The 56,724-nt window shown below is 71.0% G+C and carries 51 protein-coding genes, 1 tRNA gene and 1 riboswitch (2 of these 53 cut by a window edge); of the genes, 11 read left to right on the top strand and 41 right to left on the bottom strand.

Annotation, left to right across the window (positions count from 1 at the left end):
- The 3 genes in view from ASH01_RS13835 to ASH01_RS13825 are tightly spaced (at most 2 nt apart) and all read left to right on the top strand, a layout consistent with a single transcriptional unit that may run on beyond the window.
- A protein-coding gene (locus tag ASH01_RS13835; RefSeq protein WP_056776710.1) for a glycoside hydrolase family 15 protein crosses the window boundary here: on the top strand, nucleotides 1-1,116 show its 3' portion. Its footprint begins 735 nt before the window's first position; 1,116 of the gene's 1,851 nt are visible here — the last part of the coding sequence; its start codon lies off the left edge, out of view; the stop codon is at nucleotides 1,114-1,116.
- Nucleotides 1,113-1,814 (top strand): maleylpyruvate isomerase family mycothiol-dependent enzyme, encoded by a 702-nt coding sequence (locus ASH01_RS13830; RefSeq protein ID WP_056776707.1) that lies wholly within the window; start codon nucleotides 1,113-1,115, stop codon nucleotides 1,812-1,814. The genes ASH01_RS13835 and ASH01_RS13830 overlap by 4 nt, the downstream gene beginning before the upstream one ends.
- 2 nt (nucleotides 1,815-1,816) lie before the next feature.
- Nucleotides 1,817-2,503 (top strand): MBL fold metallo-hydrolase, encoded by a 687-nt coding sequence (locus tag ASH01_RS13825; RefSeq protein WP_056776704.1) that lies wholly within the window; start codon nucleotides 1,817-1,819, stop codon nucleotides 2,501-2,503.
- Between the two features lie 85 nt (nucleotides 2,504-2,588).
- Here ASH01_RS13825 and ASH01_RS13820 read toward each other — a convergent pair whose 3' ends face one another.
- From ASH01_RS13820 to ASH01_RS13810, 3 genes are all read right to left on the bottom strand, one after another.
- Nucleotides 2,589-3,992 carry an ATP-binding protein gene (locus tag ASH01_RS13820; protein ID WP_056776701.1) on the bottom strand — a complete coding sequence of 468 codons (1,404 nt, stop codon included), beginning with the start codon at nucleotides 3,990-3,992 and terminating at the stop codon, nucleotides 2,589-2,591.
- Between the two features lie 19 nt (nucleotides 3,993-4,011).
- Entirely contained in the window at nucleotides 4,012-5,670 is a 1,659-nt protein-coding gene (locus ASH01_RS13815; RefSeq protein ID WP_056777733.1) for an FAD-dependent oxidoreductase, read from the bottom strand.
- A gap of 174 nt (nucleotides 5,671-5,844) precedes the next feature.
- Nucleotides 5,845-6,162, bottom strand: coding sequence for a hypothetical protein (locus ASH01_RS13810; protein ID WP_056776698.1), 318 nt, complete (start codon nucleotides 6,160-6,162; stop codon nucleotides 5,845-5,847).
- 138 nt (nucleotides 6,163-6,300) lie between these two features.
- On the opposite strand from ASH01_RS13810, the gene ASH01_RS13805 reads away from it, so the two are divergent.
- From ASH01_RS13805 to ASH01_RS13785, 5 genes are read left to right on the top strand one after another with little or no spacing between them, the layout of a single operon-like run.
- Nucleotides 6,301-7,479, top strand: a complete 1,179-nt coding sequence (locus tag ASH01_RS13805) for a C39 family peptidase (RefSeq protein ID WP_056776695.1) — start codon at nucleotides 6,301-6,303, stop codon at nucleotides 7,477-7,479.
- Nucleotides 7,479-8,042, top strand: coding sequence for a hypothetical protein (locus ASH01_RS13800; RefSeq protein WP_056776691.1), 564 nt, complete (start codon nucleotides 7,479-7,481; stop codon nucleotides 8,040-8,042). Before ASH01_RS13805 ends, ASH01_RS13800 begins: the two co-directional genes overlap by 1 nt.
- A gap of 34 nt (nucleotides 8,043-8,076) precedes the next feature.
- The gene (locus ASH01_RS13795) at nucleotides 8,077-8,871 is read left to right on the top strand and encodes a C40 family peptidase (protein ID WP_056776689.1); all 795 of its coding nucleotides are present in this window, start codon (nucleotides 8,077-8,079) and stop codon (nucleotides 8,869-8,871) included.
- Nucleotides 8,868-9,743 (top strand): EamA family transporter, encoded by an 876-nt coding sequence (locus ASH01_RS13790; protein ID WP_056776686.1) that lies wholly within the window; start codon nucleotides 8,868-8,870, stop codon nucleotides 9,741-9,743. Before ASH01_RS13795 ends, ASH01_RS13790 begins: the two co-directional genes overlap by 4 nt.
- 57 nt (nucleotides 9,744-9,800) lie before the next feature.
- The gene (locus ASH01_RS13785; protein WP_082619830.1) at nucleotides 9,801-11,174 is read left to right on the top strand and encodes an MFS transporter; all 1,374 of its coding nucleotides are present in this window, start codon (nucleotides 9,801-9,803) and stop codon (nucleotides 11,172-11,174) included.
- 138 nt (nucleotides 11,175-11,312) lie between these two features.
- On the opposite strand, the gene ASH01_RS13780 is transcribed toward ASH01_RS13785, so the two are convergent.
- A complete protein-coding gene (locus tag ASH01_RS13780; protein WP_056776683.1) occupies nucleotides 11,313-12,242 on the bottom strand; it encodes a hypothetical protein in 930 nt (309 codons plus the stop codon).
- A 256-nt stretch (nucleotides 12,243-12,498) separates the two neighbouring features.
- On the opposite strand from ASH01_RS13780, the gene ASH01_RS13775 reads away from it, so the two are divergent.
- A complete protein-coding gene (locus tag ASH01_RS13775; RefSeq protein ID WP_056776679.1) occupies nucleotides 12,499-12,936 on the top strand; it encodes a VOC family protein in 438 nt (145 codons plus the stop codon).
- A 121-nt stretch (nucleotides 12,937-13,057) separates the two neighbouring features.
- On the opposite strand, the gene ASH01_RS13770 is transcribed toward ASH01_RS13775, so the two are convergent.
- From ASH01_RS13770 to rpsA, 24 genes are all read right to left on the bottom strand, one after another.
- Complete coding sequence (locus ASH01_RS13770; RefSeq protein ID WP_056776677.1) at nucleotides 13,058-14,173, bottom strand: TerC family protein; 1,116 nt, start codon at nucleotides 14,171-14,173, stop codon at nucleotides 13,058-13,060.
- 222 nt (nucleotides 14,174-14,395) lie between these two features.
- Entirely contained in the window at nucleotides 14,396-14,740 is a 345-nt protein-coding gene (locus ASH01_RS13765) for an MmcQ/YjbR family DNA-binding protein (protein ID WP_056777727.1), read from the bottom strand.
- A gap of 71 nt (nucleotides 14,741-14,811) precedes the next feature.
- A complete protein-coding gene (gene uvrB / locus ASH01_RS13760) occupies nucleotides 14,812-16,926 on the bottom strand; it encodes an excinuclease ABC subunit UvrB (RefSeq protein ID WP_056776673.1) in 2,115 nt (704 codons plus the stop codon).
- Between the two features lie 40 nt (nucleotides 16,927-16,966).
- Nucleotides 16,967-17,350, bottom strand: coding sequence for a YciI family protein (locus tag ASH01_RS13755; RefSeq protein ID WP_056776671.1), 384 nt, complete (start codon nucleotides 17,348-17,350; stop codon nucleotides 16,967-16,969).
- A 77-nt stretch (nucleotides 17,351-17,427) separates the two neighbouring features.
- Nucleotides 17,428-18,477, bottom strand: coding sequence for a lipoate--protein ligase family protein (locus ASH01_RS13750; protein ID WP_056776669.1), 1,050 nt, complete (start codon nucleotides 18,475-18,477; stop codon nucleotides 17,428-17,430).
- A 44-nt stretch (nucleotides 18,478-18,521) separates the two neighbouring features.
- Nucleotides 18,522-19,730, bottom strand: coding sequence for a dephospho-CoA kinase (coaE, locus tag ASH01_RS13745; protein ID WP_056776665.1), 1,209 nt, complete (start codon nucleotides 19,728-19,730; stop codon nucleotides 18,522-18,524).
- An 8-nt stretch (nucleotides 19,731-19,738) separates the two neighbouring features.
- Nucleotides 19,739-20,200: a PPOX class F420-dependent oxidoreductase gene (locus tag ASH01_RS13740; RefSeq protein ID WP_056776663.1), complete on the bottom strand. Its 462-nt coding sequence runs from the start codon at nucleotides 20,198-20,200 to the stop codon at nucleotides 19,739-19,741.
- A gap of 2 nt (nucleotides 20,201-20,202) precedes the next feature.
- The gene (locus tag ASH01_RS13735; protein WP_082619829.1) at nucleotides 20,203-20,865 is read right to left on the bottom strand and encodes a TetR/AcrR family transcriptional regulator; all 663 of its coding nucleotides are present in this window, start codon (nucleotides 20,863-20,865) and stop codon (nucleotides 20,203-20,205) included.
- 249 nt (nucleotides 20,866-21,114) lie between these two features.
- Nucleotides 21,115-21,996 (bottom strand): glycerophosphodiester phosphodiesterase family protein, encoded by an 882-nt coding sequence (locus ASH01_RS13730; protein WP_056776660.1) that lies wholly within the window; start codon nucleotides 21,994-21,996, stop codon nucleotides 21,115-21,117.
- A gap of 2 nt (nucleotides 21,997-21,998) precedes the next feature.
- A complete protein-coding gene (locus ASH01_RS13725) occupies nucleotides 21,999-23,114 on the bottom strand; it encodes an ABC transporter ATP-binding protein (RefSeq protein WP_056776657.1) in 1,116 nt (371 codons plus the stop codon).
- A 155-nt stretch (nucleotides 23,115-23,269) separates the two neighbouring features.
- Entirely contained in the window at nucleotides 23,270-24,571 is a 1,302-nt protein-coding gene (locus tag ASH01_RS13720) for an ABC transporter substrate-binding protein (RefSeq protein WP_056776653.1), read from the bottom strand.
- Nucleotides 24,572-24,639: 68 nt separating this feature from the next.
- On the bottom strand, nucleotides 24,640-25,572 hold the full coding sequence (locus ASH01_RS13715; RefSeq protein WP_056776650.1) for a carbohydrate ABC transporter permease: 933 nt from the start codon (nucleotides 25,570-25,572) through the stop codon (nucleotides 24,640-24,642).
- Nucleotides 25,569-26,531, bottom strand: coding sequence for a carbohydrate ABC transporter permease (locus tag ASH01_RS13710; protein ID WP_235509613.1), 963 nt, complete (start codon nucleotides 26,529-26,531; stop codon nucleotides 25,569-25,571). Before ASH01_RS13710 ends, ASH01_RS13715 begins: the two co-directional genes overlap by 4 nt.
- Nucleotides 26,532-26,577: 46 nt before the next feature.
- A complete protein-coding gene (locus ASH01_RS13705; protein ID WP_056776644.1) occupies nucleotides 26,578-27,636 on the bottom strand; it encodes an LLM class flavin-dependent oxidoreductase in 1,059 nt (352 codons plus the stop codon).
- The gene (locus tag ASH01_RS13700; protein WP_056776640.1) at nucleotides 27,633-28,403 is read right to left on the bottom strand and encodes a DUF1684 domain-containing protein; all 771 of its coding nucleotides are present in this window, start codon (nucleotides 28,401-28,403) and stop codon (nucleotides 27,633-27,635) included. Before ASH01_RS13700 ends, ASH01_RS13705 begins: the two co-directional genes overlap by 4 nt.
- Complete coding sequence (locus tag ASH01_RS13695; RefSeq protein ID WP_056776637.1) at nucleotides 28,400-29,536, bottom strand: LLM class flavin-dependent oxidoreductase; 1,137 nt, start codon at nucleotides 29,534-29,536, stop codon at nucleotides 28,400-28,402. The genes ASH01_RS13700 and ASH01_RS13695 overlap by 4 nt, the downstream gene beginning before the upstream one ends.
- On the bottom strand, nucleotides 29,526-31,466 hold the full coding sequence (locus tag ASH01_RS13690) for an FAD/NAD(P)-binding protein (RefSeq protein WP_056776634.1): 1,941 nt from the start codon (nucleotides 31,464-31,466) through the stop codon (nucleotides 29,526-29,528). Before ASH01_RS13690 ends, ASH01_RS13695 begins: the two co-directional genes overlap by 11 nt.
- Nucleotides 31,463-32,626 (bottom strand): NADPH-dependent FMN reductase, encoded by a 1,164-nt coding sequence (ssuE, locus tag ASH01_RS13685; protein WP_056776631.1) that lies wholly within the window; start codon nucleotides 32,624-32,626, stop codon nucleotides 31,463-31,465. The genes ASH01_RS13690 and ssuE overlap by 4 nt, the downstream gene beginning before the upstream one ends.
- Nucleotides 32,627-32,635: 9 nt before the next feature.
- Nucleotides 32,636-33,667 carry an ABC transporter substrate-binding protein gene (locus tag ASH01_RS13680; protein ID WP_056776628.1) on the bottom strand — a complete coding sequence of 344 codons (1,032 nt, stop codon included), beginning with the start codon at nucleotides 33,665-33,667 and terminating at the stop codon, nucleotides 32,636-32,638.
- Nucleotides 33,668-33,697: 30 nt separating this feature from the next.
- A complete protein-coding gene (locus ASH01_RS13675) occupies nucleotides 33,698-34,702 on the bottom strand; it encodes an ABC transporter substrate-binding protein (RefSeq protein WP_056776625.1) in 1,005 nt (334 codons plus the stop codon).
- An 87-nt stretch (nucleotides 34,703-34,789) separates the two neighbouring features.
- The gene (locus tag ASH01_RS13670) at nucleotides 34,790-35,551 is read right to left on the bottom strand and encodes an amino acid ABC transporter ATP-binding protein (RefSeq protein WP_056776622.1); all 762 of its coding nucleotides are present in this window, start codon (nucleotides 35,549-35,551) and stop codon (nucleotides 34,790-34,792) included.
- A complete protein-coding gene (locus tag ASH01_RS13665) occupies nucleotides 35,548-36,627 on the bottom strand; it encodes an amino acid ABC transporter permease (RefSeq protein ID WP_056776620.1) in 1,080 nt (359 codons plus the stop codon). Before ASH01_RS13665 ends, ASH01_RS13670 begins: the two co-directional genes overlap by 4 nt.
- Nucleotides 36,628-36,784: 157 nt before the next feature.
- Entirely contained in the window at nucleotides 36,785-36,868 is an 84-nt protein-coding gene (locus ASH01_RS24050) for a putative leader peptide (RefSeq protein WP_369791901.1), read from the bottom strand.
- Nucleotides 36,869-36,901: 33 nt separating this feature from the next.
- A riboswitch (SAM riboswitch) is annotated at nucleotides 36,902-37,014 on the bottom strand.
- A 284-nt stretch (nucleotides 37,015-37,298) separates the two neighbouring features.
- Entirely contained in the window at nucleotides 37,299-38,810 is a 1,512-nt protein-coding gene (gene rpsA, locus ASH01_RS13660; protein ID WP_056776617.1) for a 30S ribosomal protein S1, read from the bottom strand.
- Nucleotides 38,811-38,982: 172 nt separating this feature from the next.
- On the opposite strand from rpsA, the gene ASH01_RS13655 reads away from it, so the two are divergent.
- The gene (locus ASH01_RS13655; RefSeq protein ID WP_056776614.1) at nucleotides 38,983-39,804 is read left to right on the top strand and encodes a class I SAM-dependent methyltransferase; all 822 of its coding nucleotides are present in this window, start codon (nucleotides 38,983-38,985) and stop codon (nucleotides 39,802-39,804) included.
- A gap of 98 nt (nucleotides 39,805-39,902) precedes the next feature.
- Here the strand turns inward: ASH01_RS13655 and ASH01_RS13650 are convergent, their stop codons facing one another.
- The 3 genes from ASH01_RS13650 to polA form a co-directional block, all read right to left on the bottom strand.
- Nucleotides 39,903-42,593 carry a hypothetical protein gene (locus ASH01_RS13650; RefSeq protein ID WP_056776611.1) on the bottom strand — a complete coding sequence of 897 codons (2,691 nt, stop codon included), beginning with the start codon at nucleotides 42,591-42,593 and terminating at the stop codon, nucleotides 39,903-39,905.
- Complete coding sequence (locus ASH01_RS13645) at nucleotides 42,590-43,204, bottom strand: hypothetical protein (RefSeq protein ID WP_056776608.1); 615 nt, start codon at nucleotides 43,202-43,204, stop codon at nucleotides 42,590-42,592. Before ASH01_RS13645 ends, ASH01_RS13650 begins: the two co-directional genes overlap by 4 nt.
- A gap of 195 nt (nucleotides 43,205-43,399) precedes the next feature.
- Nucleotides 43,400-46,075, bottom strand: coding sequence for a DNA polymerase I (gene polA / locus ASH01_RS13640; protein WP_056776605.1), 2,676 nt, complete (start codon nucleotides 46,073-46,075; stop codon nucleotides 43,400-43,402).
- Nucleotides 46,076-46,152: 77 nt separating this feature from the next.
- Between polA and ASH01_RS13635 the strand changes: the two genes are divergently transcribed.
- A complete protein-coding gene (locus tag ASH01_RS13635; protein ID WP_056776602.1) occupies nucleotides 46,153-46,590 on the top strand; it encodes a PaaI family thioesterase in 438 nt (145 codons plus the stop codon).
- 28 nt (nucleotides 46,591-46,618) lie between these two features.
- Here ASH01_RS13635 and ASH01_RS13630 read toward each other — a convergent pair whose 3' ends face one another.
- From ASH01_RS13630 to ASH01_RS13585, 10 genes are all read right to left on the bottom strand, one after another.
- A complete protein-coding gene (locus ASH01_RS13630) occupies nucleotides 46,619-47,200 on the bottom strand; it encodes a GNAT family N-acetyltransferase (RefSeq protein ID WP_235508750.1) in 582 nt (193 codons plus the stop codon).
- Between the two features lie 192 nt (nucleotides 47,201-47,392).
- Nucleotides 47,393-48,112 carry an ABC transporter ATP-binding protein gene (locus tag ASH01_RS13625; protein WP_056757316.1) on the bottom strand — a complete coding sequence of 240 codons (720 nt, stop codon included), beginning with the start codon at nucleotides 48,110-48,112 and terminating at the stop codon, nucleotides 47,393-47,395.
- Entirely contained in the window at nucleotides 48,102-49,106 is a 1,005-nt protein-coding gene (locus ASH01_RS13620; protein ID WP_443081134.1) for an ABC transporter ATP-binding protein, read from the bottom strand. Before ASH01_RS13620 ends, ASH01_RS13625 begins: the two co-directional genes overlap by 11 nt.
- The gene (locus ASH01_RS13615; protein WP_056776597.1) at nucleotides 49,099-50,247 is read right to left on the bottom strand and encodes a branched-chain amino acid ABC transporter permease; all 1,149 of its coding nucleotides are present in this window, start codon (nucleotides 50,245-50,247) and stop codon (nucleotides 49,099-49,101) included. The genes ASH01_RS13620 and ASH01_RS13615 overlap by 8 nt, the downstream gene beginning before the upstream one ends.
- Nucleotides 50,244-51,233, bottom strand: a complete 990-nt coding sequence (locus ASH01_RS13610) for a branched-chain amino acid ABC transporter permease (RefSeq protein ID WP_056776594.1) — start codon at nucleotides 51,231-51,233, stop codon at nucleotides 50,244-50,246. Before ASH01_RS13610 ends, ASH01_RS13615 begins: the two co-directional genes overlap by 4 nt.
- A 111-nt stretch (nucleotides 51,234-51,344) precedes the next feature.
- Entirely contained in the window at nucleotides 51,345-52,487 is a 1,143-nt protein-coding gene (locus ASH01_RS13605) for a branched-chain amino acid ABC transporter substrate-binding protein (RefSeq protein WP_235508749.1), read from the bottom strand.
- A gap of 151 nt (nucleotides 52,488-52,638) precedes the next feature.
- Entirely contained in the window at nucleotides 52,639-53,340 is a 702-nt protein-coding gene (locus tag ASH01_RS13600) for an ANTAR domain-containing response regulator (protein WP_082619827.1), read from the bottom strand.
- Nucleotides 53,341-53,495: 155 nt separating this feature from the next.
- Nucleotides 53,496-53,578, bottom strand: a tRNA-Leu gene (locus ASH01_RS13595).
- A 137-nt stretch (nucleotides 53,579-53,715) separates the two neighbouring features.
- Nucleotides 53,716-55,173: a pyruvate kinase gene (gene pyk, locus ASH01_RS13590; protein WP_056776589.1), complete on the bottom strand. Its 1,458-nt coding sequence runs from the start codon at nucleotides 55,171-55,173 to the stop codon at nucleotides 53,716-53,718.
- A gap of 185 nt (nucleotides 55,174-55,358) precedes the next feature.
- Nucleotides 55,359-56,724: the 3' portion of a glutamate synthase subunit beta gene (locus tag ASH01_RS13585; RefSeq protein ID WP_056776586.1), read on the bottom strand. 92 nt of this gene lie beyond the right edge of the window; 1,366 of the gene's 1,458 nt are visible here — the last part of the coding sequence; its start codon lies off the right edge, out of view — the gene reads right to left on this strand; its stop codon occupies nucleotides 55,359-55,361.

Here is a 56,724-nt window from a genome sequence, read left to right as displayed (position 1 = left end):
TCGACCGGTGGGATCGTCGCCGCCGCCACGACGTCGCTGCCGGAGGAGTTCGGGGGCGAGCGCAACTGGGACTACCGCTTCTGCTGGCTGCGCGACGCCGCGCTGACGCTCGAGGCCCTCCTCGGCTGCGGCTACGTCGAGGAGACCGAGCTGTGGCGGGCGTGGTTGCTGCGCGCCGTCGCCGGTGACCCCGAGGACATGCAGATCATGTACCGCGTCGACGGCGGCCGTGACCTCCCCGAGCGGGTGCTCGAGCACCTGCCCGGGTATGCCGGGTCGCGCCCCGTGCGCGTCGGCAACGCGGCCGTCGAGCAGCGCCAGACCGACGTGCTCGGCGAGGTGATGATCTCGCTCGACCACGCGCGGTCGAAGGGACTCGAGGAGAACGACGACTCCTGGCACCTGCAGCGGGCGCTCGTCAACCACCTCGCCCAGCACTGGGAGGAGGCCGACAACGGCCTCTGGGAGATCCGGGGCCCGCTGCGGCACTTCACCCACTCGCGCGTCATGGTGTGGGCCGCCTTCGACCGTGCGATCCGCGCCGTCGAGCAGCACGGCGTCGAGGGGCCCGTCGAGCACTGGCGCGAGCTGCGCGACCAGGTGCGCGAGGAGGTCATGACGAAGGGCTTCGACACCGAGCGCAACACCTTCGTCCAGCACTACGACACCACCGAGGTCGACGCGTCCCTGCTCACGCTCTCGTCGATCGGCTTCGTCGACGGTGACGACCCGCGGATGCTCGGCACCATCGCTGCCGTCGAGTCCGACCTGCTGCGCGAGGGACTCGTGATGCGCTACCGCACCGACACGGGGGTCGACGGTCTCGCGGGCGACGAGCACCCCTTCCTGGCGTGCTCCTTCTGGCTCGTGACCGCCTACGCGAAGGCGGGTATGACGACGGAGGCCACCGAGCTGATGGACCGGCTCGTGGGCCTGACCAACGACGTCGGACTGCTCTCCGAGGAGTACGACCCGATCGCGAAGCGCATGGTGGGCAACTTCCCGCAGGCGTTCTCGCACCTGACGCTCGTCGGCGCCGCCCTCGCCCTCGCCAGGGCCTCGGGCGCGGCGTCCGACTCGGAGACGGAGAAGCAACCCGGGAGGGCCACGGCATGAGGCACGCCGACGTGACACCCGCGCTCGTCGCGGCCGAGACCGACAGGGTCGCCTCGACGGCGGCCTCCTTCCGCAACGACGCGGTGCTCGCGCCGTCGCTCTGCGCGGGCTGGTCGCGCGGCCACGTGCTCGCGCACCTCGCTCGCAACGCCGACGCCCTCGCGCGCGTGTGCGACGTCGCGCTGACCGGCACCGCCGACACGATGTACGACGACGTCGAGTCGCGTGACACCGACATCGAGCGCGGCGCCCGACGGTCGGCGCACGACCACGCGACCGACATCCGCGACACGGCGGCCCGCCTTGCCGAGCGGCTCGAGGCCCTCCGCCCCGAGCACGCCGGGGTCCGCGTCGAGCGCACCCCGGGCGGCTTCCCGATCCCGGTCGGGATGGTCCCGTTCATGCGGCTGCGCGAGGTCGTCTACCACCACGTCGACCTCGACGCCGGCTACACCTTCGCGAGCGCCCCGCCAGAGGTCGTGTCGCTCTTCCTGCGCGACGCCGCCAACCGCCTCGCGCACGACGACGCTCCCCCGTCGCTGCACGTCGTGACGGCCGCGGGCGACGAGCACGTCGTCGGTGACGGTGCGACGCGGGTGACCGGGTCAGCCGCCGACGTGCTGCTGTGGCTCGCCCGCGGACACACCGACGGCGTGACCTTCGACGGCCCCGTCCCGACCCTGCCCTTCGGAGGCTGACGATGACGCACACGCCCCATGACGCCTACTCCGGTCACGTCACCGCGGGCGGGCCGGCCGGCGTCCGGGAGCTGCCCGACCTCACGATCCGCAAGCTCGAGGTCGGCGGCTTCGGCAACAACGCCTACCTGCTGACCTGTCGCGCCACCGGGGCGCAGCTGCTCGTCGACGCGGCGGCGGAGCCCGAGCGACTGCTCGAGCTCGTGTCCACCGGAGGCGGTGGCCTCGACACCGTCGTCACGACGCACCAGCACCACGACCACGTCGGTGCGCTCGCCGAGGTCGTCGCGGCGACGGGCGCCCGCACCGTCGCCGGCGCCGAGGACGCCGACGCGCTGCCCGTGCCGGTCGACGAGCGCGTCGGCCAGGCCGACAGCGTGTCCGTCGGCGACGTGACCCTCGACGTCGTCCACCTGCGGGGACACACGCCGGGGTCGATCGCGCTCGCCTACGCCGACCCCGCGCCGGGCGGGCACACCCACCTCTTCACCGGCGACAGCCTCTTCCCCGGCGGCATCGGCAACACGAAGAACCCCGGGCAGAGCTTCGACTCGCTCATCGAGGACGTCACGACCCGCGTCTTCGACGTCTACGACGACGACACGTGGTTCTACCCCGGCCACGGCGACGACTCCACCCTCGGCGCGGAGCGGCCGCACCTGGGCGAGTGGCGCGCCCGCGGCTGGTGACCGCCTGACGTGGCGGGACGGCATACGCCATCGGTGACCACACGCTGACGACGCGATGGCGTATGCCGTCCCGCCGGCCCGGTGGTCAGGGCGCGGGAGCGTGGGCGGCGTGGACCGGGAGGCGCACGCGCATGCGGGTGTCGCCCGGCCGTGACTCGATCTCGATCGCCCCGCCGTGGCGATCGACGACGATGCGGTGGGCGATGTCGAGGCCGAGGCCGGTCCCGCGGCCGACGTCCTTGGTCGTGTAGAACGCCTCGAACGCGCGCTGCTGCACCTCCGGGCTCATCCCCGCGCCGGTGTCCGCGACCTCGACGACGACGGACTCCGCGTCGAGGCGCGTCGTGACGGTGAGGGTGCCGACGCCGTCCATGGCGTCGACGGCGTTGTCGACGAGGTTGGTCCAGACCTGGTTGAGCTCGCCCGGCATCCCGTCGACGAGCGGCACGTCAGCGCCCCAGTCGCGCACCACCGTGATGCCCGGACGGAGCCGAGGACCCATGACGAGCAGGGTGCTCTCGAGCCCCTCTCGGACGTCGACCCGCTGGTGCGAGGCGCGGTCCATCTGCGAGTAGGACTTGATGCCGGCGACGAGCTCGGACACGCGGCGGGTCGACTCGCGCACCTCGCCGAGGAGCGATGAGACGTCGATGGTGCGGGCCACCCAGCCGAGACAGGCGCCGAGCCCGTGGGACGGTGCCGCGGCGGCGGCCCGCTCGACCCAGCCGACGTCGGCGCCGGCGGAGACGAGGGACGCGGCGAGCTCCCACGGCCGCTCGACCCCGGCCCGGTCGAGCCACTCCCCCAGGTCCTCCTCGCGGTCGGCCGTCTCGAGCGGGTCGGGCAACGTCGTCGGCGGCACGAGCTCGCGGCGCAGCGCGTCGAGCTCACCGAACTGGGTCGCGGTCAGGCCGGCCGTCGCCATCTGGCGCAGGGCATCGAGCAGACCGTCGCAGGCGTGCTCCAGCTCGGCGGACGACCGGGCCGCGGCAGCCGCGGGGTTGTTGATCTCGTGGGCCAGCCCGGCCGCGAGCGTCCCGAGCGTGACGAGCCCGCTGCGCTGGCGGGCCGTCGCCTCGATCGACCGCGCCGTGCCGTAGAGGCCGGCGACGAGGTGCGCGGCGAAGGGGAACCACACGTTCGCGAGCTCGTGGAGGCGCTCGGCCGGGACCCGCAACAGCCGCCCGGGCGCGACGCCACGGGCCGTCGCGAGGTAGACCCCGTGCTCGTCCCAGGCCCGGAACCCACCGGCCCAGCGACCCGGTACGTCCATGCGGCCGACGACGACGTCCTCTCGCCCGATGTGACGCGAGAGGTCGAGCGTCCCGTCCACGACGACCCACCAGAAGTCGGCCCGGTCACCCTCCAGCCAGACCACCTCGCCGGGGACGATCGGCACCTCGGCGCCGCCGTCGAGCAGCTGCAGCAGCTGGTCGTCGTCCAGTCCGTCGAAGAGCGGCACCGTGCGGAGGTCGGAGAGCTCGAGCATCGCGGGTCCCGTCTGCCGGTCAGATCGTGGCGAGGTAGCGGTGGACGAAGTAGACCGACATCGAGCCCTCGCCGACGGCGGACGCGACGCGCTTCATCGAGTCCGAGCGCACGTCGCCCGCCGCGAAGACCCCAGGCAGGCTCGTCTCCAGGGCGAACGGTGGGCGGGACAACGGCCAGCCGTGCGCCTGCTGCCCGGTGACGAGGTCGTGGCCGGTGACGACGAAGCCGTGCTCGTCACGTGCGACGTCGGCGCCGAGCCAGTCGGTGCGCGGCGAAGCGCCGATGTAGACGAAGAGCCAGGCGGCCTCGACCTCCGTCGTGGCGCCGGTGTGCCGGTCCGAGAGGGTCAGCCGCTCCAGGTGGCCGTCGCCGTCCGCGCCGACGACCTCGGTGCGACACAGGACGCGGATGCGCTCGTCGGCGCGGATCCGCGTGACGAGGTACTGCGACATGCTCGCCTCGAGCGACTCGCCGCGGACGACGAGTGTGACGCGCCTGGCGTGGCGGGCGAGGTTGAGCACCGCCTGGCCGGCCGAGTTGGCGGCGCCGACGACGTAGACCTCGTCCCCCGCACACGCCGCCGCCTGGCCGGCGTTGGACCCGTAGTGCACGCCACGTCCCGAGAGGGCGTCGATGCCACGGGCGTCGAGGCGTCGGTAGGACACGCCGGTCGCGAGGACGACGCTGCGCGCCTCGATGTCGTCGGCTCCGTCGAGGCGGACGGCACGGACCGGTCCGCGCTGCTCGAGCGCCATGACGTCCCGGGCGAGCACCATCTCGGCGCCGAAGCGGCGGGCCTGGGTGATCGCCCGCTGCGCGAGGTCGGCACCGGAGAGGCCACGCGGGAAGCCGAGGTAGTTCTCGATCGCCGCGCTCTGCCCGGCCTGCCCGCCGGGGGCGTCGTGCTCGACGACCACGGTGCTCAGGCCCTCGGACGCGGCGTAGACCGCGGCGGCGAGCCCTGCCGGTCCGCCGCCGACGATGCAGAGGTCGTAGAGGGCGCGCTCGGCCTGGGTGCGCAGCCCCAAGGCCGACGCGACGGCGACCGTTGTCGGGGCGCGGAGGGTGTCGCCGTCGGGGACGAGGACGAGCGGGAGGTCCTCCGGCCCGGCGCCCGCGAGGTCGCGCAGGTGAGCCCCCTCCTCGTCGCGCTCCACGTCGAGCCAGACGTACGGCACGTGGTTGTTGGCGAGGAACGTCTTGACGAGGTGGCTCGCCTCGGACCACCGGTGGCCCACGACGCGGACGTCGAACCCGCGCTCCGGGTGGGCGTTGTGCCAGTCGGAGAGCAGGTCGTCGACGACGGGGTAGAGCCGGTCCTCGGGCGGGTCCCACGGCTTGAGGAGGTAGTGGTCGAGCCCGATGTCGTTGATGGCCGAGATCGCGACGTCCGTGTCGGCGTACGCCGTGAGCAGCAGGAGCTTGGCGTCCGGGACGTCGACCCGCACCCGGGCCAGCAGCTCGATGCCCGTCATCCCGGGCATCCGCTGGTCGGACGCGACGAGCGCGAGGGGCTGGCCGCGCAGGACGAGGCGGGCCACGAGGTCGAGCGCCTCGGCCCCGGAGGAGGCGCGCAGGATGCGGTGCTCGGCGCCGTAGCGGGCCCGCAGGTCCCTGGCGATCGCGGCCGAGACCGGCGCGTCGTCGTCCACGGTGATGATCGCGGGTCTCGCCACGCGCTCAGCGTACGAGCGGGATCCGGCGCGCGGGGGCGAGTTGGGGCGGTTCACCCCGTCGAGGTGAGCGGGACGAGACGGGCGGACCGGCGCAGGGTGTCACGAACCGGGCACACGCGAACCGGTGGCCAGTGGCCTCGGGCGGCACCCGGGTCGCGGCCACGGGCCGTCCGGCTACTGGGCGTCCTCGAGGTCCGACGTCGCGTCGGGGTCGAACTCCGCGATGAGCGACTCGAGCTCGGACCGGAGGAAGTCGAGGTCCGGCGGGACGTTGGTCAGCAGAAGGTGGCGCCGCGGGTTGCCCGCGACGGAGAGGCCGACGCCGAGGCGCGAGCGGCCGTGGCGTTCGCGCCAGGCTCGCTCCAGGCGGGGGCCACCGATCCAGTCGACGGGGGCGTGGAGCCAGCCCTGGACGTCGACGAGGTCGCCGTCGGGGCCGTGACGGCGGTTCTTCGGGGGATCGAATCCCTCCAGGGTGATTCGCTCTTCCATACTCCTGACGGTACGGCTCCGGGAGCCCGCGGACCAGTACCTCACCGAGGTCCACACCGATTCGTGAGGGAAGAGACAGGGAGGTATCAGGCAGCGGACCGCCGGCCACTGACCGGCACCCGTGCGAAGGAGTCACCCATGTCCGTCACCACCCCTGTCGTCAGCCAGGAGTCCGAGCGCTACGTCGCGCTCGCCGCCACCCACGCCAGCCTGCTGCTCAGCGTCGACGCGCTCCCGCGCTCGATCTCGGGCGCGGAGGTCGAGTCGGCAGCGACCCCGGTGCACGACCTGTCGGGAGACGTTCTCTTCTGGCGGGCCCGTCTCGGGGGCAGGAAGGCTCGTGGCTACCTCGACGTCGCGGCGAGCCCCGCGATGGGCGCCGTCCTCGTCGCCGCCTCGCCCGATGCCGTCTGGGAGCCCGAGCGCCTCGTCGAACAGGCCCTCGAGGTGCTCGCCAAGCAGAACGACGGCACGCAGGTGGAGGTCGACGAGGTGCGCTTCGTGGACTACAGCCACCCGAAGCTCGCCCTCCAGCTCCGGCGCGAGGGGCGCGAGGTCGCGATGCTCGAGCTGCACACGTGGGAGGTCGTGCCGTCGGCGAGCAAGCGCGAGCGCGGCGCGCCGCCGGCCGACTTCGAGCGCTGGTCCTTCCTCGGCAGCCTCACCGCGAAGGCTCGCGAGTCCCGGGCCGCGCGCTACGACACCGCGGTCGGCGAGCTGTCGCGGCTCGTCGAGCGCCTCGACCGGGACCGCTTCACGATCTCCGTCGTCGACACCGTCGACATCCTGCTGCGCACGCGGCGCCGGGACCTGCACTACACCACGCGCAACAGCGACCACCAGGTCTGCTACGAGCTGCGGGGCCAGCAGACCAACGTGTGGTGCGTCGCCGCGAGCGTGCAGATGCTGCTCGACTTCTACCGCTACGAGTACGACCAGGTGCGGGTCGCCGCCGAGCTCGGTCTCGGCACGCCGTCGAGCCCGACGGGTCTGCCCTACGCGAACGACGCACTCGTCGTCACGGTCCTCGAGCGGCTCAGCAGCAACGCCCTCGACGCGACGATGTTCACGACGAACCCGTTCTCGCGTTTCGTCAACGAGATCAACGCCAACCGGCCGCTCGTCAGCTTCGTGCCGGGCCACTCGCGCACCGTCGTCGGCTACTCCGAGACGGGGTGGCTGCTGCTGACGGCCACGGACCGTGGGCTCACCGTCTTCGACCCGTGGCCGCCGAGCTCCGGCGTCGTCACGCGGTGGGAGAACTTCGACGTGACGACCTACCGCCGCACCTTCACCGCGCAGGTCACACTGGCCTGATGGAGCGCGACGCCGACCGGCCGGGCGAGACACCCGACGACGGGTCGAGTCTCGCCGAGCGCGCCCGGGCGGCGACCCAGCAGCTCGTCGCGGACGCGAGCCGGGTCGGTCCACTCGTGCACCGTCGGGGCGTCATCGGCCGCCCGGTGTCGGTCCGGGCACCGGCTCCGCCAGGCGCGTCGGCCGACCCCGTGGCCGAGGTCGGGCGCTGGTTCGTGCCCGTCACCGCCGGCGAGCGCCTCGTCGGTTTCGCGCTCGTCGACGTCGCGACGTCTCCGCCACGCACGGAAGGCGCCGACGGCCGCGAGCCCGCTGCACGCGTACGCCGGTGGTCGACGTTCCAGCGTCACGAGGGCGACCTCGAGTCGTGCCCGCCGGCGCTGCTCTGGACCGACCCGACGACCATCACCGCCACGGCGATGGCTGCCACCGGTGCCGGCGAGGGCGCCCGCACGGCCGAGCCGGTCCTCACGTGGGAGCGGACACCGGAGCACCTCGTGTGGGAGGTGACCGTCGACGGTCGGCCCGTTCACGTCGCGGGGTCCAGCGCCTGGCCGGCGTGAGCGAGGCCGGGAGCCGGGTGCGAGGATGACGGGCGTGAGCTCGTCCGTCGCCGTCCACGCCGTCACCGCCACCCACCTCGTCCGCGTCCCCGTGACGACGGTCTGGTCCAGCCCGGGGAGCCCGCGCCCCGTCGACGCGCCCGTCGTCGCCGACGAGCCCGATGCCGCGGCGTGGCTCGCCGCGCTCGACGCACGCCCCGCCGACGACGAGTCCGGCGACGGAAGGCTCGGCCTGCACGGCCGGGTCGAGTCGCAGCTGCTGGCCGGGGAGCCCGTCGTCGTGACCGCGACCAACGAGTCGGGCACGTGGTCCCACGTCGTGGCACCGTGGCAGCTCTCCCCCAAGGACGACCGCGGCTACCCGGGGTGGGTGCCCTCGGCGCACCTGACGCCGGCGGCCGAGACCCTCGTGGAGGGGCCGACGCCCGTCATCGACGCGTCCGCCGGGGCGGACCGTGACGACACGCACCCGTCCGTCGCCGAGGCCCGCCGCCATCTCGGGCTGCCCTACCTGTGGTCCGGCGTGTCCCCCCTCGGCTTCGACTGCTCTGGTCTCGTGCTGCACACGTGGCGCCTCCTCGGGGTCGTCGTGGCCCGCGACGCGTACGCCCAGGCGGAGCTCGCGACGCCGGTCGAGGTCGACGCCGTGCAGGCGGGCGACCTCTACTTCTTCGCCCGGCCGGGCAGGCGGATCCACCACGTGGGCATCGTCGTGCGACCCGGGCGGATGGTCCACGCCTCGGAGACCGGAGGCGTGCTCGTCGAGGAGGACCTGCCCGCCGACCGCCTCGCCACCCTCGTCGCCGCCGGGCGCCTGCCGATGCCGTGAGCGTCGACCACCGCAGCGCTCCCCTGCTCGTCCTCGGCGGTGTCGTCTCCGTCCAGTTCGGTGGCGCCTTCGCCGCCACGCTCGTCCCCCGCATCGGGGCACCCGGCTCGGTGCTGCTTCGCCTCTTCTTCGCGATGGTCATCCTGTATGCCGTCGCGCGGCCTGCGTGGCGCGGTCGCAGCCGGTCCGACTGGGGCACCGTCGTGCTCTTCGGGCTGGCGCTCGCGGCGATGAACACCTCGTTCTACGCCTCCCTGGCCCACCTTCCCATCGGCGTGGCCGTGACGATCGAGTTCCTCGGCCCGCTGGGCCTCGCGGCCGCGCTGAGCCGTCGGCCGCGGGACGTCCTGGCAGTCGCCGCGGCAGCCCTCGGCGTCGTGCTCGTCTCCGGCGTGCTGCACACGTCGTGGGACCGGCTCGACCTCGTGGGCGTCGGTTTCGCGGCGCTCGCGGGCGTCTTCTGGGCGGCCTACATCGTCCTCAGCCAGCGCACCGGGAAGGCCTTCGGGGGGCTCGACGGGCTCGCCCTCGCCCTCATCGTGTCGACGGTCGCGGTCGCGCCGCTCGGGCTGACGTCGGTCGACCGCTGGACGCCGCGGGACGTCGCGCTCGGTCTCGGCATCGCCGTCCTGTCCTCCGTGCTGCCCTACTCCCTCGAGCTCGTCGCCCTGCGCCATCTCGCGCAACGGGTGTTCGGCATCCTGCTCAGCCTCGAGCCCGTCGTCGCAGCCCTCGCGGGGTTCGTCGTCCTCGACCAGGTGCTCGACCGAGGGCAGGTGGCCGGTATGGCGCTCGTCGTCCTCGCCAGCGTCATCGTCCTCGGCGCCCAGTCGCGTCCCGAGTCACCGGACGCCGCGATGGGCCCGGGCTGATGCGCCACGGCGCCTTCCGCTTGACCTCAAGTCCACGTGAGGTCCTACCGTCGCCGGATGACCTCGAGCACGATGCGCCCTGACACCGACGCGGCCGTCCCCGACGCAGGCGGCGGCATCCTGGCCCCCGCGCTGCGGGCCACGACCATCGGCGTCATCGCCCTCGTCTCCCTGCACGCCTTCGAGGCACTCGCCCTGACGACCGTCATGCCGACGATCGCCCGCGAGCTCGACGGCGCGTCCCTGTATGCCATGGCCTTCACGGCCACGCTCGCATCGGGGATCGTCAGCATCGTGTGGTCCGGCAACCTCGCCGACCGTCGCGGACCCCGGCCGCCCCTGCTCATCGGGCTGGTGCTCTTCGCCGCCGGTCTCGTCGTCGCGGGTCTGGCTCCGTCGATGGGACTGCTCGTGGCAGCCCGTGTCGTGCAGGGCCTCGGGGCAGGCATGACGAGCACCGCGCTCTACGTCCTCGTGACCCGGGTCTACCCGCAGCGGCTGCACACGGCGATCCTCGCCGGCTTCTCGGCCGCCTGGGTCGTGCCGTCGATCGCCGGCCCCTTCGTGGCCGGCCTCATCACCCAGACGATCGGCTGGCGCTGGGTCTTCGGGCTGGCCCTCGTCGTCCTCGTCGTGGCAGCCGTGCTGCTCGGCCGCATCATCACGGGACTGCGGCAGGACGTCGTCGACGTGCCGTGGCGGTGGCGGTCGATCGCCGCGTCGGTCGTGCTCGCCGTCGCCGTGCTCGGTCTCAACGCGGTCGCCGACCGGCTCGACCCGTGGGGCATCACCCTGGCCGTGATCGCCCTCGTCGTCGTGGGCCTCACCCTGCTGCCGCTCACGCCGCACGGGACGTTGCGGGCCGCCCGGGGGCTGCCGACCGATGTCGCGCTGCGTGCCCTCGCCTTCGCCGCGTTCAGCGGCGCCGAGGTCTACCTGCCGCGCCTGCTGACCGAACGCGACGGCCTCAGCCCCAGCCTCGCCGGCGTCGCCCTCACCGTCACGGGTGTCACGTGGTTCGCCGGGTCGTGGGTCCAGGGCCGCTGGGACCGCCGTTTCGAGATCGGTCGCACGGCAGCCGTCTCCCTCGCCGCGATCGCCCTCGCCCTCCTCGCCCTCGCTGGTGCCGTGGCGCTCGACGCGCCGACGTGGGTCGTCATCGCGCTCTTCCCCGTCGTCGGCCTCGGGATCGGGACCCTCTACCCACGCGTGACGGCCCAGGCTCTCTCGCGCGCCGGGTCCACCGAGCAAGGTTTCGTCAGCTCGGCCCTGCAGATCGGCGACTCGTCCGGGGCCGCGACGGCGATCGCCCTCTCGGCCATCGTCTTCGCCGGGGCCGGCTCGGCCGTCCCCGGGGCGTATGCCGCCGTCTTCGCCGTCATGGCCGTCCCCGCCCTGCTCGGCTGGGTCGTCGCCCACCGCGTCCGCTGACGACTCCGGGCTGTCGGGGCTGTCGGGGCTGTCGGAGCGGTCGGACGGCTGTCGTCCTTGGGGGCCTCGGCCGACTCCGGAACCGGCGCCTCCCCCCTGTCACACGTGCGGACGGCGACAGGGGGGACGCGCCGCAGGTCAGAGGATGTAGCCGCTGGAGGCACTCCAGATGGCGTGGGTGCGGCAGTTGGAGTCGGCGTACTCCTTGGACGTCGACTCGAAGACGGAGTAGAGACGGTTGACCGAGGAGCCCGCCGACTGCGGCGCCCAGACGATCCCTTCCATCATCGGCAGCGTGTTGTGGCTCGTGCGCGCACCCGTCGACCGCACCTGCGTCGTGACCTTGCTCAGGTTGTCCCGACCCCACGAGCGGCTGAAGACGAATCGGCTGCTCGTGACCTGCACGCCCTGGACGATGGTCGGGGTGGAGTAGGACGCGTTGGGGGTCAGCGTCACGACGCCCGCGGCGGACGTCGGGTAGCGACGCATGACGTTGTTGTAGAAGTCGCCGACGAAGAGAGAGCCACCGTCGTAGTCGACGTACGACGCCCGCGTCAGGCTGTTCAAGGTGTATCGCGCGGCGTAGCCGACGGCCTTGCGCGTGCCGGCGGGCACGGCACGGATGCGGTCGATCGGGATGCGGTAGATCCGCGCACCGCCGACGCTGTCGGCGACGTAGAGGTTGCCGCGCCCGATCGTGAGACCGCCTGCATGTCCCGTCTTGGGAACGCCGCTCAGCTCGATGGTCTTGACCCACGCGGACGTCGAGCGCTTGTAGACGACGACGCGCGGCACCTCGGCGGCGTCACGGTGGTACATCGAGACGTACAGGTAGTCGCCGGCGGAGTCGTACGTCATCCCCTGCGGCACCCAGTTGGTGTCCTTGTAGGCGCCGAGCGTGTGGCCCGACCAGTTGTCGAACGCGTTGAGCTGCGGGTCGGCGCAGCTGCTGACCTTGGCGAAGCCGACCGGGTCGGCAGCCGTGGCCGGCGATGCGGCGACGACGCCGAGCGTCGATGCGAGCGTCAGCGCGAGCCCAGCGGCGGCGGTGCGCAGTCGTGTCCTCATGAGGTTCCCCTGTCGTCGTCGGAGGACCTCTTCCCCCGATGCTCGGACCCTACCCGCGGCCAACGCCCACGGGCGGGAACGTCAGGAGGCAATCCCGGGAGCGGTGGTCACGGACGGTGGTCCGCGTGCTGGACCTCCTCCGGCGGCAGGCTGCGTCCGGCCGCTCGGCTGCCGAGGAACGCAGGAGCCGCGTCGATCTCGACATCGTCGGGCTCGGCGCGACGATCGCGACAGCGCGCTTCGGTACCGTCGCATCATGCCCATCAAGCTCGAGAACGTCGGCATCGCGGTGGACGACCTGGAGGCGGCGATCGCCTTCTTCACCGACCTCGGACTGACGGTGGTCGGTCGGGACACGGTCAGCGGCGAGTGGACCGACACCGCCGTGGGACTCGATGGCAACCACGCCAGGATCGCCATGCTCCAGACGCCGGACGGGCATGGTCGCCTCGAGCTCTTCGAGTACATCCACCCCATCGCCATCGCGACGACGCCCACCCTGCCCAACGAGATCGGGATGCACCGGGTCGCCTTCTCGGTCGACGACATCGACGAGGCGCTCGCGATCGCTGCACGGCACGGGTGCCATCCGCTGCGCGGCGTGGCGACCTACGAGGACGTCTACACGCTGACCTACGTCCGCGGACCCAGCGGCATCATCGTCATGCTGGCCCAGGAGCTCAAGGGCACGTGATGCCAGCGTCCTTCCCGTCGACGCAGGGGCGCTGCCAATGCACGGCGGAGGAGGCGTCCGGGCGCGCCGACGTGACGCGCCCGCCGGCCGGGTGGTCGACGGCGCGTCGTGACGGCATACGTCAGCGCTGGTCGTGCCTGGCGCGGGGAGTGGTCATGCCTTCCTCGGCCGGGAGCCCGGCGGAGGCGTCCCGGGCCACGTCGGGAGCCTCGGTGTCGCCCTCCGCGACGCCGTCGACGGGGGCAGTGCCGTTCGCGGCCTCGAGCTTCGCGTCCCGGCTGGACTTCCAGAGGCTCGCGACGGTGGTGACGCCGAGGATCAGGACGATCGCACCGAGCGAGACGATGATCGGGATGTCGGGGACGCTCTCGATCGGCTGGCCGCCGTTGATGAACGGCAAATTGTTCTCGTGCATCGCGTGCATGACGAGCTTGACGCCGATGAAGGCGAGCAGGACCGCGAGGCCGATGCTGAGGTAGACGAGCTTCTTGAGCAGGCCGCCGATGAGGAAGTAGAGCTGACGCAGTCCCATCAGGGCGAAGATGTTGGCCGTCAGGACGAGGTACGGCTCGTTGGTCAGGCCGTAGATCGCCGGGATCGAGTCGAGTGCGAAGAGCAGGTCGGTCGTACCCAGGGCCAGGATGACGATGAGCATCGGGGTGATGAGGCGCTTGCCGTTCTCGATCACCGTCAGGCTCGTGCCGTGCCACTCCTTGGTCGCCGGGAAGCGCTTCTCGACCCAGAGCAGGAAGCGGTTCTCGTGGTACTCGTCGTCGTCGCTCTCCCCGCCGGTCGCGAGCTTGATCGCCGTGTAGACGAGGAAGGCGCCGAAGATGTAGAAGACCCACGCGTACGCGTTGATGACGACGGCGCCGAGCCCGATGAAGATGCCGCGCAGGATGATCGCGATGACGATTCCGACCATGAGCGCCGACTGCTGGAGCTTCTTCGGCACCTTGAAGCTGCCCATGATGAGCAGGAAGACGAAGAGGTTGTCGACGGACAACGAGTACTCGGTGAGCCAACCGGCGTAGAACTCCCCGGCGTACTGCCCGCCCCACTCGAACCAGATGAAGAGTCCGAAGAGCACGGCGAGGGCGACGAAGAAGGCCAGGTGCCTCCCGGCCTCGGCCATCGACGGGACGTGGGGTCGTCGTGCGATGACGAAGACGTCGACGGCGAGGAACACGGTCATCAGACCGATGGTGAGGAACCAACCCCACACGGGAACGTTCATGGGCACAACCTTCCGGTCACCAGAGCAGTAACCGGAGGTCTCTCCCGCCCGGCGTGGTGCCGGACCGACGGGACCGGGAGCGGCGGTGAGACCCACTCCGTGATGACGAGCCCGTCGTGTCGGGGATACTCCCCTCCGTGAACGCCTGAGTCTTTCACTCCGAGCGGCGCTCCTCAAATCGGTCCGCCCCGTGAGCACGACGGGTGGCGGGTCGCATGGCGCTCAGCCGACCGTCCCGGGGCGCCTGCCGCGCGGCAGGCCCGAGACGACGATCTCGTAGGAGGTCTCGATCGCCTCGAGGAGCTCGTCGGGGTCGATCGCCCCCGTCGTGCGCAGGGTGTTCCATCCGTGCCGGCCGATGTAGGCCATGACCGAGGCGTCGTCGGGGTAGCGCAGCAGCCACTCGTCGGCCTCGGTGCGGCTGCGGGCGCTCTTGACCCCGATCGAGTCGTCGCCGAGGAAGACGAAGATCTTGTCGCCGACCTTGGCGACGGTGTCGCCGTCCCACGGCGAGTCCTCCCACGCCCCGGGCAGCGCGAGGGCGGCCGCGCGGAGCCGTGCCGCCACGCCGGAACCCTGGGTCACCACGGGGCCGTCACCGAGCCGTCACCGAGCCGACACCGAGCCATCACGGGACATCACCGCGTCGCGGCACTCATCTGCCGCAGCTCCTTCTTGAGGTCGCCGATCTCGTCGCGCAGGCGCGCGGCGAGCTCGAAGTGCAGCTCGGTCGCCGCCTGGTGCATCTGGGTCGTGAGCTCCTGGATGAGCCCGGCGAGGTCGGCCGCCGCCATGTCGGCCGGGCGGTTGGTCGTGCCACCGGCGGACACCCCGACGTCGGCGGCCATGGCGCCACGACCGGCGCCGCTCTTGCCGCGGGACTGCATGCGCCCGGAGCCGAGCAGCTCCTGCGTGTCGGCGTCCTCACGCTCGAGCAGGTCGGTGATGTCGGCGATCTTCTTGCGCAGCGGCGTCGGGTCGATGCCGTGCTCGGTGTTGTAGGCGATCTGCTTCTCGCGGCGCCGGTTGGTCTCGTCGAGGGCCTGCTCCATCGACGGAGTGATCTTGTCGGCGTACATGTGCACCTGGCCGGACACGTTTCGGGCCGCGCGTCCGATCGTCTGGATGAGGGACCGGGCCGAGCGGAGGAAGCCCTCCTTGTCCGCGTCGAGGATCGAGACGAGCGAGACCTCGGGCAGGTCGAGGCCCTCGCGGAGCAGGTTGATGCCGACGAGGACGTCGAAGACGCCGCTGCGCAGCTCGCGGAGCAGCTCGACCCGCCGCAGCGTGTCGATGTCGCTGTGGAGGTAGCGGACCCGGATGCCCTTGTCGAGGAGGTAGTCGGTGAGGTCCTCGGCCATCTTCTTCGTCAGGGTCGTGACGAGGACGCGCTCGTTGCGCTTGGTGCGCTCCTGGATCTCGTGCATGAGGTCGTCGATCTGGCCCTTGGTCGGCTTGAGCACGACCTCGGGGTCGATGAGACCGGTGGGTCGGATGATCTGCTCGACCGGCGGTCCGGACTTGGCCAGCTCGTACTCCCCCGGTGTCGCCGAGAGGTAGACCGTCTGCCCGATGCGCTCGAGGAACTCCTCCCACTTCAGCGGCCGGTTGTCCATGGCGCTCGGGAGACGGAAGCCGTGCTCGACGAGCATCCGCTTGCGGGACATGTCGCCTTCGTACATCGCGCCGATCTGCGGCACCGTCTGGTGCGACTCGTCGAGGACGAGGAGGAAGTCCTCCGGGAAGTAGTCGATGAGGCAGTTGGGAGCGGAGCCGGACGTGCGGCCGTCGATGTGGCGGCTGTAGTTCTCGATGCCGTTGCAGAAGCCGACCTGCCGCATCATCTCGAGGTCGTAGGTCGTGCGCATGCGCAGGCGCTGGGCCTCGAGGAGCTTGCCCTGCTTCTCGAAGAGGGCCAGCTGGTCCTCGAGCTCGAGCTCGATGCCGCGGATCGCCCGCTCCATCCGCTCGGGGCCGGCGACGTAGTGCGACGCCGGGAAGACGTACATCTCCTGCTCCTCGTTGACGACCTCGCCGGTCACGGGGTGCAGGGTGTAGATGCGCTCGATCTCGTCGCCGAAGAACTCGATGCGGATCGCGAGCTCCTCGTAGACGGGGATGATCTCGACGGTGTCGCCCCTGACGCGGAAGGTGCCGCGGGTGAAGGCGAGGTCGTTGCGGGTGTACTGCATCTCGACGAAGCGCCGGAGCAGGTCGTCGCGCACGACCTCCTGGCCGACCTTGAGCCGGGCCATCCGGTCGACGTACTCCTGGGGCGTGCCGAGGCCGTAGATGCACGACACCGAGGCGACGACGATGACGTCACGCCGGGTCAGCAGCGAGTTGGTCGCCGAGTGCCGCAGCCGCTCGACCTCGTCGTTGACCGAGCTGTCCTTCTCGATGTAGGTGTCCGTCTGCGGGATGTACGCCTCGGGCTGGTAGTAGTCGTAGTAGCTGACGAAGTACTCGACGGCGTTGTTGGGCAGCAGCTCGCGGAACTCGTTGGCCAGCTGCGCGGCGAGCGTCTTGTTGGGCGCCATGACGAGCGTCGGCCGCTGGACCTGCTCGATGAGCCAGGCCGTCGTCGCCGACTTGCCGGTGCCGGTGGCACCGAGCAGCACGGTGTCGGTGTCGCCGGCCCGGACGCGCTTCGCGAGCTCGGCGATCGCCGTGGGCTGGTCACCGCTCGGGGTGTACTCGGAGATCACCTCGAAGGGTGCCACCGTGCGCTGGAGGTCGGTCGTGGGACGCATGGCTCAACCGTACGTCGCACGACCGACAGCGCCCACTCGCCTACTCCTCCCAGACGTAGGCGGGGCGGAGCTCGACGGTGTCGCCCGGCCCCGCGAAGTTCACGGCGAGCTCCTCCGCGCGCTCCCGGGACGCCACGTCGAGCAGGAAGAAGCCCGCGAGGTGCTCCTTGCTCTCGGCGTACGGCCCGTCCGTCGAGACGGTCCCGCTCTCCGACCAGCGGTAGATCCGTGCCGAGGCGGGGGCGCCGAGCGCCTCACCGCCCTTGAGCTCACCGCTCTTCGACAGCTCCTCGAGCATCGCGTCGAAGGCCGCACCACCAGCGTCGCGCTCCTCCTGCGGGCGGGCGAGCGCCTCGGGCATGAAGGCACCTGTCGGGTGGCCCCAGGGCTGCGGGTTGGAGTGGATGAGGATGACGTACTTCATGGGCTGTCCCTTCGGTTCGCGGGCGGCCAGTCTGCCGCCTCGGGAGGGACGTCGGAGCGGACACGCCGGTCTCGACATCACGGGACGCGGTGGGTCCACCCCGGGGTCGCGAACTTCTCGTCGACGAGACGCTGGGCCTCGGCGAGCTCGGCGTCGGTGTAGTCGGAGACCGTCGTCCGGTAGCGCCGGGCGAACGACGCCGCGAACGACTCGAGGATCGCGTCCCGCGTCATCCCGGTCTGCGAGCGCATCGGGTCGACGCGCTTGTTGGCCGACTTCGTGCCCTTGTCGCTCATCTTCTCGCGGCCGATCCGCAGCACCTCGAGCATCTTGTCCGCGTCGATGTCGTAGGCCAACGTCACGTGGTGCAGGACCGCGCCCGACGCGAAGCGCTTCTGCGCGGCGCCGCCGATCTTGCCGTGGTCGCTCGCGATGTCGTTGAGCGGCACGAAGTGGGCCGTCACGCCGACGTCGACGAGTGCCTCGATGACCCACTCGTCGAGGAAGGAGTAGGACCGCTCGAAGCTCAGTCCCTCGACGAGGGAGGTGGGCACGACGAGCGAGTACGTGATGGTGTTGCCGGGCTCCATGAACATGGCGCCGCCCCCGGAGACGCGCCGCACGACGTCGATGCCGTGGCGTTCGGCCCCGTCGGGGTCGACCTCGTTGCGGACCGACTGGAACGAGCCGATGACGACGAGTGGGCTGTCCCAGTCCCAGAAGCGCAGCGTCGGCGGCCGCTCCCCCGCCGCGACCTCGCGGGCGATGACCTCGTCGAGCGCGACGTGCAGCGCTGGGTCGAGCACGCGCGCCGGGATGACGTCGAAGGCGTGGTCGTCCCACCCCGTCGCCTTGCCGAGGGCACGGCGGATCGCGATGCCGATCGACTCGGCCGTGAAGCCGATGAGCGACACGTCGGCGGCGAGGGCGCCCGTGACGGCGCCGGCCAGCTGCTCGACACCGGCGTCCACGGACATGCCCGTCAGCGCTGCGTTGATGTCGCCGAGCGCCTCGTCGGGCTCGAGGAAGAAGTCGCCGGACACGCTCACCCGGGCGAGTCTGCCGTCCACCTCCTCGAGGTCGACCGCCACGAGCTTTCCACCGGGGACCTTGTACTCACCACGCATGTCACGCTCAACACCCAGCGCCCCCTGCGTATGCCGGGTGCTCCCTACCGCGGCTGCCAGCCGGTGCGCTCGGCCCAGTCCGTCGCGCGCTGCCACGCGCCCTCGAACCATGCCTCCTTGGCCACGACGTAGTCCGAGGTGGCCTCGTGCAGGCCGAGCAGCCGGTGCTTCTCCGTGGCATACGCGTCCCGCTCGGCGGGCTCGTGGCGCAGCCAGTCGCGGAACAGGAGCGCGAATCGCCAGCCCGCGGAGCCGTGCTCGCGCACGTGGACGTGGACGTGGCTGCCCGGGTCGCAGCCGCCGAGGAAACGCTTGGTCCATCCGGCCGGGTCGGACCCGACCGGGTGGGGCGTGTCGCTGTGGATGCCGTGGGAGAAGACGTAGCCGACGTCCCGGAGCGCCCGCAGCACATCGTCCCGGTCGGCGTCGGCGAGGTGGCGTAGCCCGACCTGGACGTCGATGACGTCCTTGGCGAGGAGTCCCGGCACGGACGTGGAGCCGATGTGCGACACCTCGGTGGCGACGCCGGTGGGCGCGAGCGCCGCAGCGAGACGGGCGACGACCCGCTCGGCGCGTGGCTCCCAGTCCGCGCGGGGGTCGACGACGCACTCGCGCGCGAGGTCCGGCCGGCGTGACCGGGTGCCGGTCACGAGGTTGCCCTCGTAGGGCACGAGCCGCTCGTGCCAGAGGGCGTCCACGGCGCGCGCGAGGTCGTCGGGCGTGCCGGAGTTGTCGAGCACGACGTCGGCGACCGCACGGCGCTGGGCGTCGGTCGCCTGGGCGGCGATGCGGTGCCGGGCGTCCGTCTCGTCCAGGCCACGCTCTCCGACGAGCCGGCGCACCCGCGTCTCGACGTCGGTCTCGACGACGACGGTGAGGTGCTCGTGCACCCAGAGCCCGCGCTCGACGAGGAGGGGCATGTCGTAGACGGAGATGGTGTCGTCAGGAGCGGCGGCCCGACGTTCTGCGACGCGGGCCGCGATCGCGGGTCCGGTGATGGCGTCGAGCGCGTCGAGGGCCTCGCGGTCGGGGAAGACGATCGCGGCCAGGGCAGCCCGGTCGAGGCTCCCGTCGTCACGGACGACCGCGTCCCCGAAGCGCGCCCGGATCCGTTGCAGGGTGGGCTCCCCCGGCTCGACGACCTCGCGGGCGACCGCGTCCGCGTCGATGACGTGGGCGCCCAGCTCGGCCAGCCGTCGCGACACCGTGGACTTGCCCGACCCGATCCCTCCGGTGACTCCGACGCGCAGCACGGGCGACCTCAGGCGAGGCGGGCGGGGAAGCCGCCCTTGGCGACCGGACCCCATCGGGTGGGCGTGACACGAAGCAGGGACTTGCCCTGGTCGCGCATCGCCTGGCGGTACTCGTCCCAGTCGGGGTGCTCGCCCGAGATGGCGCGGAAGTAGTCGACGAGGGGCTCGACGGAGTCCGGCAGGTCGATGACCTCGCAGTCGCCGTCGACCTGCACCCACTCGCCGCCGAAGTCGTCGGAGAGGACGAGGACGCTGACCTGCGGTCGGCGTCGGGCGTTCGTCGTCTTGGCGCGCTCGGGGTAGGTCGAGATGACGATGCGTCCCTGCTCGTCGACGCCGCCCGTGACCGGCGAGGCCTGCGGTCGCCCGTCGGCGCGTTGCGTCATGAGCACCATCGAGTGGCGCGGACGGACGAAGTCGAGCATCGCGTCGCGGTCGACCTCGGTGTTGCTCGCGATCTGGCGGGGCATCGTCAGTCCTCCTGCTCGGCGCTGCTGGCGCGGTCGAAGATCGCGACGACCGCCTCGGCCAGCCAGGCGGCATACATCGCGTGGGTCCACCCGCAGCGTCGCACGAAACGGTCGTAGATCTCCGGCGAGGTCACGGTCCAGACGATGTCGATGAAACGCTCGCGGTCGAGCTGCGGCGGCAGCCCGTGGGCCGCCTCGAGGGCGTTGAGGGCGTTCGTGTTGCCGGCCCGACGCTCGCGGTCGATCGTCGCGACGAAGTCCTGCAAGCCCGTGTCGCCGCCGGCGCCCTGGGCCAGGAGCACGCCGAGAAGCGGTCCGACCCGCTCGTAGATCGTCGCGCACAACGCGGCGTAGGCCCGGACGAAGCCTTCGCGGTCGGGGGCCGTCGACATGGCGCGGAACTCCGGCCGGTCCTGCATCGCGACGGGCGCGTCGTCACCGACGAGGAGCACGTCGTAGACCGCCTTGACGACGGCCGCCTTGCCGCCGATGGCGTTGTAGACGGTCTGCGCGCTGACCCCGGCGTTCGCGGCGAGCGCGCTCACCGACATGGCGTGGTAGCCGTCGCGCAGGAGCATCTCGCCCGCGGCCTCGATGATCCGGCGCCGGGTGGCCAGGGCTGCTTCCGCACGCGAGCTGTTGTCGTACGCCCGGTCTGTTGACATCGGAGCCCTTCGAACGCATCATGAGTTCGCTGGAACGGCGTTCTAGCGAATGGGTGGGGTCCAGGGGTCCCCACCCAGCTGCTGCACCGGACGGTGACAGCGTCGACATCGGCGCCTGTCGACCGCACGAGTGTGCCACGGGCGCCACGGCTCCCGCCCCGGAGGGGCACCGGAGGGGGAGCGAGGGGCCGGACCACGGGGTCCGGCCCCTCGCTACGGCACGTGGCCGGGCCGCGTCGGCCCACCGGGTCAGGCAGGCGTCGGCGCCAGCACGGAGACGGCGCGGTCGGGGTAGTCCGACACGAGGCCGTCGACTCCCGCCTCGACGAGCTCGACCATCCGCGCCGGCTCGTTGACCGTCCACGGCAGCACGGCGAGTCCGGCGGCGTGCGCGCGCTGGACGAAGTCCGCGTCGACGAGCACGTGCTCGGGCGAGATGACGCCCGCCCCGACGGCGGCGGCACCGGCACACACGTCGTCGTGCGACTCCCCCACCCTGACGCTGCCCGTCCACGGGCTGCCCGGGACCCACGTCACCGAGGCCTCGACGAGGGCTGAGCGGATGACGTCGGGCGCGAGCTCTGCCGAGAGCTCGAGCACGGCCCAGTCGAACGAGTGCATGAAGCACTGCCGTTCGAGGCCGGCCTCGTGGACGCTCGCCAGGACCCCCTCGAGGAGTCGACGCCGTCCGGCGGACTCCCCCGGGTCGAGCGGGTTGACCTTGAGCTCGATGGTCCACCACACGTCGGGCGCGCGCTCGATCCCGTGGGCGAGCACCTCGTCCAACGTCGAGATGCGGGCGCCCGGCGACGGTCGCTGCTCCGGGAAGCCGGCGAGCGTCTGGCTGCCGACGTCCACCGTGCGCAGCTGCTCGAGGGTCAGCTCGGCGACCCGGGCGCCGACGAGGTCCGGACCGGTCGGCCGGCACTTGGGCGGCAGCAGCACCGGGTCGTGCCAGACGACGACCTCCCCGTCGGCGGTGAGCCGGACATCGAGCTCGACGCCGGTCACCCCGGCGTCGTAGGCAGCGGCGAAGCTGGCCAGGGTGTTCTCGACGACGAGCCCCTTGGCGCCGCGATGCCCCTCGACGTCGAAGCGGCCCGAGGCCCATGGACCGGGGCCAGACGCCATGCTCAGGCCTCGATCCGCTCGCCGGAGGCAGCATCGAAGAGGTGGACCTCGCCACGGTTGGGCTCGACGTGCACGGTGTCACCGACCGTCAGGTGGGTGCGCTTGTCGAGGCGGACGGTGACGCGGTCGGCGCCCTCGTCGGCGCCGACCGGGCGGCCGTAGACGAACGACTCCGAGCCCAGCGACTCGACGAGCTCGACGGTGAGCCCGAGGGCGGACGGGTCGGCCCCGTCCCGGCTTCCGCCGGCGGGCGTCTCCACGACGTGCCACGACTCCGGGCGCAGCCCGACGACGACCTTCTCCCCCGCGCGACCGGCGACCGCACGGTCCAGGGGCACCGGGACGCCGTGGACCCGCGCCACGCCCTCGCGCACCTCGGACTCGACGAGCGTGATGGCCGGCGAGCCGATGAAGGCCGCGACGAAGGTGTTGACCGGGTGGTCGTAGAGCCGCTCCGGCGTGTCGACCTGCTGGAGCTTCCCGTCGCGCAGCACCGCGACCCGATGGCCCATCGTCATCGCCTCGACCTGGTCGTGGGTGACGTAGACCGTCGTGATGCCGAGCCTTCGCTGCAGACCCGCGATCTGCGAGCGGGTGGAGACGCGCAGCTTGGCGTCGAGGTTGGACAGCGGCTCGTCCATGCAGAAGACCTTGGGGTTGCGCACGATCGCGCGTCCCATGGCGACGCGCTGGCGCTGACCGCCCGACATCTGGCCGGGCTTGCGGTCGAGGAGCGGCTCGAGCTCGAGGATCTTGGCGGCCTCGGCGACCCGCTGCCTCGTCTCGGCCTTGCTCACCTTCGCGTTGTCGAGGGCGAAGGCCATGTTCTGCGCGGCCGACATGTTCGGGTAGAGCGCGTAGCTCTGGAAGACCATGGCGATGTCCCGGTCACGCGGGCGCACCCCCTTCTGGTCGTGACCGTCGACGAGGATGCGCCCGCCGTCGACCGGCTCGAGACCCGCGAGCATCCGCAGGGTCGTCGACTTGCCGCAGCCCGAGGGGCCGACGAGGACGAGGAACTCACCGTCGGCGATGTCGAGCGTGATGCCGTCGACCGCCGGGGCGGCGTCGTCCTTGGAGAACCGACGAGTCGCCTCGTCGAAGTACACGGTTGCCATCGGTGGCCTCTCGGGTCGTTCTGGTTCGGGGTCCGGAGCCGGGGACGTGGGAGGGCGCGAGCGTGCTCGCCACCTCCCACGTCACTCCGGAGCCGTCCGGCAGGTCCGTGCGGGGCCTGCCGGACGGCATACGACCGGGGTGGTGCGGCAGCGCGTCAGGCGCCGAGCTTGCTCTTGATCTGCGAGTCGAAGACCTGCTGGCTCTCGGCGTCGAGGCCCTTGAAGACCGTCGCGACGTCCTGGCCCTGGACGATCTGGTCGAGGCCCTTGCCGATCCGGGCGCCACCGCCGGGCAGCAGCACGCGGACGTTGTCCTGCGACCGCGTCTTGGGCAGCTGCTCGATGGCCGTCTTGGCGTTGGGGTTCTTCTCGAGGAACGCCTTCTCCTCCGGCAGGTCCACGGCCGACTTGCGCACGGGCATGTAGCCGGTGGCCTGCGTGAAGGTGACGGTGTTCTGGGCGTTGGTGAGGAACTCGATGAACTTCAGCGCGTTCTTCTTGCGGTCGTCGGAGATGTTGGCCGGGATGCCGACGCCTGCACCGCCCGTCGGGCAGTTGCCGTCACCGGGCAGGAACGCCGTGCCCACCGAGAACTTCGCGTCCTTGGACACGCCGCCGAGCGAACCGGTCGACATCATGCTGCAGCCGACGATGCCGGCCGTGAAGTCGGGAGCGGGGTCCTTGGACAGCTTGAGGTAGCCGTCCTTGGCGAGGTTCTGCAGGTAGGTGCCGGCCTTGACCGTGTTGGGGTCCGAGAAGGTCGGCGTCCACTCCTTCGAGTAGGCACCGCCGTAGCCCCACACGATGTTCTGGAAGACCCAGTCGAGGTAGTTCGAGCCGTCGGGCAGCTCCATGACGATCTTGTCCGAGCCGGCGGCCGCCTTGAGCTTCGGTGCCCACGTGAGGAACTCGTCCCAGTCCTTCGGGCCGCGGTCCTCGAGACCGGCCGCCTTCCAGAGGTCCTTGTTGTAGTAGAAGAGCGGGGTCGACCGGGAGAACGGCAGCGCGTAGTGCTTGTCGTCGAGGTTGTAGTCGTTGTAGAGCGCGTCGACGTAGTCGCTTGTCTCGATCTTGGCCGTCGAGAGCAGCTCGTCGAGCGGGCTCAGCTGCTTGTTGAGCGCGAAGTTGAACCACGTGACGTCCGAGACGACGACGACGTCGGGCAGCGAGCCGCCGGCGAGCGAGGCGTTGAACTTCTGCGCGACCTCCTCGTAGTTCTTGCCGGCGTCGACGAGCTTGACCTTGAGGCCCGAGTTGGCCGCCTCGAAGGCCTTGATGATCTCCTGCTCGACCGGCTTGCTGTTGCCGGGGTGGTTGCTCCAGAACTCGATGGTGTTGCTCGAGCCGCCACCGCCGCCCGTCGTCGGGGACGTGCCGGTGCCCGCGCAGGCCGCGAGACCGGCGACGCCGGCCGCGCCGGCGAGGCCGAGGAAGCCTCGACGTGAGAACTCGTTCATGGATGGTGCCTTTCCCTGTGGTGGTGGGTGGGGTCGTGGGGATGGATCGGTATGCGGCAGAGCCGGGTTCAGCTCTTCACGGCCCCTGCCGTGAGGCCCTTGATCATCTGTCGCTGGAGGAAGAGGAAGAGGACGAGGATCGGCAGCATGGCCAGGACGGTGCCCGCCATGACCGGCCCCCAGTTCGTGACGCCGTCGTTGTTCTGGAGGAACGTCAGACCGACCGGCAACGGCGCCGTCGTCTCGTCGTCGGACATGAGGAACGGCCAGAGGTACTCGTTCCACTCGTTGACCACGGTGATGAGCGCGAAGGCCACGAGGGTCGGCCACGACATCGGCATGACGACGCGCCACAGCAGCTTCATCGGTCCGGCGCCGTCGAGGCGCGCGGCCTCGATGATCTCGCCGGGCAGGCTGAGGAACTGGTTGCGCATGAGGAAGGTGCCGAAGGCGACGCCCGCGAGCGGGATGATGATGCCCTGGAAGGTGTTGCGCCAGCCGAGCTGCGCCACGAGGGCGTAGTTGCTGATCACGGTGATCTGGTTGGGCACCATGAGTGCTGCGATGACGACGAGGAAGACGACCGAGCGTCCCGGGAAGCGCAGCAGCGACAGGGCGTACGCGCTGATGACGCCGAGCACGATCTTGGCGACCGAGGTCGCCGACGTGATGATGACCGAGTTGCGGACGTAGTCGAAGAACGGGATGCGGGTCGTCAGCTCGCTGTAGTTCTGGCCCGTCGCCGGGTCCGGCCACCACTGGGCCGGCCGGACGTAGATGTCACCGCGCTCCTTGAACGAGGTGAGCAGGATCCAGAAGAGCGGGACGGCGATGACGAGGACGACGAGGACCATGCCGGCGTAGCCCGCTGCGGTCCACATCGGTCCGCGGTGGTGCGCCGAGGCCTCGACCTGGTGCGACGTGCGTCGCCGCCGTCGCTGCCCGCCGGTCGGCGGGACCTGCTCGTCGTCGCGGGTCCCGACGATGGTGGACGTGCTCATGCCTGCTTCCCCCTGTCCATGAAGCGCACCTGGACCACCGTGACGGCGAGCAGGATGACGAACATGACGGTGGCGACGGTGGCGCCGTAGCCGGCGCGCTGGTTGACGAACGTCTCCTGGTAGACCTGGTAGACGAGGGTGGTCGTGCCGTTGCCCTGCGGGCCGCCCCGGGTCATGACGTTGATGATGTCGAAGACCTGGACCGAGCTGAGCAGCACCGTGATCGACAGGAAGAACGTCGTCGGGCGCAGCTGGGGCATGAGGACGCGTCGGAAACGGGTCCACGCAGTGGCGCCGTCGATCTCGGCCGCCTCGTCGAGGTCGGCGCGCCGCCCCTGCAGGGCGGCGAGGTAGATGACGAAGGTGTAGCCGAGGTTCTTCCAGATGTAGGTGACGGTCACCATGAAGAGCGCCCAGCCGGGCTGCTGGTAGAAGTCGGGCGAGGCGACACCGATCCGCGCGAGCAGGTCGCGGACGAGGCCGAACTGCGGGTCGAAGACGAACTGGAAGGCGATGCCGATCGCGGCGCCCGAGATGACGAACGGCGCGAAGACGACCGAGCGGACGAAGTTGCGCCCCTTGAGCTTCTGGTCGAGCAGCAGGGCGAGGCCGAGCCCGACCGCCATGGAGATGCCGACGGTGGCGACGGTGAAGACGAGGGTGTTGCGCAGGATGATCTTCGTGTCGTCACGCCCGAACCACTCGATGTAGTTCGACAGGCCCACGGGGTTGGCGATGGGCGAGGAGATGTTCCAGTCGGTGAACGACAGCCTGATGTTGTCGAGCAGCGGGCGGTACGTGAAGACGATGAGCAGCACGAGGTTGGGCAGCAGCAGGAGCGCCGCGAGCGACCACTCCCAGGCCCGCCCGCTCGACCGTCGCGGGGGTGGACCCACCTCGGGCGGGGGTCCCCCGGACCCGGGCGTGGCGCTCTGGGGTTGGGTCACCGATGACTGCACCCGGCAAACCTAGCCGCGCAGGTGCACCGATTGCGGCTTTGGTGCGTCAGGCATTCAACGCGTGTCTGAACTCCTGTCGCGACGGGTGCTGGCGTCGCACGACCGGGGCCACGTCCGCGAAGAACCGCTCGACGCTGCGCCGGGTCACGCTCTCCGGCAGGCCCGGCACGTCGAGCGAGACACCGGAGAGCTCGTGGCCGAAGGCCTCCCGGTAGCGCCCGATCTTGTCGACGACCTCGGCCGGCGAGCCGATCAACGCGGAGCTGTCGCGGGCGTACTCCTCCAGCGTCGAGAAGGGCAGGCGGTTGTGCACGGCACCCGGCGAGCGCCGGAACGCCTCGAACGCCGGCTCGTAGAGGCGCAGCGCCTCCTGTGTCGTGTCGGCGACGAGGAGCCCGAGGAATCCGGCACCGACGACCGCGTCGGCCGGGTCGTGGCCGTGCACCTCCCACCGCTCGCGGTAGTGCCGCACGAGGGCGGCGTAGGTCTCCAAGGGGTGGAAGCCGTTGGCCGAGAAGAGCGGGTCGCCCCAGCGCGCGGCGAGCTCGGTCGACTCGGTCGAGCTCGCCGAGCCGTGCCAGACGGGGATGGGCTGCTGGAGCGGCCGCGGCTGGGTCGTCGCGTCGACGAGCGGGGGACGGAAGCGTCCCGACCACGTGACCCGGTCCTCGCGCCACAGCCGTCGCAACAGCTCGTACTTCTCGGCGTTGCGCTCCCACTGGCCGTCAAGGTCGTAGCCGAAGAGGGCGTTCTGGTCGGGGTCGTTGCCCTTGCCGATGACGACGTCGAGCCGCCCACCGCTCAGGTGGTCGAGCGTCGCGTAGTCCTCGGCGACGCGGACGGGGTCGAGGAGCGAGAGCACCGTCACGGTCGTCATGAGTCGGATGCGGGACGTCCTCGCCGCGACGTGCGCGAGGACGACGGGCGGCGAGGACGAGACGAAGCGCTGGGCGTGCCGCTCCCCCACCCCGAACGCGTCGAAGCCGAGCTCCTCGGCCCACACGGCCTGGCGCGCGACGTGCTCGAAGGCCTCCGTCTGGGAGCGGGCGACCCCGGTGACGGGGTCGGGGCTCGTGTCGAGCAACGTGTACGTGCAGAACCTCATGCCGGCCGCTTCTCACCCGCTGTGACGGGCACGGCGATCCGGTTGCCCGTGACCGGCCCCGGACACGTGCCGTACGCCGTGAAGGCGAAGGGGAGGTTGACGGCCCGGTTGAAGTCGACGACGACGTTGCCGTCGGGGTCCGGGGACGACGTCGTGACGGTGCGCCAGGGCGCCGAGAGCGAGCCGTTCGTCGTGTCGTGGAAGAGGAGTCCGAGGCCCTCTCCGGCGCCGACCGCGCTGAGCCGGTGGCGCACGCCGTCGATGTCGACGTCGACGGTGCCGACGACCGTGGAGTGCTGGACGAGGTCGTCACGGGCGGTGCGCACCCCCACCCGCGCCGGGGGGTCGGCGGCCGTGAACCGTCCGGGGCGCACCCAGTCCGGATCGTGCTCCCACGTCGGCACACCGGCGAAGTCCCGGCGCGTCGTGGCCCGCGGGTCCCGGGTGCGCACCGCGAGCCGCCCGCCCCTCCGGAGCAGCTCGACGACGCGCTCGCCGTGCTGCACCCAGAGCCGCGACCCTGCCTCCTCGACGTCCGTCGTGGCCCGCCCGGCGACGGGCTCGCCGTCGACGCGCAGCCCCTCGCTCGCGGTCGCCTCGACGTGGGCAGCGGAGGCGTCCGTCCACCAGAGGCCGGGGAGACCGGGCAGGCTCGTCGGCCGGTCCGGCAGCCACGCGAAGCCGGTCAGCGAGAGCCAGCCGTGCTCCTGGGTGAGGTCGCCCTCGCGAGCGGCGCGCCACGCGAGCCACTCGTCCCGGGCGCTCACGCGACGGCCTCGTGGTCGGCAGGCGTCGTCGCGGCGGTCGCTGCCTCCCGACGCGCGACCTCCTCGCGCACGAGCGGGATGACGTGCCGCCCGACGTCCACGGCATCGTCGTAGAGGTGGTAGCCGCGGGCGGAGAAGATCCGCACGCCGAGGTCGTAGTAGTCGAGCAGCGCCGCGGCAACGGTCTCGGGCGTGCCGACGAGGGCCGTGGAGTTGCCGCCGCCAGCGGTCGCGGCAGACGTCGCGGTCCAGAGGGCGCGGTCGTGGCGATCCCCCGCCTCCGCGGCCGCGAGCAGCCGCTGCGAGCCGGCGTTCTCGGGCCGGGACCCGCTGCGGCGCAGTCGGCCCCGCGAGACGGAGGCTCCTTCGGCCTGGAGCGCGTGGATGTCGCCGAGCGTGCGCTCGGCCTTCTCCCAGGCCAGCTCGTCCGTGGCACCGAGGATCGGTCGGAATGCGACCTGGATCGTCGGGAGCGCGCGCCCGGCGGCAGCTGCAGCGGCGCGGATCGTCTCGATCTGCTCCGCCGTCCCGGCGAGCGGCTCGCCCCAGAGGGCGAAGACGTCCGCCTCCTGCGCACCGACGGCGTATGCCGCCGGGCTCGACCCGCCGAACGAGATCCGTGGGCGCGGGGTCTGGAGCGGCTTGATGTCCGCGAGGAAGTTCTCGAACCGGTAGTGCTCGCCGTCGAAGTCGAACGGCTCGTCGCTCGTCCACGCCTGCTTGAGGATCCGGATGAACTCCCGGGTGCGGGCGTAGCGGGCGTCCTTGTCGAGGTGGTCACCCTCGGCGGACTGGTCCGCCGTGCTGCCGCCGGTGATGACGTGGACCTCGAACCGACCGTTGCTGATGTGGTCGAGCGTGGCGAAGGTCTTGGCCGTCAGGGTCGGGTAGGCAGTGTTGGGTCGGTGCGCGACGACGAGGTTGAGCCGCTCGGTGTGGGCCGCGACGTGCGCGGCGACCTGGGCGGGGTCGGGCGATCCGGAGTGGTAGGCGAAGAGGACGCGGTCCCACCCGTTGTCCTCGTGGGCTCGGGCGAGCTTGACGGCATACGGCAGGTCGAGGGCGCCGGCGCTGCGGGCTCTCGTCTCCGTGCCGTCGTGGTTGGCGGCGATGCCGAGGAACTCAACTGGCATGGCGGTGGTCCTTGTCTCTCGTGGTGGGAACGGGGTGCGGGGCGAGTCGGAGGCGGGCGGTGGCTCGGTCGCTCACGGCGACGGTGAGCAGGTCCCGGGCGACGGCGTCGTTCTGGCGGAAGCCGGGGCCGTTGAAGCGGGGCCGGGAGAAGCCTCCGGCGCCGGCGGAGCCAGAGACGGCGGGCCCGAGGAGGTACCGGCGTGGGTGCACGGTGCCGTCGGCGCGGACGGCGCGCGCCCGGGCGTCGGCGACGAGCTGCCCCGCGCCGAGGGCTGTTCCGTCGGCGGCCGTGACGGGTCGCGAGCGCAGCTCGCCCCCGGCCAGCAGGCCTGCGACGAGGGGGTCGGTGACGAGGGCGCTGTCGGGGCGGGGCAGCCGTGCGTCCACGGCGGCCCGCGCCCGCACCACGCGCTCTCCGGATCTCCCGACGAAGGCACCCTCCTCGATCGTGAGCTCGAGGTCGGGGCCGAGGAAGCGGACGACGCCGGCCCGGTGCAGCGCGAGCAGCTCGGCGAGGCGGCGAGGCGGCGGACCGCTCGCGAGGAACGAGAAGAGCCCGTGGAAGTGGCCCTCGACGTGGCGCACCCGGTCCTCGTCGAGGAGGCGACCCGACACGACGAGCTCCGCCAGGGCGGCATACACCCCGAGCAGCGTGTCGAAGACGGCGCGGTCGCTCGATCGCGACGCGTCGGCGCGCCGGACGACGTCGCGGCGGATGTGCTCGGCGACGACGCGCTCGACGTCGGCGGCCCGCGTGGCCTGGTCGATGACAGCACGGAGGGGGCGGTCGATCCGCTCGATGTCGAAGACGTCCTCGGGGTCTGCGAGGTGCGTCAGGGCGACGGCCGTGAGCTCACCGCTGGTGACGTCGGCCGTGACCAGGGCGCGCTCGAGCGCGTCGAAGGTGCCCCGTGTGCGCTCGGGATGGGCCTCGAAGAGCCGGCGGTAGTGCGCCACCGCGAGCTCGAGCACGACGAGGGGCCAGACCTGGGTGCGGTAGTCGAGGGCCGCCGTGCCCGCACCGAGGGCCGTGAGGCGCTCACGGGTCAGGTGTCGCAGGGGCGCCGGTCCGGAGGCGGCCGATCGCACCTCGTAGCCGAGCTTGCCGTGGTACGGCACGCCACGACGGGACCCGACGTGCAGGACCGGCTCGCGTCCGCTCGGGTGGTAGGTCAGCTGCGTGCCCTCGCCGGTGAAGGTGCCGCCGCGGCCCTCGCCGAGGAGGACGACGAGGTCGATGAAGGCCAGACCCATGCCGCGGACGACGACGGGCTCGCCCGGGCGCAGGCCCTCGAGCTCGAGGTCGGCCGTGTGACCCGGCGGGACGTAGGTGAGCCCCCGTGACGCGGCGTCGTCGAGCAGCCGCTGCTCGTCCGGTGCGGGCGCCTGGTCGAGATAGCCCTGGGCGAGCACGACGATGTCGCCCTCGAGCACCGCACCACGAGCGAGGGTGACCTGCTGGTGTCCACCCTCGGCGCCGGTCCCGTGCAGCTCGACAGCCCGGTCCGCATGGGCGTGGACGGTGACGTGCTCCGGCAGGGTCGAGACGACTCGTCGCCATGCCCACTCGAGGTAGTCGGCCTGGACGACGCGCGGCGCGAAGTCACGCGCCGACAGGGCCCCGGCGGCTGCGCTCGCGTCGGGGCCGGCCGCCCACTCGGCGAGGGACGGCCCGGGCACGACCGGGCCCTCGCACGTGACGGACGCGTCGGTGAAGACCGTGACGTCCTGCGCCTCGGAGTTCATCCAGAGCAGGGGCGACTGCGCCGACCGCCAGATGCGGCCGCCGCCGGGCGGGTGCGGGTCGACGACGTGCACCTGCACCCGCTCCCTCGGGCTGCCCACCACGCGGGCATTGGCGCCGATGCGCTCGACGAGGCCGAGCGCCCGTGGTCCGGCGCCCACGACGACGATCCGTCGGTCGGTCACGCCGCGCCCCAGTCCCGGTAGGAGCGCAGACCCGCGGCCGCCACGGCCGCCCCGTCGGGCGCGGTCGGCGCGGCGCTGTCGACGCTCGCCGGGCCCGGTCCGCCTGCGGCTGAGGCGGATCGGACGGTGCCGGCCGGCAGCTCCTTGTCGAAGGCGTGCGGGCCGATCGACTCCGGGTCGGCGTGCAGGTCAAAGGCCGGCAGGTAGCCGGACGCGAGGTAGAGGGCACGGGCCTCCGGCTGGCGCGGACCCGTGGTGAGGTGGATCCTCCGGTAGCCCAGGCCCGCCGCGGCCTTCTCGAGCTCGAGAAGGACGCGGCGGGCGAGCCCCTGCCGCCGGAACTGGGCGTTGGTCCAGACCCGCTTCACCTCGGCCGTGGTGTCGTCGTAGCGGCGGATCGCACCGCCGGCGATCGTCTGCCCGCCACGCAGGATGACGACGAAGGCCCCGTGGGGTCCCTCGAAGTCGCTGACCGGGACCTCCGTCAGCTGCGTGTGCGGCGTCGACAGGCCGTAGCGCGTGCCGTACTCGACGACGAGGTCCTCGAGCAGCGGGGCCGCGACGTCGTCGTGCGGGGACACCCGCAGCACGACGTCGTCGTCGAGGGCGGGCACCTCGCCGCGTCGGTGCCGTGCGACGTGCGACAGGAACGACTCCGTCACCTGGTGCAGGGCTCGGGAGGCGGCCTCCGAGAGCAGCACGCCCCCGTCGGCGGGAAAGACCTGCACGTCGGAGGCGAGCACGAACCAGCCCTGGGTGACGTGCTCGGCGCCGAGCGAGACGAGGACCGGCCGAAGCGCGTAGTCGACCGCGAGCACGTGGGCCGCGCTGCCGCCGGTGGCGACGGGGAGCACCGACTTGCCGCGCAACGCGTACTGCGGGAGCACGTCGAGCAGCGTCTTGAGCAGCCCGGTGTAGGCCGCCTTGTAGACGGGCGTCGTGACGACGACCGCGTCGGCCGCCTCGATCTGCGCCACGACGGCGGCGATCTGCGGATCAGCCACGTCGGCGCGCAGCAGCGCCTCGGCGGGCAGGTCACGGATGACGACGCGCTGGACGTCGTGGCCGCGGACCGTGAGACGGCGTTCGATGTGGCCGAGGACGGCATCCGTGCGGGACGCCGCGGACGGGCTCGAGGCGAGGGTGACGATGGTGGCCATGTCAGTCCCTCACTGGTCCGAGGTCTCGGTCGGCTTGGGCAGCCCTGCCGGGTTGACCTCGGAGGCCGGCACCGCCTCGGCGGTGAGGCCCCAGCGGGCGAGGACCTTGCTGTAGCTGCCGTCCGCGATGGCGGCGTTGATGGCGTCCGAGATGGGCGTGGCCAGGCCGTTGCCCTTCTTCGTCAGGACCCCGACCTTCCCGGGGATCGGGAAGCTCGACGACACGGTGCCGACGATCTGCGTCTTGCCGGCCGTGACGACGTGGTACGTCGCGGTGGGGTTCGGGCCGAGGTAGAGGTCGATGCGTCCGGAGTCGAGGGCGAGGTAGTACTCCGTCGTGCCCTGGTAGTAGACGAGCTCAGCGGGGGGCCGTCCGGCCTTCTCGTTCTCCTCGTTCCAGCGCAGCAGGATCGCCTCCTGCAGGGTGCCCGACCCGACGGCCACCTTCTGGCCCGAGACGTCGGCAGGCCCCCGCACCTGCAGCGTCGAGGCCTTCCTGGCCTCGAACGCGTGCAGCCCGAGACGGTACGTCGCGAAGTCGTACTTCTCCTTGCGCTCCTCCGAGACGCCGACGTTGGAGATCGCGACCTGGTACTTGCCCGAGTCGATGCCGATGAAGAGGTTCTCCCAGCTCGTCGTCTGCACGTCGGGCTTGAGGCCGAGGATGTCCGCGACGAGGTGGGCCACGTCGACCTCCACCCCGATCGGGGTCTTGTTGTCGTCGGCCGTGAACGCCAGAGGAGGTATGCCGCCGCCCGCGCCGCCGCTGCCGATGACCAGGGTGCCCCTGGCCCTGACGTCGGCCGGCAGGGTCGCCGCGATCTCAGGGTGCAGGGTGCCCTCCGGGCGCTTGGCGCCGGCCGAGGTGTCGAAGGAGACCGGGAGGACCTTCGAGTCGCCGAGAGCCTTGGGGTCCACCTGCGTCGTCCCGGTGCTGACCGGGTCCGCGCAGGCTCCGAGCACACCGACCGTCGACAGGACGGCGGCCGCGACGACAAGCGCACGGCGACGAGCAGGCGCGTGGGTCTTGCTGTGGTGCATGGTGATTCGTCTCCTGGCTGGGTTGGGGGCTCAGTCGGTCTTGGGCAGGCCGGGCGGGTTGATCTCGGACTTCTCGAGGCCCTCGGTGCTCAGGTTCCAGCGCTTGAGGACCCTCGCGTAGCTGCCGTCGGCGATCGCCGAGTTGATGGCGGCGGCGTAGGGCGCGGCGAGACCCGAGCCCTTCTTCGTCAGCACGGCGATGAGTCCCTGGAGGGAGTCACCGGCACCCGAGAAATGGCCGATGGCCTCGGTCTGGCCGGCCGTGGCGACGTGGTAGGCGACGCTCGGGTTCGGGCCGAAGTACGCGTCGATCCGGTGCGACGACAGGGCCAGGTAGTAGTCCGTCTGCGACTGGAAGTACTTCACCTCGGCGGGCGCGAGGCCCGCCTTGACGTTGGCCTCGTTCCAGTCGAGCAGGATCTTCTCCTGGTTGGTGCCGGACCCGACGGCGATGGTCTTGCCGGCGATGTCCCTGCCGCTCGTCACCTTCCACGTGCCGCCCTTCGGCGCCTCGAAGGCGAGGTCGTCCTTGCGGTACGTCGCGAAGTCGTACTTCTCCTTGCGCTCCTCCGTGACCGTGACGTTGGTCAGGGCGACGTCGTAGCGCCCCGAGTCGATCCCGAGGAAGACGTTCTCCCAGCTCGTCGCCGGCGTCTCGACCTCGAGGCCGAGCTTGTCGGCGAAGAGGTGCGCGAGGTCGACCTCGACGCCGATGACGGTCTTGTCGTCGTCGGCGGTGAAGACGAGCGGGGGCGTGCCGCCACCCGCCCCGGCGTTGGCGGCCGTGATCGTGCCCCGCTCTCGGATGGCGGCGGGCAGCAGGGCCGCGGCCTTCTCGTCCGTGGTGGCGGTGATGCGCTTCTGGTCCGGCGAGGTGTTGACGGCCGGGCCCGCCGGCGCGATCGAGCCGGCCGCCGCGCCCGAGCTGGCCTCGGCGGCTCCGGAGCAGGCGCTGAGCGCGACCGCGGCGGCGACGGCGACGACCGTGACGGCATACGTCGTCGGGCGGTGGACGGGGTGGGGACGTGCGGGCATGAGGACTCCTCTCGGCACCCGGGGGGGGTGCGAGTCATGGGTGGCCGGTACGGCCGGAGGGGTTGGGGGTGGGGTGGTGGCGTGCGGTCAGAGGACGCGGTCGAGGAAGGCTCGCGTGCGTTCGTGGGCAGGGTGGTCGATGACCTGCTCGGGCGGTCCCTGCTCGACGACGCGGCCGCCGTCGAGGAAGACGACGGTGTCGGCGACCTCGCGGGCGAAGCCGACCTCGTGCGTGACGACGACGAGAGTGGCCCCGTCGCGGGCGAGCTCCTTGATGACGGCGAGGACCTCGCCGACGAGCTCCGGGTCGAGAGCCGACGTCGGCTCGTCGAAGAGGATGACGTCGGGCTGGAGCGCGAGGGCTCGGGCGATGGCGACCCGCTGCTGCTGACCACCGGAGAGCTGACGTGGGTAGGCAGCCGCCTTGTCCGCCAGACCGACTCGCTCCAGCAGCGCCCTGGCCTCGACCTCGACCTCGGAGCGCTTGCGGCGCTGCGCCGACACCGGCGCCTCGACGACGTTCTCGAGGACGGTGAGGTGCGGGAAGAGGTTGAACTGCTGGAAGACGAAGCCGATGCGGCTGCGCTGGCGCAGGATGTCGCGCTCGGGCAGCTCGTGGAGGCGGTCACCCACCTGCCGGTAGCCGATGAGCGTCCCGTTGACGCGCACCTGACCCCGGTCGATCTTCTCCAGGTGGTTGATGGTGCGCAGCAGCGTGGACTTGCCCGACCCCGACGGTCCGAGGACGACCGTGACGGTGCCCTCCGCCAGCTCGAGGTCGACGTCGTCGAGCACCCGGTGGGCCCCGAACGACTTCGTGACGCCGCGGAGGTCGACGGCGGCGGTCATCGGGCGACCTCCTCGGGACGACGCGCTGCCTGGGTCGCGATGCCGGCCCACCGGGCCCGGAGCCGCTGGAGCGGTGTGGGCGGCAGCGACCGGGCGCTGCCTCGGGCGAAGTGCCGCTCGACGTAGTACTGCCCGATCGACAGGAGCGTCGTGAGGATGATGTACCAGACCGTCGCCACGAGGAGCAGCGGCACGACCCGGGAGTTGCGGCCGTAGATCACCTGCACCTGGTAGAAGAGCTCCGGGATCGCGAGCACGGAGACGATCGAGGTGCCCTTGAAGAGGCTGATCACCTCGTTGGCGGCGTTGGGCAGGATCGAGCGCATCGCCTGCGGCAGGACGATCCTCGCGAACTGGCGGCGCCGCGGGATGCCGAGCGCCGAGGCCGCCTCGCGTTGCCCCTCGTCGACGGAGAGGATGCCGCCGCGGATGATCTCGGCCGCGTAGGCCGCCTGGTGCAGGGCGAGCCCGAGCACCGCGGCGCCGAGGGCCCCGAAGAGGTCGTTGGTCTCGACGCTGCCGAAGGACGGCCCGAACGGCAGCCCGACGCTGATCGTCTGGTAGAGGTAGGCGATGTTGAACCAGAAGAGCAGCTGGACGATGAGCGGGATCGACCGGAACGCCCAGATGTAGGCCCACGCGACGGTCCGCAGGAACGCGTTGGACGACAGTCGCATGGCCGCGAGGACGAGCCCCAGGGCGAAGCCGGCCACGGTCCCGAGGACGGTGAGCTGGATCGTCGTGCCGAGAGCCCGGATGACGGTCTCGGTGGCGAAGTAGCGACCGAAGGTCGCCCAGTCCCAGCCGGGGTTGGTGACGAGGCCGTTGACGAACATCGCCAGGAGCAGGCCGACGCCGGCGACGCCGACCCACGTCCACGGGTTGCGGCGCGGGACGACGGTGAGGACCGGCCCGCCTCCGGACGGCGGGACCGAGTGGGTTGCCCGCGCCGGGGCGGCCGAGAGGGCGGACGTCGACGCTCCCGCCGTGGGCTCGGCCGGCGAAGGCGGCGAGGACGACGATGACGATGTGGTGGTCGGCGGCGCTGAGCGCCGGACCGTGGAGAGGGATGGCACGTGAGGCTCCTGGAGGGATGGCTCGGGCACCCGTCACCGAACGGGTGGCGGGGAGCGGCGGCGGCCGCGTGGGTGCGTGCTGGCGTCCGGGCCCCCCGGGGTCACCGTTGGGCCGGGCGCCGACCGGCCGGCCGAGGTCTCGGCGGCCAGGACGTCGTCAGGGACGACAGAGCGCGCTGGACACGCGGAGCAGGTCGACGTGGCGGCGGAGCACGAGGTGGGTGCTCGTCGTGCGCGCCATGTCGGCTCCTCGGTCCTGGACCCGACCACTTCGAGTCCGCGCTTGCCGTCGCCTGCTGGCGACGGCCTGGTCCTCACCCGGAGCACCCCGCCGCGGTGGAGGGTTGCTGTCCAGCGAGCCGGGGCTTGGCACTGGAACTCTTGACCTGTCGATGACACTACGAAGCCCGCCGACGCCCCGTCAATCGCCGATATGGGCGCATTCTCCCCTGCTTGGGGCTTCTACCCCGCACCGCCTGTCGAGCGAATTGCCATGTGCCACAACATCATTCGTGTGATCACCGCGATGCTTCGGCCAATCAATTCCTAGTAATTCAGTCGGAAATAAACCTGAAGCCTTCTTGCATCCTGAGACAGCGGACACGAAAGAGCCCCGGACCCACAGGGTCCGGGGCTCTTTCAGAGCGTGTCGCTCCAAGCAGTGACTGGCGTCAGTTGCCCGTCAGCTTCTCACGAAGCGCAGCAAGCGCCTCGTCCGAAGCCAGCGTGCCCTCGACCGGGGCCGGGGCGTTGCGCGGGGCGCGCTCGCTGCGGTCGGCGTCGCCGGCCTCGGCGACGTCACCGGTCGCGGACGAGTACGACGTCGCGGAGCCGGCGTTGGCCGCAGCCTCGGCGTCGGCCTTCGTCGCGGCGTCGACCTGGGCCTTGTGGGCCTCCCAGCGAGCGTGGGCGTCGGCGTACTGACGCTCCCACTTCTCGCGCTGGGCGTCGAAGCCCTCGAGCCACTCGTTCGTCTCCGGGTCGAAGCCCTCGGGGTACTTGTAGTTGCCCTGCTCGTCGTACTCGGCGGCCATGCCGTAGAGGGTCGGGTCGAACTCCGACGCCGCGACGGCCTGGTCGTTGGCCTGCTTGAGCGACAGCGAGATGCGACGACGCTCGAGGTCGATGTCGATGACCTTGACGAAGATCTCGTCGCCGACGTTGACGACCTGCTCCGGCAGCTCCACGTGGCGCTCGGCCAGCTCGGAGATGTGGACGAGGCCCTCGATGCCGTCCTCGACGCGCACGAACGCACCGAAGGGGACGAGCTTGGTGACCTTGCCGGGGACGACCTGGCCGATGGCGTGCGTGCGAGCGAAGTGCTGCCACGGGTCCTCCTGCGTCGCCTTCAGCGACAGGGAGACACGCTCACGGTCCATGTCGACGTCGAGCACCTCGACGGTGACCTCGGTGCCGACCTCGACGACCTCGGACGGGTGGTCGATGTGCTTCCACGACAGCTCCGAGACGTGGACGAGACCGTCGACGCCGCCGAGGTCCACGAACGCACCGAAGTTGACGATGGAGGACACGACGCCCGAACGGACCTGGCCCTTCTGGAGCTCCTTGAGGAACGTCGTGCGCACCTCGGACTGCGTCTGCTCGAGCCAGGCACGGCGCGACAGGACCACGTTGTTGCGGTTCTTGTCGAGCTCGATGATCTTGGCCTCGATCTCCTTGCCGACGTACGGCTGGAGGTCGCGGACACGACGCATCTCGACGAGCGAGGCGGGCAGGAAGCCGCGGAGGCCGATGTCGAGGATGAGACCACCCTTGACGACCTCGATGACGGTGCCGGTGACGACGCCGTCCTCCTCCTTGACCTTCTCGATCGTGCCCCAGGCGCGCTCGTACTGCGCACGCTTCTTGGACAGGATCAGACGGCCTTCCTTGTCCTCCTTCTGGAGGACGAGGGCCTCGACCTCGTCACCGACCTTGACGATCTCGCCCGGGTCGACGTCGTGCTTGATGGACAGCTCGCGCGAGGGGATGACGCCCTCGGTCTTGTAGCCGATGTCGAGCAGGACCTCGTCCCGGTCGACCTTGACGATGCGACCCTCGACGATGTCGCCGTCGTTGAAGTCCTTGATGGTGGCGTCGATCGCCGCAAGGATGTCTTCCTGAGAGCCGATGTCGTTGATGGCGATCTCAGGCGCGGTCTTCTCGACCGTGTTGGCAGTCATGTAGTAGGAACTCCGATTGTGGACAGTTAGATTGGGGACCTCGGGGCGGTGGACCTGACGGCCCGCGCCTCGATGCCTTGTGGACAGGTGCAACATTGATCGTGCGCACACGGGTGTGCTCGGCAATCCTATCCGCGCTGTCACCAGCCGGTCAAAAGAGAGCACGTATGCCGTGAGCACGCCCACCGAGGCCACCCGCCGTCCCGCTCCCCCGGACGAGACCGCCGCCGCGAACCGCACGTGGTGGGACGGCGAGGCGGCGTCGTACTACGTCGAGCACGGGTCGTTCCTCGGCGACACGGACTTCGTCTGGGGGCCGGAGCGGTTGCGCGAGGAGGAGGCGCGGCTCCTCGGCGACCCGGCCGGCCAGGTCGTGCTCGAGATCGGCGCCGGCTCGGGGCAGTGCTCCCGCTGGCTCGCGGCCCACGGCGCGACCGTCGTGGCCACCGACCTGTCGGCCGGCATGGTCGCCACCGGCGTGGCCGTCAACGCAGCGCTCGGCGACAGCCCCGACGCGGCCACCCGCGTGCCGTTCGCCCAGTGCGACGGACGCGCCCTCCCCTTCGCCGACGCGTCCTTCGACACCGTCTTCACGGCATACGGCGTCGTGCCCTTCGTCGCGGACTCCGACGTCGTCATGGCGGAGGCCGCCCGCGTGCTGCGCCCCGGTGGGCGCTTCGTCTTCTCGACGACCCACCCGGTGCGGTGGGCCTTCCCCGACGACCCGGGGCCGGCCGGGCTGACGGCGCGCCACTCCTACTTCGACCGCACGCCCTACGTCGAGCAGGACGACGAGGGCCACGCGACCTACGTCGAGCACCACCGCACGGTGGGCGACCGGGTACGGGAGATCACGGCGGCCGGGCTCGTCCTCGTCGACCTCGTCGAGCCCGCGTGGCCGGAGGGGCACGACGAGCCGTGGGGCGGATGGTCTCCCCTGCGCGGACGCGTCATCCCCGGCACGGCGATCTTCGTCTGCCGCAAGCCCGACTGACGACGGCCACCCGCGACGACCGTGCACCGGATGCACCGGATGCACGACGACGGCCACGGACCCCGAAGGGATCCGTGGCCGCCGTCGTCGCTCTGCGGTCAGAGGAAGCGGCGCCTCAGGAGAACCGCGCCTCCGGCAAAACCGAACACACCGGCCGCCGCTGCGGCCCGACCCAGGTTCGCTGAGCCCTGCCCGTCGACACCGGCGAGCTCGTACGAGTACGCCGTGGCGCCCATGGCGCCTGTGGGCGCGCCGTAGGCCATCCCCTCGGCCTTGGCGCGCTGGGCACCGACCTCGATGAGGGCGTACTTCTCGCCGTAGTCGGCGGCCGTGGCCTTGCCGGCAGCGACGAGCTTCTTCGTGCCCTCGTCGGAGAGACGCTGCGCGCCGTCCTTGAGCTGGGGCGCACCGGCCGCCGCGTCGGTCAGACCGGCCGCGAGCTGGCTCGTTCCGTCCGCCGCGTCGGCGAGACCGTCGGAGAGCTGGCCGGCACCGTCACTGAGCTTGCCCGCACCGTCGTCGAGCTGCCCAGCGCCGTCCGCGAGCTTGCCGACGCCGGCATCGAGCTGGCCCGCACCCGTGGCGACCTGGCTCGATCCGTCGGCGAGCTTCGAGGCGCCCGCACCGAGGTCCTTGGCGCCCTTGGCCACCTGGGACGTGCCACCGTGCACCTGGTCGGCACCGACCGTGAGCTGGTCGATGGCATCGAGCAGGTCGAGCCCACCGAGACCGAGGAGGTCCACGCCGTACTGGAGGTCGTTGACACCACCACGCAGCGTCTTGTTCTTGGCCGTGTCGGTCGGGCTGCCGATGCCGCCCTGGACCTTGGTGACAACCCCGTCGACGAGCGTCGACACGCCGGCGTCGACGAGGTCGACGCCCTCGAGCAGGCCCGGCACCTTGGGGTCACAGATCCCCTTGAGCGTCGTGTTGCTCAGGCCGCACTCGACCTTCGCGAGCCCGAGGGCCGCGTCGCTCAGCTTGCCCTTGAGCAGACCCAGACCACCCGACACCTGTCCCAGGCCCGTGGACACCTGACCGAGGCCACCGGAGACCTGATCCAGACCGTCCGACACCGCGCCGAGCCCGCCGGACGCGGCCGTCGTCTTCGTCCGAAGGTCTCCGATTCCTGCCTGCACCTGGCCGAGGATCCCCTTGCACACCGCGCCACAGTCGGTGGTCTTGGCCAGCGCCACTCCACCGTCCAGCTGGTCGATGCCGCCGCCCGGCTTCAAGGCGTCCTGGAGGCCGGCTCGGACCTGGTCGACCCCGCCCTTGGACTGGTCGACCCCACCCTTGGACTGGTCGACCCCGCCCTTGGACTGGTCGACCCCGCCCTTGAGCTGGTCGAGGCTCCCACCGGCCTTGGTGGCCTCAGCCACGCCACCGCGGATCTGGTCGACGCCGTCGATGAGGGTTCCGGTCTGGCCCTTGTCACCCAGCCCGGCGCGCAGCTTCGCGATGCCCGCGTGCAGCGGCTTCGCCTGCTCCGGCAGCGCACCGACGCCGTCGTAGAGCTGGGTGAGACCGGCATCGACCTGGTCGAGACCGTCAGCGACCTGCGCGAGACCGTCGAGCAGGGCCGGCGCGTTCTCGCCGACGAGGTGCAGACCACCGGCCACCTGACCGGCTCCGTCGTCGACCTGAGCGGCGCCACCGCTCAGCTTCTGCGCGCCAGCGTCCAGCTGCTGGTTGCCGTCCGCGACCTGGGTCGCCCCGTCGGCCAGCTTGGCCGAGCCTGCCTTCGCGTCGCCCGCTCCCGAGCGCAGCTTGGACGTGCCGTCCTTGAGCTGGCCTGCGCCTGTGGCGAGCTCGCGCGAGCCGGGCAGCGCCTGTGCGCCCATCCCCGCGTCGAGCTTCTTGGCACCATCGCGCAGCTGGATCAGCCCCGCGAGGAGCGTGCCCGCGCCATCACGGAGCTTGAGGAGGTTCGTGTCAATCTCGGTCGCACCGGCCGTCAGGGTGGCACCGGTCGTGGCACCGCCCTTGTAGCTCTCGGCGCCGCCCTTGAAGGAGGGGCTGTCGAGCGGGCTGACCGGGAGGGCCGAGACGGAGGCCTTGGGCAGCGTCCCGTCGACGATGTCGGCGGCGTAGCCGAACGTCGCGGTCGGGGTCCCGATGGGTCCGAACAAGGTCATCGTGAAGGTCAGCTTGGTGCCACCGCGGCCGTCACCGGCGAGGTTGGCCTCCTTCGAGCTGACGTTCGTGAAGGTGCCCGGCAGCGTCGTGGTGAGCGAGCCCACCATGGGGATGACGACGTCTTCCGTGGCCGACGCCTGCTTGCCCGTCCCGTCGTCGAAGGTGACGACCTGGGAGGAGCCCGTGACGTTCTTGACCGTGTAGCGCACCTCGAGACGGCCGCTGCGGCCGAGGAGGTCACCGGGCTCGACGGGCTGGCCGTCCAGGGTGTACGTGGCCTGGACCTCGAGCGGAAGCTTCTTCGTGAAGTCGCTGACGGTGCGCAGCTGCTGCTCGCCGTCGACGTCGTAGCTGCCGACCATGACGCCGTCCTTGACGTCGAACCCGCTGAAGCCGTCGAGGTTGCGCAGGCCCTGGGTCTCGATGGGGTTCTGCAGGTCGACGGTGCCGCGGCCCTTCATGGCCACCTGTTCGTAGACACGGGCGACGTCCACCTTGCCCGTCGCGTCGAGGTAGGCCTGCACCGTCTCGGTGTTGGAGACCTGGACCGAGCCGTCCCCGGCGGCAGCCGCAGGCGACGCTGCCAGCAGCAGCAGGGTGGGCATGGTCGCCAGGCCGGCGACGATGGTGGCGAGGGTCCGCTTGCTCACTGTGCTGCTCCCGTCACGAGTTCATCGAGGTCTGTGGTGCTGGAGGAGTCGTCGCGCTGGTCGCGCTGGGCCCGCTCCGTACGCCTCGCATCGACGGCCGGACGCGGCCGCGCGGACGCGTGCGGTTCCGACTGTGCTGCAAGCAGGTTCGTGGCGAGATAGCCCAGGCCCACGGCGAGGAGCACCGTGGTGGCAGCCGCGGGCGACTCGGTGAGGAACTGCGAGGGTGCGTTGGTGTAGACCGACTCGTAGGCGCCGACGATCGAGGCAGCCCCGAGCAGCCCGCTCCACAGCGGGAGACGGCCACCGCTCACAGCGGCGACGACGGCGATGAGCGCCACGACGACGAAGGCCGCGACGGCGCGCCCCGCGGACGAGTCCGGGAGGACGGCGGCACGCAGCGCGAAGCCGAGCCAGGCCAGGAGGAAGCCGGCGAGGAAACCCGCCACCTTGCCCCAGGCTGGACGGTGCGGGACGAGCCCGAGAACACCGCCGAGAGCTGCGCCGAGAAGGGCGACGTGCTCGAGGTCGAGACCGAGCAGGTTGCTCAGTCCGATGATGACCGCCGCAAAAACGGCGAGACACAGACCTGTGACCAGGCTTCTGACCATGTCCACCTCACAGTAAAAGCACCCGTCTCCGATGACGGGTGCAAGTTACCGAGCAGTATGCAGGCGCGGCGGGGTCCGTGGTGTGTCAAGTGGTGGACACCACGTCCCCGTTGCCAGAACGTGACCTAACGGACACCGCCACGTGGGTACACGTCCCCGAATCCCGTCGGACGACGCCGGCTCGGGCCCGCGTGGTCAGTGGGCCGCGTCGTGCCAGGAGTGACCGACGCCGACGTTGACGTCGAGCGGCACGTCGAGCTCGGCGGCGTGCCCCATCTCGTGACGCACGAGCTTCTCGACGTCGTCACGCTCGCCCGCGGCGATCTCGAGGACGAGCTCGTCGTGCACCTGGAGCAGCACCCGCGACGTCGCGCCCGCGTCGGTGAGCGCACGGTCGACCCCGATCATGGCGACCTTCATGATGTCGGCGGCCGAGCCCTGGATCGGGGCGTTGAGGGCCATCCGCTCCGCCATCTCGCGGCGCTGGCGGTTGTCGGACGTCAGGTCGGGCAGGTAGCGCCGGCGGCCGAACATCGTCGCGGTGTAGCCGGTCCCGCGCGCCTCGGCGACGACCTCCTTGAGGTAGTCGCTGACGCCGCCGAACCGCTCGAAGTAGCCGTCCATGAGGCCGCGGGCCTCCTCGGTGCTGATGGTCAGCTGCTTGGACAGCCCGAAGGCCGACAGGCCGTAGGCGAGGCCGTAGGACATGGCCTTGACCTTGGAGCGCATGGCCGACGTGACGTCGTCGGGCTCGACCCCGAACACCTTGGAGCCGACGAAGTTGTGGAGGTCCTCGCCGGTGCGGAAGGCCTCGATGAGGCCCTCGTCGCCGGAGAGGTGAGCCATGACGCGCATCTCGATCTGGGAGTAGTCGGCCGACATGAGCGCCTCGTAGCCCTCACCGACGACGAAGAGCTCGCGGATGCGCCGCCCCTCCTCGGTGCGGATCGGGACGTTCTGGAGGTTGGGCTCGGTCGAGCTGAGCCGCCCCGTGGCGGCGATGGTCTGCAGGTAGGTCGTGTGGATGCGCCCGTCGTCGGCCACCGACTTCTGCAGGCCCTCGACCGTGACCCGCAGGCGAGCGGCGTCGCGGTGGCGCAGCAGCGCCTCGAGGAACGGGTGCTCGGTCTTGGCGTAGAGGTCGGACAGCGCGTCGGCGTCGGTCGTCCACCCGGTCTTCGTCTTCTTCGTCTTGGGCAGGTTGAGCTGGCCGAAGAGGACCTCCTGCAGCTGCTTCGGCGACCCGAGGTTGACGTCACGGCGCTCGATGGCGTCCCACGCGTCCTCCTGCGCCTGGGTGACCTTGGCGGCGAAGTCGCCCTCGAGGGAATCGAGCCCGGCCACGTCGACGGCGATGCCGGTGCGCTCCATGCCGGCGAGCACCCCGACGAGCGGGATCTCGACCTCGGCGAGCAGCTGCTCGCCCCCGGTGGCGGCGACCTGCTCGTCGAGGACCTCGGCGAGGTCGCGCACGGCGGTCGCGCGCACCATCTCCTTCTGGGCGGCCACCTCGTCGGCGTCGCCGCCGAAGTCGAGCATGCCCTGGCCGTCGGTCGGCGCGGCACCGCTCAGCTCACGATGCAGGTTGCGCAGCACGAGGTCGTCGAGGTGGTAGGTGCGCTGGTCGGGCTTGACGAGGTATGCCGCGAGCTGGGTGTCGCTCGTCAGCCCGCCGAGCGTCCAGCCGCGGGCGCCGAGCGCCTCGATCGGCCCCTTGGCGTCGTGCATGGCCTTGGGTCGGGCCGCGTCCTCGAGCCAGTCGCCGAGGGCGGCCTCACCCTCGGGGGTCAGGGTCTGCAGGTCGATCCATGCGGCGCTGCCGTCGGGTGCGGCCACCGCGACGCCGCTCGCGTCACCGGTCCCCCGGGCCCACGTGCCGGCCACGGAGAGCCCCGCGCGCTGGTCGGACGCGAGGTGCGCGGCCACCCAGGCCGGCACGGCCTCGGGCGCGACGACCTCACCGTCGACCTCGAAACCCTCCTCGGCCTCGGGGGCCGCGGCCTCGACGGTGGCGAAGAGGCGGTCGCGCAGCACGCGGAACTCGAGCCCGTCGAAGACCGTGTGCACCTCCTCGCGGCTCCACTGGGAGCGCTGGAGGTCCTCGACCTCGACCCCGACGGGGCTGTCCTTGACGAGCTGGTTGAGCCGGCGGTTGCGCAGGACCTGGTCGAGGTGGTCGCGCAGCGACTGCCCCGCCTTGCCCGGGATCTTGTCGATGCTCGCGACGATGCCGTCGAGGTCGCCGTACTGGGTGATCCACTTGGCCGCGGTCTTGGGGCCGACACCGGGCACGCCCGGGAGGTTGTCGGAGGTCTCGCCCACCATGGCGGCGAGGTCGCTGTAGCGGGTCGGGGGGACGCCGTACTTCTCCTCGACCTGGGTCGGGCCCATCCGCGACACCTCGGACACGCCGCGGATCGGGTAGAGGATCGTGACCTTGTCGGAGACGAGCTGGAAGGTGTCGCGGTCGCCCGAGCAGATGAGGACGTCGATGTCCTGGGCCTCGGCCTGCGTCGCGAACGTCGCGATGATGTCGTCGGCCTCGTAGCCGTCGAGCTCGACGTAGCGGATGCGGAGCGCGTCGAGGATCTCCTTCACGAGCGGGATCTGGCCCTGGAACTCGTCGGGCGTGCGCGCACGGCCCGCCTTGTACTCGGCGTACTCGTCGGTGCGGAACGACTGGCGGGCCTTGTCGAAGGCCACGACGACGTGCGTCGGCTCCTCGTCGCGCAGCATGTTGATGAGCATCGAGGTGAAGCCGTAGACGGCGTTCGTGTGCTGCCCCGTGCTCGTCGAGAAGTTCTCGGCGGGGAGCGCGAAGAACGCGCGGTAGGCCAGCGAGTGTCCGTCGAGGAGGAGAAGTCGGCTCACACGGCAACCCTAGTGGCGGCCACCGACGGGGTGAGCCGGGGCACCGGGTGCGCGGGAGGGCGGCATACGATCCGGGCATGACTGACTCTTCGACGCAGGCGCCCGGCCAGACCCTCGACGACATGCGGTCGATGGCCGAGGGGACCCTCATCGAGCGGATGAACATCGAGATGACCGAGGTCTCCCCCGAGCGCCTCGTCGCGACGATGCCCGTCGCCGGCAACACCCAGCCGTACGGGCTGCTCCACGGCGGCGCCAGCGTCGTGCTCGCCGAGACCCTCGGTTCCATCGGCGCACAGATCCACGCCGGCCCGGGCCGCGTGGCCGTCGGGCTCGACATCAACGCGACGCACCACCGGGCCGCGCGCTCGGGCATCGTGACGGGGACGGCGACGCTGCTGAGCGCCGGCCGCACCCTCGTCAGCTACGACGTCGTCGTCACCGACGACAAGGGCAAGCGCGTCTGCACGTCACGCATCACCTGCCTGCTGCGCGACGCGGCGCCGGGGGCCTGAGGCCCGGCGCGCCCGCCCGGGGAAGGGCTCAGCCGGCGATCTTCGGGTCGTGCCGCGGCGCCCGCGCGCGCAGGTCACGACGGCGCTGGAGCAGGTCGAGCGAGACCCGCTGGGGCCGCGGCTCCCCGGCCAGCTTGCGCTGCATCGTCGCGGACGTCGCGACGCGTCGCACGGTCTCGGGCGCGAACCCGAGCCGGGCGAAGAAGCGGTTGGCCTCGCGGTCCCCCGCAGGCACCGAGCTGGCCAGGTGCTCGCAGCCCTGGCGGTCGGCGTAGCGGCCCGCGGCCGTGAGCAGCGACCGTCCGACGCCCTGACGGCGGAAGTCGGGGTGGACGAAGAGCATGTCGATCGAGACGCACGGAGAGTCGACGAGGAGGCTCCGCGTCGAGTCGGCGAGGACGACGTAGCCGGCGGGCCGTCCGTCGACGGACGCGATGAACGTGCAGATGTCATTGCGCTGCAAGGCATTTCGCAGGGTTCCGTCGAGCGCCAGCCGCTGGGCCGCTTCCGGGGTGGTGCCACCCTCGATCCGGTGCGTGATCCACAGCTCGATGAACTGCGAGTGCAGGCCCTCGTCGACCCGCTGCACCGAGACCAGTGCTCGACCCATCATCCCTCCCGTTCCTGCCCCGAGGTCACCCGGCAGACACTACGACCAACGAGGTCGCGGCGGAAGAGCAACACGAAGGTCCACAGCAAGCGGACGGGGCGCCACGACCGTGGTCGTGGCGCCCCGCCTTCGGATTCCGTGGCCGGCGCTCCCTCCGCGGAACGCCGTGCCGACCGTCGCCGGGAGGCTCCCCTAGACGTCGCCGCCGAGGTAGGCAGCCTTGACGGCCGGGTCGTCCGCGAGGTCCTTGCCCGTACCCTCACGGACGATCTCGCCCGTCTCGAGGATGTAGGCGCGGTGCGACCGCTTGAGCGCCTGCGCGGCGTTCTGCTCGACGAGCAGCACCGTGGTGCCCTGGCTGTTGATCTCCGTCACGATGTCGAAGATCTGCTTGATCAGCTTCGGCGCGAGCCCCATCGACGGCTCGTCGAGGAGCAGCAGCTTCGGCTTGGCCATGAGCGCCCGGCCCATGGCCAGCATCTGCTGCTCGCCGCCCGACATCGAGCCGGCAGCCTGGTTGCTGCGCTCCTTGAGACGCGGGAAGAGCTCGAAGACGCGCTCGAGGTCGTCCTTGACGGCCTTGCTCTTGCGGTCCGGACGGGCGTAGGTGCCCATCTCGAGGTTCTCCATGACGGTCATGCCGACGAAGCACCCACGGCCCTCGGGCGACTGCGAGATGCCGAGGACCGGCCGCTCGTGCGACGGCATGTGCGTGATGTCCTTGCCGTCGAAGACGACCGAGCCGGCGCGCACCGGGCGCAGCCCGGAGACCGTCTTCATCGTCGTCGTCTTGCCGGCGCCGTTGGCCCCGATGAGGGTGACGATCTCACCCTCCTCGACCGTGAAGCTGATGTCGCGGATGGCCTCGATGCGTCCGTAGTTGACGCACAGGCCGTTGACCTCAAGAAGCATCTTCCTCATCAACTCCCAGGTAGGCGGCGATGACCGCCGGGTTGTCGCGGATCTCCGCGGGCGAGCCCTCGGCGATCTTGCGGCCGAACTCGAGCACGACGATCCGGTCGGTCACGCCCATGACGAGCTTCATGTCGTGCTCGATGAGCAGGACCGTGTAGCCCTGGTCGCGGATCGTGCGGATCAGCTCCATGAGCTTGGCCTTCTCGGCCGGGTTGAAGCCGGCCGCCGGCTCGTCGAGGCACAGCAGCTGCGGGCTCGTGGCCAGGGCACGCGCGATCTCGAGGCGACGCTGGTCGCCGTACGGGAGGTTGCGGGCCAGCTCGTCGGCCTTGCCGTCGAGCCCCATGAACGTCAGCAGCTCGAGGGCGCGGGCGTAGCCCTGCGCCTCCTCCCTGCGGTGCTTCGGCAGCCGGAACATCGCCGAGACGACACCGGTCGAGTGGTGCGCGTCGACCCCGACGAGGACGTTCTCGAGCGCCGTCATGTTGGCGAAGAGACGGATGTTCTGGAACGTGCGCGCGATGCCCAGCTTGGTGATCTGGTACTTCTTGCGCTTGCCCAGCGGCTTGCCGAGGTAGCGGACCCCACCCGAGGTGGGCTGGTAGACGCCGGTCATGACGTTGAAGCACGTCGTCTTGCCGGCACCGTTGGGACCGATGAGACCGAGGATCTCGCCCTTGTTGATGTGGAAGCTCACCTCGTTGAGGGCCACGACGCCGCCGAAGCGGAGGGTGACCTCGTCGACCTCGAGCAGTCGCTCACCCTCGGACACGACGGGGACGCCGATGTCCTCGGGGGCGATGTCCACGTCGGGGTTGATCTCCGTGACCTCGTCGGCCGGGTCGGCGAGCGTGCGCTCGCCCGTCGGTTCGGCTCGACCAGAGCTCGTGCCGGCACTCGTGCCGGCGGGGCCGGCCGGGCCGGCGGGGCCGGGGGTGCCCGCGGGTGCGGTCGGGTCGTCGCCGGTGGTGGGCTGAGTGGGATCAGACACTGGCTTCTCCTTCCTCGAGGACGGCCTGTCTGTCGTCCGCCCGCTTGGCACGGACCGTGCGCCGCGGGGGCAGCAGACCCTGCGGGCGGAAGATCGCGAGCAGCATGAGCGCGAGACCGAAGACGAGCACGCGGAAGTCCGCGAACTCACGGAAGCGCTCCGGGAAGTAGCTCACCACGATCGCACCGACGATGACACCCCAGCGGTTGCCGGCGCCACCGACGACGACCGCCGCCAGGAACAGGATCGAGAGCAACAGCTGGAAGCTGTCGGGCGAGATGAAGCCCGCCTTGGTCGCGAAGAGCGCACCCGAGAGGCCACCGATGGCGGCGCCGAGCGCGAAGGCGAGCAGCTTGAACCGGAAGGTCGGCACGCCCATCAGCTCGGCGGCGTCCTCGTCCTCACGCGTGGCCTCCCAGGCTCGACCTACCCGGCTGCTCTTGACGAGGATGTCGAAGAGCAGGACGAGCGAGATGACACCGAGGGCGAGCCAGTAGTAGGGCACGAAGTCGTTGATCCCGAACTTGAGGAAGGTCGAGGTCGTGTCGAGGTCGACGACCGGGGCTCCGCTGCTCCAGTCGATGCTCGGGACCTCGAACAGCTCGAAGCCGGGCGGCTTGGGGATGTCGGAGATGCCCTGTGCCCCGCCGAGCCACTGGGAGTTGACCAGGGTGAGGCGGACGATCTCACCGAACCCGAGCGTCACGATGGCGAGGTAGTCGCCACGCACGCGCAGGGTCGGGGCACCGAGGATGATGCCCGAGATCATGGCGATGACGATCGCGATGGGCACGACGACGACCCACGACATGTGGGCGTGCTCCGAGGTCAGGACGCCGATCGTGTAGGCGCCGATCGCATAGAAGCCGACGTAGCCGAGGTCGAGGAGTCCGGCGTAGCCGACGACGATGTTGAGGCCGAGGGCGACGAGGACGTACGTCGCGACGGTGAAGAGCACACCACCGAAGTCGGAGCCCTCCGTCGTGATGAACGGGATGTTGAGCAGCGGGAGGAGGAACAGGAAGATCGCGAAGAGCACCCAGAGGAGGATCTTGACGGCCTTCGGCAGGTTGGTGACCCGCTCCCGGAAGCCCGGTGAGGTCGGCTTGCGTGCCGCGGGGGTCGACGTCGTGGTGCTCATGCGCGCGCCTTTCCGAGGGACTCACCGAGCAGGCCGGTGGGTCGGAAGAGCAGGATGAGGATGAGGAGCACGAAGGCCACCACGTCCTTCCACTGCGAGCCGACGACGGCGGAGCCGTAGTTCTCGGCCAGTCCGAGGATGAACCCGCCGAGCAGGGCACCGCGCAGGTTGCCGATGCCGCCGAGGACGGCCGCGGTGAACGCCTTGACGCCGAGGATGAAGCCGGCGTCGTACCGGGTGATGCCGATCTTCAGCATGTAGAAGACGGCAGCCGCTCCGGCCATGACGCCACCGACGAGGAACGTCACCTGGATGACGCGGTCGCGGTTGACACCCATGAGGGCGGCCGACTCGGGGTCCATCGCGACGGCACGGATGCCGCGGCCGAGGCGCGAGCGCTTCACGAACTGGTCGAGGACGACCATGATGGCGATCGCTCCGACGATGACGAAGACGTCGACGTTCGTGACGTGGTAGCCACCGACCGTGAAGATCGGCTGCGGCGCGATGATCGTCGGCATGCCCGCGTTGTTGCGCGAGTTGCGGACGTAGTCACGCAGGTTGTCGTCGAGGCCGACCCAGCCGGTGATGCGGCTGCGCAGGCCCATGATCTCGGCCAGGACGAACGAGGCGCCGATCGCCGAGATGAGCGCGATGAGGGGTGGCGCGTTGCGTTTGCGGAGCGGCCGGTAGGCCACCCGTTCGAGCAGCACGGCGATGAACCCTGACATCGCCATGGCCGCGACGAACATCATCGCGACCCAGAAGATGACCTGCCCGACGCCGGCGCCGGGCCGACCACCGAGGAGCATGACCACCCACAGCGCCGCGAAGGTGCCGTACATGAACACCTCGGAGTGGGCGAAGTTGATGAGGCGAAGGACGCCGTAGACGAGCGTGTAGCCGAGCGCGACGAGGGCGTAGACCGCGCCGATCGTCAGGCCCGTGATGGTGTAGGCGAAGAAGTTGTCGATGAGGTTCTGCATCCAAGACCTCCTGGGCCGGGTGCGGTGGGCGGGATCAGGGCTCGAGCGCCAACCGAACGAGGGGCGGTCGGAGCGTACTGCTCCGACCGCCCCCCTTCGTTGACGAACGCGTTACTTGATCTCGCCGACGGAGACGATCTTGCCGCCCTCGACCTTGTAGGCGAAGACCTTGATGTCGGCCGACTCGCCCTTGGCGTCGAACTTCAGCTGCTTCGTGACGCCCTTCTTGTCGTAGGCCTTCACGAAGTCGACCATGCTCGCGCGGTCCTTGCCGGCGGCGATGCCGTCGAGCAGGATCGTGGCGGAGTCGTAGCCCTCACCGGAGTAGGTGTTGGGGTCCTCGTTGTACTTCGCCTTGTAGGCGGCCTGGAACTCCGGCGCCACGTCGGCAGGGACGCAGGGGCAGGTGATGACGGTGCCCTCGGCCGCGTCCTTGGCGTTGTCGATGAAGGACTGGTCCTTGACACCGTCGGCCACGACGAACGTGCCCTTCCAGCCGGCGTCACGCAGCTGCTTGATGAGCGGCGCGGCCTCGGGCGAGTAGCCACCGAAGAAGAGCGCGTCGGCGCCCGAGCTCGTCACCTTCGTGACGGAGGCGCTGAAGTCGGTCTGCTTCTGCTGGATGGTGTCGTTGCCGACGACCTGCGAGCCGAGGTCCTGGCGGACGATGTCGGCCAGGCCCTTGCCGTACTCGGACGCGTCGTCGATGACGAAGGTCTTCGTCGACTTGACGGTGTCCTTGATGTACTTGGCGGCCGCGGGGCCCTGGGTCGCGTCGTTGCCGAGGGCGCGGAAGAAGGTCTTCCAGCCGTTCTCGGCGAGCTTGGGGTTGGTCGCGGACGGCGTGATCGTCACGAGGCCTGCCTCGTTGAACGCCGGGTCGGCGGCCTTGGACTCACCGGAGAAGGCGGGGCCGACGATGCCGACGACCTTCTTGTCGTCGATGGCCTTCTTGGCCAGCGCGGGAGCCTGCGTCGGGTCACCCTGCGAGTCGTAGTTCTCGAGCGTGACCTTGCAGTCGCCGTGCTTCTTGTTGTAGTCGTCGAGGGCGAGGTTCACGCCGTTCTGGATGTAGATGCCCAGGTTGGCGTTCGGGCCGGTGAGAGCACCGAACATGCCGATCTTGTAGTTGCCGCAGGCTGCAGCACCACCGCTGGCGGCAGGTGTAGCAGTGTCGCCACCCTTGGTGCCACAGGCGCCGAGGGCAAGCGCTGCGACCGCGAGCGGCACAGCGAACTTGAGGGTAGAACGCACGGGTGTCCTCCTGATGTCACACATCCCTCGGTCGAGGGCTGTCTGGAGACTAAGCCCCACCCTGCGCCGGGGTCACGGGAAACTCGCGATGAGTGACCGTGTCGTGACCTGTGCGGACCGGGACGCCGGACGATGTGCGGTCGAGCGTGCGTCAGGACGCCGGAAAGCCGTTGATGACGGCCTCGGCGACCTCCTTCATCCCGAGTCGGCGGTCCATCGCGGTCTTCTGGATCCAGCGGAACGCGTCGGACTCGCTCAGCTTGAGCTGGCTCATCAGCACGCCCTTGGCGCGGTCGACGAGCTTGCGCGTCTCGAGCCGCTCGCCGAGGTCGGCGATCTCGGCCTCGAGGGCCTTGAGCTCCTGCCAGCGCGACGTCGCGATGTCGATGGCGGGCCGCAGGTCGTCGGCGGTGAACGGCTTGACGATGTAGGCCATGACCCCGGCGTCGCGGGCCCGCTCGACGAGCTCGGTCTGCGAGAACGCGGTGAGCATGATGACGGGGCACAGCTTGGCCTCGTGGAGCTGCTCGGCGGCCGAGAGCCCGTCGAGGACGGGCATCTTGACGTCCATGATGACGAGGTCGGGCCTGACCTCCTTGGCGAGCTCGACGGCCTGCTCGCCGTTGCTCGCCTGGCCGACGACGTCGTAGCCCTGCTCCCCCAGCATCTCGACGAGGTCGAGACGGATGAGCGCCTCGTCCTCGGCGACGAGGATGCGGGTGGCGCCGCTGACCGGCGTGGCGCTGCCGCCGTCCTCGGGTGCCGGCGTCGCCTCGGGGGCGGCCGGAGCCGCGGAGGCTTCGGCGGCGGTGGCGGGGGTCGGCCTGGGGGTCGTGCTCTCGTCGGTGCTCACGGGCAAAGCGTAGCCGGGGCCACGTTTCCGGCGCGTTTCGGGACCGTCAACCACGCGTCGCGGTCAGGCCCGGGGCCGGACGTGGGGGCCGGACGTGGGGGCCGGACGTGGGGGCCGGACGTGGGGCCGGACGTGGGGCCACGGGCGACCAACGGTGCCGAGGGCGGGACTCGAACCCGCACGGCCTTGCGGCCAGAGCATTTTGAGTGCCCCGTGTCTGCCATTCCACCACCCCGGCCGGAGTGCCGCGCCAGCATACCCGTGACGACGCGGGAGCCGCGGCCGGTGGCCGCCCGGCCCTCCCGGGGACGCACGGATGCCGCCGGGCCGGCCCGGCGGCATCCGTGGTCTTGCTGTCGTGCGGGTCGGACGAGCTCAGCTCGTGACCTCCTCCGGCCGGTAGGCCGGGGCCGCCCGGTTGACGGCGTCGCCGACGCGGTGGACGCGCAGCGCGTTCGTCGAGCCGGGGATGCCGGGGGGCGAGCCGGCGACGATGACGACGCGGTCACCCTCGGCGATGCGGCCCTCGGGGATGAGCTTGAGGTCGACCTGCATGGCGAACTGGTCGGTGTGGTGCATGCGCGGCACGAGGTAGGTCTCGATGCCCCAGACGAGCGCGAGGCGCGAGCGGACGCGCGGCTCGGAGGTGAAGGCCAGCATGGGCAGACGCGGTCGGATGCGGGCCATCCGCGTCGCCGAGCCACCGGTCTCGGTGAAGGTGATGAGGAACTTCGCCCCGACGACCTCGCCGATCTCGGCCGCCGCCTTGGTGACCGCACCCCCGACCGTCTTGGGGTTGGTCTTCATCCGGGCGATCTTGTCGTAGCCGTGGACCTCGGTGGACTCGATGATGCGCGCCATGGTGCGCACCGAGTCGATCGGCCAGGCGCCGACGGACGTCTCGCCGGAGAGCATGAGCGCGTCGGCGCCGTCGAGCACCGCGTTGGCCGCGTCGGAGGCCTCGGCGCGGGTCGGGCGGGGGTTCTCGATCATCGACTCGAGGACCTGCGTGGCGACGATGACCGGCTTGGCCTCGCGACGGGCCAGCTCGATGGCGCGCTTCTGCACGAGCGGCACGTCCTCGAGGGGCATCTCGACGCCGAGGTCGCCGCGGGCGACCATGATGCCGTCGAACGCCGCGACGATGCCCTCGAGGTTGTCGACGGCCTGCGGCTTCTCGATCTTGGCGATGACCGGGATGCGCTCACCGAACTCGTCCATGATCGCGTGCACGTCGACGATGTCGTCGGCCGAGCGCACGAACGACAGCGCGATCATGTCGACGCCGAGACGCATGGCGAAGCGGAGGTCCTCGCGGTCCTTGTCGGACAGGGCGGGGACGCTGACGGCCACGCCGGGCAGGTTGATGCCCTTGTTGTTGCTGACCTGGCCGCCGATGACGGTCTCGGTGAGCACGTCGGTGTCGGTGACCTCGATCGCGCGCAGCATGACCTTGCCGTCGTCGATGAGCAGGACGTCACCCGGAGTCACGTCACCGGGCAGGCCGTCGTAGGTGGTACCGACGATGCTGTCGTCGCCGTCGACCTCGCGGGTGGTGATGGTGAAGCGCTGGCCGGGGCTCAGCGTCACCGGACCGCCGGAGAAGCGCCCGGTGCGGATCTTGGGGCCCTGGAGGTCGACGAGGATGCCGACGGCACGTCCCGACGCGTCGCTCGCGGCGCGGCAGTCGCGGTAGACCTGCTCGTGCACGGAGTGGTCACCGTGGGAGAGGTTGAGTCGGGCGACGTCCATGCCGGCGTCGACGAGGGCGCGGAGCTGGGTGGGCGATGAGGTCTTGGGTCCGATCGTGCAGACGATCTTGGCGCGACGCATGCTTCAACCTTATGGGTGCTGTGACGTGGGTCACCACGTGGGTTCGTCCTGTGGGACGCCCCGCGGCGTCGTCGGCGCGGGCTCCGTTGTGGCTCAGGGTGATCATGAGCGTATGCCGTGTCGCCGAGGTGGCGACACGGCATACGTCCGGGTGTGGCGGGGTGGCCGGATGTCGGCCGGCGCGGTCACACCGTGACGGGGCGGTCGCTCGGGCCGATCGGACGCGGCAGCGAGCTCGAACCGGTGAGCCACGCGTCGACGCCGGCGGCGGCGGCGCGCCCCTCGGCGATGGCCCAGACGATGAGCGACTGGCCGCGGCCGGCATCGCCGGCGACGAAGACGCCGGGGACCGAGCTCATGAAGTTCTTGTCCCGCTGCACGTTGCTGCGCTCGTCGAGCGCGACACCGAGCTGCTCGACGACCCCCGGACCCTGCGGGCCCAGGAAGCCCATCGCGAACAGGACCAGCTGGGCCGGGATCTCGCGCTCGGTGCCGGGCTTGGACGTCGGGCGGCCGTCGACGAACTCGACCTCGGTCAGGCGCAGCGCCGCGACGTTGCCGTCGTCGTCGCCGACGAACTCCGTCGTGCTGACGGCGTAGAGGCGCTCGCCGCCCTCCTCGTGGGCGCTCGCGACGCGGTAGAGCATCGGGTAGGTCGGCCACGGCTGGGTGCCGGGGCGGTCCTCCCCCGGCTGCGGCATGATCTCGAGGCTCGTGACGGACGCCGCGCCCTGTCGATGGGCGGTGCCGATGCAGTCGGCACCGGTGTCACCGCCGCCGATGACGATGACGTGCTTGTCGGTGGCCAGGATCTGGCCCTCAACCTGCGCGCCGAGCGCAGCCCGGTTGCCTTGCGGGAGGTAGTCCATCGCCTGGTGGATGCCGCCGAGCCGGCGACCCGGGACGTCGAGGTCGCGCGGGACCGTGGCCCCGAGCGCGAGCACGACGGCGTCGTATCGGTCGCGCAGCTGGCGACCCGTGATGTCGACCCCGACGTCCATCCCGTTGCGGAAGCGGGTGCCCTCCGCCGTCATCTGGTCCAGACGCCGGTCGAGGACCGACTTCTCCATCTTGAACTCGGGGATGCCGTAGCGCAGCAGACCGCCGGGCTTGTCGGCGCGCTCGAAGACGGCGACGGTGTGGCCCGCGCGCGTCAGCTGCTGGGCGGCCGCCAGACCGGCCGGGCCCGACCCGACGACGGCGACCGTCTTGCCGGACAGGCGCTCGGGCGGGAGCGGCTTGACGAGGCCCTCGTCGAAGGCGCGCTCGATCGTCGTGACCTCGACCTGCTTGATCGTCACGGCCGGCTGGTTGATGCCGAGCACGCACGCCGTCTCGCACGGCGCCGGGCAGAGACGGCCGGTGAACTCCGGGAAGTTGTTCGTCGCGTGGAGCCGCTCGATGGCGTCGGACCAGTCCCCGCGCCAGGCGAAGTTGTTCCACTCGGGGATGAGGTTGCCGAGGGGGCAGCCGGAGTGGCAGAACGGGATGCCGCAGTCCATGCAGCGGCCGGCCTGGCGCTGGAGCTGGCCGAGCTCCTGCTCCTCGTAG

The organism is Terrabacter sp. Soil811, assembly GCF_001429655.1.
In the GTDB taxonomy this organism is placed as follows: Bacteria; Actinomycetota; Actinomycetes; order Actinomycetales; family Dermatophilaceae; genus Terrabacter.
Note: the sequence above shows the minus strand (reverse complement) of the source record. Positions and strands in the feature narration are given on the sequence as shown.

What these genes read in the sequence shown, in the direction of transcription:
- ASH01_RS13830 (WP_056776707.1), top strand. Translation starts at nt 1,113, where the DNA reads ATGAGGCACGCCGACGTGACACCCGCGCTCGTCGCGGCCGAGACCGAC.
- ASH01_RS13825 (WP_056776704.1), top strand. Translation starts at nt 1,817, where the DNA reads ATGACGCACACGCCCCATGACGCCTACTCCGGTCACGTCACCGCGGGC.
- ASH01_RS13820 (WP_056776701.1), bottom strand. Translation starts at nt 3,992, where the DNA reads ATGCTCGAGCTCTCCGACCTCCGCACGGTGCCGCTCTTCGACGGACTG.
- ASH01_RS13810 (WP_056776698.1), bottom strand. Translation starts at nt 6,162, where the DNA reads ATGGAAGAGCGAATCACCCTGGAGGGATTCGATCCCCCGAAGAACCGC.
- ASH01_RS13805 (WP_056776695.1), top strand. Translation starts at nt 6,301, where the DNA reads ATGTCCGTCACCACCCCTGTCGTCAGCCAGGAGTCCGAGCGCTACGTC.
- ASH01_RS13800 (WP_056776691.1), top strand. Translation starts at nt 7,479, where the DNA reads ATGGAGCGCGACGCCGACCGGCCGGGCGAGACACCCGACGACGGGTCG.
- ASH01_RS13785 (WP_082619830.1), top strand. Translation starts at nt 9,801, where the DNA reads ATGACCTCGAGCACGATGCGCCCTGACACCGACGCGGCCGTCCCCGAC.
- ASH01_RS13780 (WP_056776683.1), bottom strand. Translation starts at nt 12,242, where the DNA reads ATGAGGACACGACTGCGCACCGCCGCCGCTGGGCTCGCGCTGACGCTC.
- ASH01_RS13775 (WP_056776679.1), top strand. Translation starts at nt 12,499, where the DNA reads ATGCCCATCAAGCTCGAGAACGTCGGCATCGCGGTGGACGACCTGGAG.
- ASH01_RS13770 (WP_056776677.1), bottom strand. Translation starts at nt 14,173, where the DNA reads ATGAACGTTCCCGTGTGGGGTTGGTTCCTCACCATCGGTCTGATGACC.
- uvrB (WP_056776673.1), bottom strand. Translation starts at nt 16,926, where the DNA reads ATGCGTCCCACGACCGACCTCCAGCGCACGGTGGCACCCTTCGAGGTG.
- ASH01_RS13755 (WP_056776671.1), bottom strand. Translation starts at nt 17,350, where the DNA reads ATGAAGTACGTCATCCTCATCCACTCCAACCCGCAGCCCTGGGGCCAC.
- ASH01_RS13750 (WP_056776669.1), bottom strand. Translation starts at nt 18,477, where the DNA reads ATGCGTGGTGAGTACAAGGTCCCCGGTGGAAAGCTCGTGGCGGTCGAC.
- ASH01_RS13740 (WP_056776663.1), bottom strand. Translation starts at nt 20,200, where the DNA reads ATGCCCCGCCAGATCGCGAGCAACACCGAGGTCGACCGCGACGCGATG.
- ASH01_RS13735 (WP_082619829.1), bottom strand. Translation starts at nt 20,865, where the DNA reads ATGTCAACAGACCGGGCGTACGACAACAGCTCGCGTGCGGAAGCAGCC.
- ASH01_RS13730 (WP_056776660.1), bottom strand. Translation starts at nt 21,996, where the DNA reads ATGGCGTCTGGCCCCGGTCCATGGGCCTCGGGCCGCTTCGACGTCGAG.
- ASH01_RS13725 (WP_056776657.1), bottom strand. Translation starts at nt 23,114, where the DNA reads ATGGCAACCGTGTACTTCGACGAGGCGACTCGTCGGTTCTCCAAGGAC.
- ASH01_RS13720 (WP_056776653.1), bottom strand. Translation starts at nt 24,571, where the DNA reads ATGAACGAGTTCTCACGTCGAGGCTTCCTCGGCCTCGCCGGCGCGGCC.
- ASH01_RS13715 (WP_056776650.1), bottom strand. Translation starts at nt 25,572, where the DNA reads ATGAGCACGTCCACCATCGTCGGGACCCGCGACGACGAGCAGGTCCCG.
- ASH01_RS13705 (WP_056776644.1), bottom strand. Translation starts at nt 27,636, where the DNA reads ATGAGGTTCTGCACGTACACGTTGCTCGACACGAGCCCCGACCCCGTC.
- ASH01_RS13695 (WP_056776637.1), bottom strand. Translation starts at nt 29,536, where the DNA reads ATGCCAGTTGAGTTCCTCGGCATCGCCGCCAACCACGACGGCACGGAG.
- ssuE (WP_056776631.1), bottom strand. Translation starts at nt 32,626, where the DNA reads ATGGCCACCATCGTCACCCTCGCCTCGAGCCCGTCCGCGGCGTCCCGC.
- ASH01_RS13680 (WP_056776628.1), bottom strand. Translation starts at nt 33,667, where the DNA reads ATGCACCACAGCAAGACCCACGCGCCTGCTCGTCGCCGTGCGCTTGTC.
- ASH01_RS13675 (WP_056776625.1), bottom strand. Translation starts at nt 34,702, where the DNA reads ATGCCCGCACGTCCCCACCCCGTCCACCGCCCGACGACGTATGCCGTC.
- ASH01_RS13670 (WP_056776622.1), bottom strand. Translation starts at nt 35,551, where the DNA reads ATGACCGCCGCCGTCGACCTCCGCGGCGTCACGAAGTCGTTCGGGGCC.
- ASH01_RS24050 (WP_369791901.1), bottom strand. Translation starts at nt 36,868, where the DNA reads ATGGCGCGCACGACGAGCACCCACCTCGTGCTCCGCCGCCACGTCGAC.
- rpsA (WP_056776617.1), bottom strand. Translation starts at nt 38,810, where the DNA reads ATGACTGCCAACACGGTCGAGAAGACCGCGCCTGAGATCGCCATCAAC.
- ASH01_RS13645 (WP_056776608.1), bottom strand. Translation starts at nt 43,204, where the DNA reads ATGGTCAGAAGCCTGGTCACAGGTCTGTGTCTCGCCGTTTTTGCGGCG.
- ASH01_RS13635 (WP_056776602.1), top strand. Translation starts at nt 46,153, where the DNA reads ATGACTGACTCTTCGACGCAGGCGCCCGGCCAGACCCTCGACGACATG.
- ASH01_RS13630 (WP_235508750.1), bottom strand. Translation starts at nt 47,200, where the DNA reads ATGGGTCGAGCACTGGTCTCGGTGCAGCGGGTCGACGAGGGCCTGCAC.
- ASH01_RS13625 (WP_056757316.1), bottom strand. Translation starts at nt 48,112, where the DNA reads ATGCTTCTTGAGGTCAACGGCCTGTGCGTCAACTACGGACGCATCGAG.
- ASH01_RS13615 (WP_056776597.1), bottom strand. Translation starts at nt 50,247, where the DNA reads ATGAGCACCACGACGTCGACCCCCGCGGCACGCAAGCCGACCTCACCG.
- ASH01_RS13610 (WP_056776594.1), bottom strand. Translation starts at nt 51,233, where the DNA reads ATGCAGAACCTCATCGACAACTTCTTCGCCTACACCATCACGGGCCTG.
- pyk (WP_056776589.1), bottom strand. Translation starts at nt 55,173, where the DNA reads ATGCGTCGCGCCAAGATCGTCTGCACGATCGGACCCAAGACCTCATCG.